Annotated in this window: 38 protein-coding genes and 1 riboswitch; of the genes, 8 read left to right on the plus strand and 30 right to left on the minus strand. The window is 52.6% G+C overall.

Annotated features, from left to right (window positions below; all coding sequences use genetic code 11):
• Positions 1 to 389 (minus strand): helix-turn-helix domain-containing protein (locus BLO51_RS23675; RefSeq protein ID WP_143006958.1); only part of this gene is annotated, 389 nt, incomplete at its 3' end.
• 415 nt (positions 390 to 804) lie between these two features.
• Here BLO51_RS23675 and yhbH point away from each other — a divergent pair.
• Both yhbH and BLO51_RS23685 read left to right on the plus strand, forming a co-directional pair.
• On the plus strand, positions 805 to 1,965 hold the full coding sequence (gene yhbH / locus BLO51_RS23680) for a sporulation protein YhbH (protein WP_090675778.1): 1,161 nt from the start codon (positions 805 to 807) through the stop codon (positions 1,963 to 1,965).
• Positions 1,962 to 3,392 (plus strand): SpoVR family protein, encoded by a 1,431-nt coding sequence (locus BLO51_RS23685; protein WP_090675779.1) that lies wholly within the window; start codon positions 1,962 to 1,964, stop codon positions 3,390 to 3,392. Before yhbH ends, BLO51_RS23685 begins: the two co-directional genes overlap by 4 nt.
• Before the next feature lie 529 nt (positions 3,393 to 3,921).
• On the opposite strand, the gene BLO51_RS23690 is transcribed toward BLO51_RS23685, so the two are convergent.
• Positions 3,922 to 4,842, minus strand: a complete 921-nt coding sequence (locus BLO51_RS23690; RefSeq protein WP_143006959.1) for a hypothetical protein — start codon at positions 4,840 to 4,842, stop codon at positions 3,922 to 3,924.
• A 450-nt stretch (positions 4,843 to 5,292) separates the two neighbouring features.
• The gene (locus tag BLO51_RS23695) at positions 5,293 to 5,889 is read right to left on the minus strand and encodes a class I SAM-dependent methyltransferase (RefSeq protein ID WP_090675783.1); all 597 of its coding nucleotides are present in this window, start codon (positions 5,887 to 5,889) and stop codon (positions 5,293 to 5,295) included.
• Between the two features lie 400 nt (positions 5,890 to 6,289).
• Here BLO51_RS23695 and BLO51_RS23700 point away from each other — a divergent pair, with 400 nt between their 5' ends.
• Together BLO51_RS23700 and BLO51_RS23705 are read left to right on the plus strand one after the other, a co-directional pair.
• On the plus strand, positions 6,290 to 6,733 hold the full coding sequence (locus BLO51_RS23700; RefSeq protein WP_090675784.1) for a MarR family winged helix-turn-helix transcriptional regulator: 444 nt from the start codon (positions 6,290 to 6,292) through the stop codon (positions 6,731 to 6,733).
• 67 nt (positions 6,734 to 6,800) lie between these two features.
• Positions 6,801 to 9,089 (plus strand): ATP-binding cassette domain-containing protein, encoded by a 2,289-nt coding sequence (locus BLO51_RS23705; RefSeq protein WP_090675786.1) that lies wholly within the window; start codon positions 6,801 to 6,803, stop codon positions 9,087 to 9,089.
• A gap of 35 nt (positions 9,090 to 9,124) precedes the next feature.
• Here the strand turns inward: BLO51_RS23705 and BLO51_RS23710 are convergent, their stop codons facing one another.
• Positions 9,125 to 9,994 (minus strand): AraC family transcriptional regulator, encoded by an 870-nt coding sequence (locus tag BLO51_RS23710; RefSeq protein WP_090675787.1) that lies wholly within the window; start codon positions 9,992 to 9,994, stop codon positions 9,125 to 9,127.
• A 129-nt stretch (positions 9,995 to 10,123) separates the two neighbouring features.
• Between BLO51_RS23710 and BLO51_RS23715 the strand changes: the two genes are divergently transcribed.
• Positions 10,124 to 11,488 (plus strand): MATE family efflux transporter, encoded by a 1,365-nt coding sequence (locus tag BLO51_RS23715; RefSeq protein WP_090675789.1) that lies wholly within the window; start codon positions 10,124 to 10,126, stop codon positions 11,486 to 11,488.
• A gap of 95 nt (positions 11,489 to 11,583) precedes the next feature.
• Here the strand turns inward: BLO51_RS23715 and BLO51_RS23720 are convergent, their stop codons facing one another.
• The 11 genes from BLO51_RS23720 to BLO51_RS23770 all read right to left on the minus strand — a co-directional run bounded on the left by BLO51_RS23720 (position 11,584) and on the right by BLO51_RS23770 (position 21,028).
• Complete coding sequence (locus tag BLO51_RS23720) at positions 11,584 to 12,030, minus strand: hypothetical protein (protein WP_090675792.1); 447 nt, start codon at positions 12,028 to 12,030, stop codon at positions 11,584 to 11,586.
• 133 nt (positions 12,031 to 12,163) lie between these two features.
• Positions 12,164 to 12,568, minus strand: coding sequence for a DoxX family protein (locus tag BLO51_RS23725; protein ID WP_090675793.1), 405 nt, complete (start codon positions 12,566 to 12,568; stop codon positions 12,164 to 12,166).
• 191 nt (positions 12,569 to 12,759) lie between these two features.
• Positions 12,760 to 13,608, minus strand: a complete 849-nt coding sequence (locus tag BLO51_RS23730; protein WP_090675794.1) for a M56 family metallopeptidase — start codon at positions 13,606 to 13,608, stop codon at positions 12,760 to 12,762.
• 3 nt (positions 13,609 to 13,611) lie between these two features.
• A complete protein-coding gene (locus tag BLO51_RS23735; RefSeq protein ID WP_090675796.1) occupies positions 13,612 to 14,025 on the minus strand; it encodes a BlaI/MecI/CopY family transcriptional regulator in 414 nt (137 codons plus the stop codon).
• Positions 14,026 to 14,149: 124 nt separating this feature from the next.
• Complete coding sequence (gene ptsP, locus BLO51_RS23740) at positions 14,150 to 15,886, minus strand: phosphoenolpyruvate--protein phosphotransferase (protein WP_090675797.1); 1,737 nt, start codon at positions 15,884 to 15,886, stop codon at positions 14,150 to 14,152.
• A 2-nt stretch (positions 15,887 to 15,888) separates the two neighbouring features.
• Positions 15,889 to 16,170, minus strand: a complete 282-nt coding sequence (locus tag BLO51_RS23745) for an HPr family phosphocarrier protein (protein ID WP_090675799.1) — start codon at positions 16,168 to 16,170, stop codon at positions 15,889 to 15,891.
• A gap of 70 nt (positions 16,171 to 16,240) precedes the next feature.
• On the minus strand, positions 16,241 to 17,719 hold the full coding sequence (locus BLO51_RS23750) for a PTS transporter subunit EIIC (RefSeq protein ID WP_090675800.1): 1,479 nt from the start codon (positions 17,717 to 17,719) through the stop codon (positions 16,241 to 16,243).
• 30 nt (positions 17,720 to 17,749) lie between these two features.
• Positions 17,750 to 18,250, minus strand: coding sequence for a PTS sugar transporter subunit IIA (locus tag BLO51_RS23755; protein ID WP_090675802.1), 501 nt, complete (start codon positions 18,248 to 18,250; stop codon positions 17,750 to 17,752).
• A 14-nt stretch (positions 18,251 to 18,264) separates the two neighbouring features.
• On the minus strand, positions 18,265 to 19,137 hold the full coding sequence (locus BLO51_RS23760; protein ID WP_090675804.1) for a BglG family transcription antiterminator: 873 nt from the start codon (positions 19,135 to 19,137) through the stop codon (positions 18,265 to 18,267).
• Between the two features lie 216 nt (positions 19,138 to 19,353).
• Entirely contained in the window at positions 19,354 to 19,629 is a 276-nt protein-coding gene (locus BLO51_RS23765) for a hypothetical protein (RefSeq protein ID WP_090675805.1), read from the minus strand.
• Positions 19,630 to 19,705: 76 nt separating this feature from the next.
• Positions 19,706 to 21,028 (minus strand): globin-coupled sensor protein, encoded by a 1,323-nt coding sequence (locus tag BLO51_RS23770; RefSeq protein WP_090675807.1) that lies wholly within the window; start codon positions 21,026 to 21,028, stop codon positions 19,706 to 19,708.
• A 110-nt stretch (positions 21,029 to 21,138) separates the two neighbouring features.
• Positions 21,139 to 21,230: riboswitch (cyclic di-GMP riboswitch) on the minus strand.
• Between the two features lie 159 nt (positions 21,231 to 21,389).
• Here BLO51_RS23770 and BLO51_RS23775 point away from each other — a divergent pair.
• Positions 21,390 to 22,964: a copper amine oxidase N-terminal domain-containing protein gene (locus tag BLO51_RS23775; protein ID WP_090675809.1), complete on the plus strand. Its 1,575-nt coding sequence runs from the start codon at positions 21,390 to 21,392 to the stop codon at positions 22,962 to 22,964.
• 202 nt (positions 22,965 to 23,166) lie between these two features.
• On the opposite strand, the gene BLO51_RS23780 is transcribed toward BLO51_RS23775, so the two are convergent.
• The 3 genes from BLO51_RS23780 to BLO51_RS23790 all read right to left on the minus strand — a co-directional run bounded on the left by BLO51_RS23780 (position 23,167) and on the right by BLO51_RS23790 (position 28,393).
• Positions 23,167 to 23,892 carry a response regulator transcription factor gene (locus BLO51_RS23780; RefSeq protein ID WP_090675810.1) on the minus strand — a complete coding sequence of 242 codons (726 nt, stop codon included), beginning with the start codon at positions 23,890 to 23,892 and terminating at the stop codon, positions 23,167 to 23,169.
• 69 nt (positions 23,893 to 23,961) lie between these two features.
• Entirely contained in the window at positions 23,962 to 26,076 is a 2,115-nt protein-coding gene (locus tag BLO51_RS23785) for a sensor histidine kinase (protein WP_090675812.1), read from the minus strand.
• A gap of 415 nt (positions 26,077 to 26,491) precedes the next feature.
• Entirely contained in the window at positions 26,492 to 28,393 is a 1,902-nt protein-coding gene (locus BLO51_RS23790; protein ID WP_090675813.1) for a DUF2334 domain-containing protein, read from the minus strand.
• 209 nt (positions 28,394 to 28,602) lie between these two features.
• Between BLO51_RS23790 and BLO51_RS23795 the strand changes: the two genes are divergently transcribed.
• Positions 28,603 to 28,794, plus strand: coding sequence for a hypothetical protein (locus BLO51_RS23795; protein WP_090675815.1), 192 nt, complete (start codon positions 28,603 to 28,605; stop codon positions 28,792 to 28,794).
• 397 nt (positions 28,795 to 29,191) lie between these two features.
• Complete coding sequence (locus tag BLO51_RS23800; RefSeq protein ID WP_090675816.1) at positions 29,192 to 30,736, plus strand: ATP-binding protein; 1,545 nt, start codon at positions 29,192 to 29,194, stop codon at positions 30,734 to 30,736.
• 133 nt (positions 30,737 to 30,869) lie between these two features.
• Here the strand turns inward: BLO51_RS23800 and BLO51_RS23805 are convergent, their stop codons facing one another.
• The 12 genes from BLO51_RS23805 to BLO51_RS29420 all read right to left on the minus strand — a co-directional run.
• A complete protein-coding gene (locus tag BLO51_RS23805; RefSeq protein ID WP_090675818.1) occupies positions 30,870 to 32,765 on the minus strand; it encodes a PrkA family serine protein kinase in 1,896 nt (631 codons plus the stop codon).
• A gap of 357 nt (positions 32,766 to 33,122) precedes the next feature.
• Positions 33,123 to 33,599: an RNA polymerase sigma factor gene (locus BLO51_RS23810; protein WP_217266777.1), complete on the minus strand. Its 477-nt coding sequence runs from the start codon at positions 33,597 to 33,599 to the stop codon at positions 33,123 to 33,125.
• A gap of 263 nt (positions 33,600 to 33,862) precedes the next feature.
• Positions 33,863 to 34,978 carry a sensor histidine kinase gene (locus tag BLO51_RS23815; protein ID WP_090675822.1) on the minus strand — a complete coding sequence of 372 codons (1,116 nt, stop codon included), beginning with the start codon at positions 34,976 to 34,978 and terminating at the stop codon, positions 33,863 to 33,865.
• Entirely contained in the window at positions 34,968 to 35,663 is a 696-nt protein-coding gene (locus BLO51_RS23820) for a response regulator transcription factor (RefSeq protein WP_090675823.1), read from the minus strand. Before BLO51_RS23820 ends, BLO51_RS23815 begins: the two co-directional genes overlap by 11 nt.
• Positions 35,664 to 36,141: 478 nt before the next feature.
• Positions 36,142 to 37,221 (minus strand): lactonase family protein, encoded by a 1,080-nt coding sequence (locus BLO51_RS23825; RefSeq protein ID WP_090675825.1) that lies wholly within the window; start codon positions 37,219 to 37,221, stop codon positions 36,142 to 36,144.
• Positions 37,222 to 37,401: 180 nt separating this feature from the next.
• The gene (gene deoC / locus BLO51_RS23830) at positions 37,402 to 38,079 is read right to left on the minus strand and encodes a deoxyribose-phosphate aldolase (protein WP_090675827.1); all 678 of its coding nucleotides are present in this window, start codon (positions 38,077 to 38,079) and stop codon (positions 37,402 to 37,404) included.
• Between the two features lie 42 nt (positions 38,080 to 38,121).
• On the minus strand, positions 38,122 to 39,423 hold the full coding sequence (locus BLO51_RS23835; protein WP_090675828.1) for a pyrimidine-nucleoside phosphorylase: 1,302 nt from the start codon (positions 39,421 to 39,423) through the stop codon (positions 38,122 to 38,124).
• A gap of 40 nt (positions 39,424 to 39,463) precedes the next feature.
• On the minus strand, positions 39,464 to 40,657 hold the full coding sequence (locus BLO51_RS23840; protein WP_090675830.1) for a NupC/NupG family nucleoside CNT transporter: 1,194 nt from the start codon (positions 40,655 to 40,657) through the stop codon (positions 39,464 to 39,466).
• 462 nt (positions 40,658 to 41,119) lie between these two features.
• Positions 41,120 to 42,064, minus strand: a complete 945-nt coding sequence (locus BLO51_RS23845; RefSeq protein ID WP_090675831.1) for a DNA-binding transcriptional repressor DeoR — start codon at positions 42,062 to 42,064, stop codon at positions 41,120 to 41,122.
• A gap of 214 nt (positions 42,065 to 42,278) precedes the next feature.
• Positions 42,279 to 45,956, minus strand: coding sequence for a carboxypeptidase regulatory-like domain-containing protein (locus BLO51_RS23850; protein ID WP_090675833.1), 3,678 nt, complete (start codon positions 45,954 to 45,956; stop codon positions 42,279 to 42,281).
• 22 nt (positions 45,957 to 45,978) lie between these two features.
• Complete coding sequence (locus BLO51_RS23855) at positions 45,979 to 47,427, minus strand: glycosyltransferase family 2 protein (RefSeq protein ID WP_090675834.1); 1,449 nt, start codon at positions 47,425 to 47,427, stop codon at positions 45,979 to 45,981.
• Between the two features lie 65 nt (positions 47,428 to 47,492).
• Positions 47,493 to 48,029: hypothetical protein (locus tag BLO51_RS29420; protein ID WP_425415831.1), on the minus strand; the 537-nt coding region annotated here is incomplete at its 5' end.

Raw genomic sequence — 48,029 nt, forward strand, 5'->3', positions numbered from 1 at the left:
GGAAGTTTCAGCAGATCGCAGGCAACGGCAATATTGCCGTTCGTAAACTTCGTGGTGTAGCTTTGGACGGGATTGCGTTTGCTCTTGAAACGAGGCGGATCGTTTTGCTTTCGAAAGAAGCGATCAAACGCATCTGCCAGGCTGCGAACGGCGGATTGCAAAGCAATGCTGTCCACGTCCTTGAGCCAAGGCCATTCCTTTTTCAACGCTGGCAGCCCGTTTGCACAGGTCTGGTAAGACAAGCCTCTGCCTGTTTCTTGGAAGGTGTCGTTCCACCTCGAAAGGAAGTGGTTAAAGACAAAGCGAGCGCATCCAAACATCTGATGGATCAGCGTCGTTTGCTCCTCTGTAGGGTAGATGCGAAAGCGAAAAGCTTTATGATGCAACATGCGAGTCTTATCTCCTTTGGTGATTTCATGACAATTATAGCACATATGTTCTCATTCTTATACAAGAGATGCTGATTCATCTCCCCCTTATCGAAGAGGGAGTCTTCTCAGCCTTAACGATAAACCAGAATCAGCTCTCGCAAAATAGAGGCTTTTTGAATCTTTTGGACCCGTCAGTCAATATCCCGTTGCCAAAAAAATCCGCTCCTACCCCGTTACATATCCCTCCGGCACTTGAATATATTTAGTAACAAGCACTTTTTTCAAGTACTTGTCATGTTAGTTACGTGTTTCTTTACCGCTTATCGTCCACCCGGTCCCCAACACCGTTCAAGCATTCGACGCCGGCTCAGCCGCTTTTTGACCGCGCTATCGAAGCCAGCTTTGATCTAAAAGCTATCAGGAGGTGTTCCGCATGACAGAGCCTTTATTTACCGTATCCCGCGAGGACTGGTCCCTGCACCGCAAAGGATATCAGGATCAGACCCGCCATCAGCAGAAAGTCCGGGAAGCGATAAAGCAAAATCTGCCCGATCTGGTGACGGACGAAAGCATCATCATGTCGGACGGCAAGCAAATCGTCAAAGTGCCCATCCGCAGTCTGGATGAGTACCGTTTCCGCTATAATTACAACAAGACCAAGCATGTGGGGCAAGGCGACGGGGATAGCCAGGTCGGCGACGTGCTGGGGGTAGACCCGCAGCACACTTCCAGTCCGGGCAAAGGCGAGGGCGCCGGCGATCAGCCCGGAGACGACTATTATGATACCGAGGTGCAAATGGAGGAGCTGCAGTCCATGCTCTTCGAGGAGTTGGAGCTGCCGAACCTGCAGCAGAAAGAAAAGCACAATGTCACGACCAAAGAAATCGTTTTCAACGATATCCGCAAAAAAGGAATCATGTCCAACATCGACAAGAAGCGGACGATTCTCGAAAATTTGAAGCGGAACGCCACCTCCGGGGTTCCCGGTATTCATCATATCAGCCCGGACGATCTGCGCTATAAGACGTGGGACGAAGTCGTCACCCCTCACTCGAACGCGCTGGTTCTCGCCATGATGGACACGTCCGGCAGTATGGGGTCCTTCGAAAAATATATCGCGCGCAGCTTCTTCTTCTGGATGACGCGATTCCTGCGGACGAAATACGAACAGGTGGAAATCATTTTCATCGCCCACCATACCGAAGCCAAAGAAGTGACGGAAGAGGAATTTTTCACCAAAGGCGAAAGCGGCGGCACGATCTGCTCTTCGGCCTATCAGCTTGCGGTCGACTTGATTGATCGGCGCTATCCGCCGTCCCGCTTCAATATATATCCGTTTCATTTCTCCGATGGCGATAACCTGACATCAGACAACGAACGATGCGTACGGCTGATCGGCGAGCTGGTCAAGCGGGCGAACCTGTTCGGGTATGGCGAAGTGAACCAATATAACCGCAGCAGCACGCTCATGTCCGCTTACCGGAACATTCACGACCCGAAATTCGTGCACTACGTGATCCGTGAGAAAGGCGAAGTGTACAAGGCGCTCAAAACCTTTTTCCCGAAGGGCGCGGAGGGGAGGATCGCCCAGTGAAGGCGGATGACATCAAGCAGCTGGAATACGCCATCGCGGAAATTACCGAGGTCGCCAGCGGCTTCGGTCTCGACTTTTACCCGATGCGCTACGAGATATGCCCTTCCGATATTATCTACACCTTCGGCGCTTACGGGATGCCGACCCGCTTCAGTCATTGGAGCTTCGGAAAGACGTTTCATAAGATGAAAATGCAGTACGATTTCGGACTCAGCAAAATTTACGAGCTTGTCATCAACTCCGACCCGTGTTACGCTTTCCTGCTCGATGGCAATTCGCTCATCCAGAACAAGCTGATCGTGGCGCACGTGCTGGCGCACTGCGACTTTTTCAAAAACAACGTTCGCTTTTCCAAGACGAACCGCAACATGGTCGAGAGCATGTCCGCCACGGCCGAGCGCATCCGCCGATACGAGATCGAATACGGGACGGACGAGGTAGAACGGTTTATCGATGCCATGCTCGCCATCCAAGAGCATGTCGATCCGCTGATCACGAAGCCGTACCGCGGACGCGGCAGCGGCCGGCAAGAAGCGGCGGACGATCAGCAAAAGCCTGCGAAGCGCAAGTTCGGCTACGAGGATTTATGGGATTTAGATGAGAAGCCTGAAGCCAAGACCATCAACCCCAAAGAAGCTCCGGCCAAGTTTCCACCCAAGCCGGAGAAGGATCTGATGCTTTTTATCGAAGAGCACGCTCCCTACCTGAAGGATTGGCAGCGCGACGTCATGACAATGCTGCGGGACGAAATGCTGTACTTCTGGCCACAGCTGGAGACGAAGATTATGAACGAAGGCTGGGCCTCCTACTGGCATCAGCGCATTTTGCGGGAACTCGATCTGACCGACTCCGAGACGATCGAATACTCCAGACTCAACTCCTCCGTTGTCGTCCCGTCCCGCCATACGCTCAATCCATATTATCTGGGACTGAAAATTTTCGAGGATATCGAGAAGCGCTGGGATAACCCGTCCGAGGAGGATCGGGAACGCTTCGGCTATAAAGGCGGCGAAGGCCGGCAAAAAATATTTGAGGTGCGCGAATTCGACTCCGATCTATCGTTCATCCGCAACTATATGACCAAAAAGCTGTGCGACGAGCTCGATTTGTATATTTTCGAGAAAAAAGGACCGGAGTGGAAAATTACCGACAAGTCTTGGGAACATATCCGCGACCAGCTCGTGTATTCCCGGGTAAACGGCGGCTTCCCTTATATCGTAGTCGAGGACGGGGATTTCGAGAAGAACGGCGAGTTGTACTTGAAGCATATGTACGAAGGCATCGAGCTCGATTTGAAGTATGTGGAGCGGACCCTCCCGTATATTCACCGGCTGTGGGGGAAGACAGTGCATCTGGAATCGGTCATCGAAACGAAGCCGGTGCTGTTCACCTTCGATGGGAAGAAACACAACAGGAAGTTTTTATAAAAAAAAGGGACTGTCACTTTACATGACAGTCCCTATAGCTTGACGTTGCCGGCTATCACTCTCTGTCTCCCCGCTCATTGAGTGTAAGAAACAACCGGATTTTGTTCAATTCTCCAAGCCTCCAAGCTATTAGTCACCTAACAAGTCCTAATGGATAGGACTCAGCTTGTATATCGGCTCGGAAACTAGAAATCTTTAGAGCCAATGCCAATAAAGTGGTAAAAAAAGAAACCACGGCAGCACAGCCTGTGGCAAGAATAGCGACCCATGACAAGTACAAACCGACTTTGAAATCGAGAAAAGTTGGACGTAGTACGGTTAGTAGAGAATATATTGCATTGCATTATCAGTCCCATTAAGTAGATCTTCTATGTCCAAGGCTAGAGGTATATCTGGATACAAAGAGGTCCTGTTCTCATTTCCGATAAAATGAAACTTTCTTGTCGAGTATGAAATCATGAGTTTAGTATGTGGCAGAACAAATGAAGCCACGTTACCAAAAGAATCCGGCTTTCCACCGGTTGGTTCCCTACCAGAATTCATTCAGTTTATTTTTTAGAGAGATGGCTGTACTCACCCCAGCCGAAAATGTACCATTATTGATAATTACGTACACTTTGAAATGGCTGTTTTGATTGAAGCGCAATTTTTCAATGAGTGGCTCTAGCAAGTCAGATCTCCCACCTTCATTAAATCGAAGATCAAAAACAACCTTTCTGATTTCGTGCTTCCTTGAATCATCCATGATCATATCCGTAATATTGGCAATACTCTTTTCCTTCATTTCCAAGCATCGATTGTACTTAAAATATAAAGTATGATTTTTCGATAGATACTCATACCAATAGTTTTCACTTTGATTTCGCAAAAACAAAGGAACATCTTTGCCTATTTTACTGAAAAAAACAGTATCTTCGACTTCCGTCCCAGAACGAATTCGAATTTCTTGTACTCCTCCTTGACTATTCTGGAACATAAAACGATTCTCGTGCTTACCTTGATTAAAGCCAAGTCCGTACATAAGATTAAGATTCTTCAGATATTTAGGAAACTGATATGAAACCCAATATTCATTTTCATGTGGAATGATATCACGATACCTTTCCTTAACTGATGCGATAGGATAACCATTAATTTCCATTAATCTTTGGCCAATTAAAAACTGAAATTCAGGAGTTGAGCTAACAACATAAATCCCACTAGAAAAATTGAACAAAGAAAAGGGGAGCATCGAAGTCGATGTTTGCTGTACTGTTGTATGAGAATCTCCAATCAAAGCCACAAGTTCCATTAATTTAACTATTACCTGAGATGCAGTTAAATTGGGAATTTGCGCCCTGACTTCCTCAACTTTGACATAGAATTGTTCCTTAGTGATTTTGAAAAATGCATCTGCATGTCTGGAAGTCAGTTCATGGGAGAGAACATGCAAATCTTCTTCCCAATTCATGATCTGGAGTTTTTTTTCATGATCTAAGGGGCTGCTGCTAGAAATAATTATGAGGAGTGATACAATTAAAAATAATTTATAAAAATTTTGCCTTATCGTAGTAATAACATGCTCACTTTTGGATTGACCTCGTTTCTTGAAAAAGTATGAATGCCACCTCATTTTGACCAATTTGCTCTTCATAGATATTATATTGCCACAATATCTTACAAATTACAACTTTTTCTATTCGTTTTGATATTACATGACCCATGCAGTTTAATCAGTCACCAAACAAAAATTGTTCGTAGGTGATTGTGCAAACCTTCGGAGTGTGGAAAATGAAAGGTAATGAACGCACAAAAAAAATGTGTCCCAATTCGGGACACACTTGCCGATTCGATCTGATGCAGTAATGCAAAATAGGACGCTTGGGGCCTTGCTAGTTGCTTGAGTGCCACGGATTCCCCATTATTTTCTTAATACAAGTTGAATGACATGGGATAATCCGGTGTGCTCCTTTCCTGCCACACGCTCTTGTTCGCCATAGAAGAAATGGATCACCTCATGACCTTCGCACCAAGCAAGCATTTCTTTTGGTTCATAAAGCATTTCAAGCTCCGGGGGGCCACCCGTACCATACTTTAATTGTTCCTCGGAGAATACCTCAAGCATCATAATCCCTTTAGGCTTTATCGCATTTTTCATTTTATTGAGAATCATGGTCTGATCGTCTTTATGAAAATGCCCAAATACCATGATGGCGGCATCATATTCCTCGTTCGGCACATCATCTTCCAAAAGGTCGATTTTTTGGGTATGTACTTCAACGCCATGCTTCTGAGCCAGTTTTTTCGTTTTTTGCAAACCGCTCTCCGCATAGTCAATGGCTGTCACTTCATGATTTCTTTTTGCTAAAAAAACAGCATTCCTTCCTTCACCCTCTGCAAACGCGATAACTTTTTGACATTGTTCTAATCGAAAAGCTTGTTGCTGAATAAATACGTTAGGTTCTTCCCCATAGTAATATTCTTCCGAATTAAAACGCTCATTCCAAATATTTCCCATACTCACCGGCCTCCTGTGATTAAAATATTTCCAAGTACAATCACGATGTTTAACTCCTTTTTGTTGAATATGAAAGTTTCCGCCATGTCTTTAATAAAGCAAAATAATACAACATGGGTGCTAAGCATACTTAACCGCTGCAGTTATTCTCGTCGCCTATTATGGAGTTGTTGTATCCATAATATCTTTGAAATCGGTGGTGTGTCAATAGCGCGAGGCAACTGTGACGATGCACTAATTCAACCCGGAGCCACTTAAAACAACGGATATTTTTCGCAGACAAAGGTAACCGTATAGCTCCTCCGGCGGCTACTCTACCTTCCACAATTGATTGCTAAAAAGAAACTAATTTGATACGATGACAAACAGAATGCACGATATCGATAGGGGGATTCCTTTCATGCAGCCAGATCAACCCGGCGAGCTGGAGAACGCTTTGTCCCATCTCCAATGCGTGCTGATCGCCAGGAGAACGCGGGTTAACCCGGAGCAGCTCACATGGGCGCAGTACGACATTCTGGAAATTTTGCGCATCCGCGGTCCCATGATGCCTTCGCTCATCGGCGAAACGCTGGGGATGTCGCGTCCGGCCACCTCGAAAAATCTCAGAGTTTTAAAGGATAAGCAGTTGATTGAACAAACGGCGCGCGAGGAAGACCGGCGGGAACAAACGACGTCGCTCACGGATAGCGGCCGAATTTTTCTGGAGCGTGCGGCCCAAAGCCGGCGCGAGGCTGCCGAAATCGCCGCCTCCGTTCTTACACCCGGCGAGCAAAGTATTTTTGCGGAGCTGTGCCAAAAGGTAACGGCCGCACTCGACAACAAGCAATCGCGATCCGTTTAAGTATGGTTTCTATATGGAAATAAACGATCTCAGATCATCATTCTTGAAGAAGGAGGAGATCCGGCCTATGATCATTCAAAGTGGCGCCCCCGACAACCGGCACGATATGATCCGCGTTACAGGCGCGAGAGAAAATAATCTAAAAAACGTGACGGTCAGCATTCCAAAGAAGCGGATCACCGTGTTTACGGGCGTATCCGGCTCCGGCAAGTCTTCACTCGTATTCGACACGATTGCGGCGGAATCGCAGCGCCAGCTCAACGAAACGTTTACCAGCTTCGTCCGGCATCGTCTTCCTCATTACGGGCAGCCGGATGTGGACTCGCTGGACAATTTGTCTGTCGCGATCGTGGTCGATCAGAAGCGGCTCGGCGGCAACGTCCGGTCCACCGTCGGAACTGTCACCGATATTTACTCCTTGCTGCGCTTGCTGTACTCCCGGATCGGCAAGCCGTTTGTCGGTTATTCCAACACCTTTTCGTTCAACGATCCGCACGGGATGTGCCCCAAATGCGAAGGATTGGGAACGGTGGCGGCAATTGATCTCGACCTGCTGATCGACCGGCAAAAATCGCTGAACGAGGGGGCCATCCGTTTTCCTACGTTTCGTCCCGGCGAATGGCGTTGGAAACGGTATGTTTGTTCCGGATTATTTGACAACGACAAAAAGCTTGGCGAGTATACGGACGAGGAATGGGACACGCTGCTTTACAAAACGGATATGAAGCTGAAGCATCCCGGTCCCGGCTGGCCGCCGTCCTCCAAATATGAAGGCCTGATTCCCCGGTTTGAACGGAGCTTTCTGACCAAAGAATCCGAGGAGGCCAAAACGCGCTACAAGGAAAAGTTTGACCGGATCGTCACCCGGGGCGCTTGTCCTCTGTGCAAGGGGGCCAGACTGAATCAGGAGGTGCTCGGCTGTAAGATCAACGGCAAAAGCATCGCGGACTGCACGACCATGCAGATCAGTGAACTCGCCCCCGTCATACGCGCCATTGACGATGGCGTCGCCGCAACCATGGTCGACGCCATCGTCGAACGGCTGGAGCATCTGATTTCCGTCGGATTAGGCTATCTCAGCCTAAACCGGGAAACGGCCACACTGTCCGGCGGCGAATCGCAGCGGGTTAAGATGGTGCGGCATCTCGGCAGCAGTCTGACGGATATCACGTACATTTTTGACGAGCCGAGCATCGGACTTCATCCCCACGACGTTCACCGGCTGAACTCCCTGATCAAGCGACTCCGGGACAAAGGGAATACGGTCCTTGTCGTCGAGCACGATCCGGATGTCATCGCCATAGCCGACCATGTGATCGATATGGGACCGGAAGCTGGCTCCAAGGGCGGCAGTATCGTCTACGAAGGCGGTCTGGCAGGTCTGCCGGCTTCCGGCACCCTGACCGGAACGTATCTCGGCCGCCGGCCCCGGCTCAAGACGCCGCCGAGACAACCGGGCGGTTCGCTCGTGATCGGTCCGGCCTCCCTACACAACCTCAAAGACGTGAGCGTCCGTATCCCGCAGGGCGTGATGACGGTCGTCACCGGCGTAGCGGGCTCAGGAAAAAGCACGCTGATCAACAAGGTGCTGCCCCGGCATTATCCGGAAGCCGTCTACATCGATCAAGGAGCCATCCAAGGCTCGAAGCGCTCCAATCCTGCGACCTACACCGGGATGCTGGACCCAATCCGCGAGTTGTTCGCCAAGGCAAATCGGGTGAGCCCCACGTTGTTCAGCTTCAATTCCAACGGCGCATGTTCGGAATGCAAAGGCCTTGGCGTCACGTATACGGATCTTGCTTTTATGGACCCGATCGTCAGCCGATGTGAGAGCTGTCAGGGACGCCGGTTTACCAATGAGGTTCTGGGCTATACGCTGCGGGGCAAATCGATCGACGAGGTTTTGGAGATGAGTGTAGCGGACGCGCGGACCTTCTTTCGGGAGGAAGCCATTCGGACGATTTTGGAGCGGCTAGGCGATGTCGGGCTGGACTACATTACGCTCGGGCAGCCGCTGAACACGCTCTCCGGCGGGGAAAGACAGCGCCTGAAGCTCGCGGCCGAACTGGAGCGCAGCGGTCAAATCTACGTATTCGACGAACCGACCACCGGATTGCATCTCTCCGATGTCGACCGCCTGATCGGCCTGCTGAACCGGCTCGTAGACAACGGCAGCACGGTGATCGTGATCGAGCATAATCTCGACGTGATCAGTCAAGCCGATTGGATCGTCGACTTGGGTCCAGGAGCCGGACAAGAGGGCGGGACAGTCATCTTCGAAGGCGTTCCTGAAGAGCTTATCGAGCATCCGCATTCGGTCACAGGGCATTATTTGAAGCGGCATCTCCACTGTTAACTCGTATCCAGTCAAATGACTTGGACCGTGTCCGGTCAGGCATGGGAAAAGCGCTTGCGATAAGCGCGCGGGGTCAAGCCTTCCATTTTGACGAAGCAGGACGTAAAATAGGCTGCTTGGTTGAATCCGACCTCTTCGGCCACCCGGGCGACTGGGAAGTCGGTTTGCAGCAGCAGCAGCTTGGCTTGCTCCAGCCGATAGCGCAGCAAATACTCGAAGGGCGAGCAGCCGAATTCCCGCTGCATGCAGCGCGCAATATACACGGGGTGAAAATTGAGCGCCTCCCCCAAGCTCTGCGCAGACACCGATTGTTTGAAATGCTGGCGCAGGTAGGACGCCGCCTGATCCGCCACTTCGGCTCCGGGAGGCGGCATTTCCGCTTGCAGCGAAGCGTTAAGCTGCTCCAGCACCTGCTGAAACAGCAGTTGATGCTTCCAGCGCGCCCAGTTGCGGTGCGACTCCTTCTCCAGCTCGCCGAGCTGCTGCATCGTCCGGTAGACGGACGTCGGCTTCAGCAGCTTGGCAAACTGGGGGAGCTGAATGGCGAAGGTTTGCATCGTGAAACTTTTTTCCTCTATCGGGACGGACGGCAGCACCGGTACTCCCTCCTCCGTCTCTCTCCACGCGCCCGTCGTGTTGAAATGCAGCCAATAATGCGCCGTATCCGTCGTGCACCCCTGCGGCGAATAATGGTGCCGGTCAGGGCGGAGAATGATCGCGTGGCCAGCCGTAACTTCGTAGTAATCGCCGCCTTCCATAATATAAATGCAGCCTTCCTGTACGACGAGCAGATCGAACACGCCGATATTGCGCCGATTCGGATGCTTGCGCCCGGGCGCAATGATGCAGAAACCGCTGGCCAAATAGTGAGGCAGCGGCGGGGATGTAAATTCGAGAATTGGCATCGCTTTCACCCTCTTAGCATACGAAGTCAGGTTTGCAAATTGATAATTTCAGTTCGGATACTGATACATGCTTTCAAGTATACGCTCTATAATGTGATATGGGAATATGGCATCAGGAGGATACGGAACATGAATGACGACAAAAAGTTTACGCTATGGGTGCTCGCGTGGCCCATTTTTATTGAAATGTTTCTGCAGTTTTTGCTGGGTACAGCGGATACACTTATGGTCAGCCGCATATCGGACGGCGCCGTAGCCGTAGTAGGCATTTCCACGCAATTGTTTTCCGCCGTCACGATCTTGTTCATGACGGTCGCCAACGGGGCCGGCGTGCTGATCGCGCAGAAGCTCGGGGCCCGCAAGCCGGAAGACGCTCGGACGGTAGCCATCATGTCGATCAATATATCGGTCGTGATCGGGGCCCTGCTCAGCCTTGTGCTCTATCTTTTTGCCCGCGATATCGCCGCGCTGCTGCAGGTCCCGGCTGCTCTGCTGCCGATGGCCGATACGTACATCTCCATCATCGGCGGAGGCATGACGCTGACCGCCGCCATGGCCGCTTTCAGCACGGCGATTCGCAATACGGGGAACACGCGCGGTCCGATGTATATCGCGATCGGGATGAACGTCATTCACGTTGTGCTGAACTACGCGTTTATTTACGGTGCCTTCGGCTTTCCGCAATGGGGGCTGGCCGGCGTAGCGGTCTCGACCCTTGTCAGCCGTCTGCTGGCCACGATTGTGCTCGCCTTCCTGTTCGTGCATTCGTTCGAGCGCCGGGTCGGCTGGAAAGACTTTCTGCGATTCGACCGCCCTTTGTTCCGCGAAACGATGCAGATCGGCTGGCCTATGGGTGTATCCTCAGCTTCGTGGGTATTCTCGCAGCTGATTCTGTTTTCGTTCATTGCGATGCTCGGGGCCAAGGAACTGGCGGCACGGACTTATATGAATACGATGGAGTCGTTTTGCTTCACGCTCGGGTTTTCCATCGCCATGGCTCTGCAAATTCAGATCGCCCATCTTTTCGGGGCCGGACGGACACAGGAGGCGTACCGTGCCGCTTATCGGGGAATGTGGACGGGACTTGCGGTCGTCATGACCAATGCGCTGCTGCTGTACGTATTCGGCAGCAAGGCACTGTCTCTGTTCACCGTTGATGAGGAGATTGTGGCGCTCGGGGTTGCGCTGCTCGGCTTGAACCTGCTGCTGCAGCCGGGGAAAATGATCAATATGGCCATGGGCAACGCCTTAACGGGAATCGGCGATACCCGGTTCATTATGATTACCGGAGTGATCTCGCTCTGGCTGCTCGCAACGCCGATTTCTTACTACCTCGGCATTCGGCTCGGCTGGGGCTTGGCCGGAATTTATGTGTCGATGATCGCCGACGAATATTTACGCGGCTTTCTCGTTCTCCGCCGTTGGAAAAGCGGCAAAATGCTGCATCCGTCCGCAGCCTCGCCCGGGCGTCAGACCATCTCGGCACAAAGCTAGCGTGCACGGCAAAAGCCCGTCCGATTCGTCATTCGGACGGGCTTTCGCTTGGCGATAAGCGCAGGGATCAAAGCAGCCGTCATGCGAACCGCCGGTCAATCCGGCTTCGGTCCGCTGCCGGGCCGCTTATCCGGGTTGGCCCGCCGTCTTTTCACGAAAGCGGCGCGACCTCCCAGCAAGGCGGCGGGAATGATGGCTAAGAAGCCAATAAGATGATACCATGAGGGAACCTCGGAGTGGCCGAATGAATAATAGAAGCCGATCGCGGCTCCCACAACGCCGATAATCGAAGCATGAAAATAAGCGTCCCGCTTCGCCACCGAAGCCGATACATACCCGCCGAGCCCCGTGCAGAACAAGCCGACAAGCAGGTAAATCATCAAAAGCGGCGTACTCGCATACACCTTGGAAATCTCGCTCGGACCGATTTGATTGGACGTGATGTAGATCGTGCCGATCAAGAGCGAAGAGACGAACGAAGCGACCTGATCCACCATTATGCCGGCCAGTACGCTGCCGAAATGTACGGTTTTCTTTTCCATGATTGAGTAGGTCTCCTATAGTGATGTAGTGCGACTTCTTGTATAGGTGCTGCTACTATGCCTCCTACGTTCCAACTATACCATACTCCAATCCGGATCGACAGCGCACAATCTCGAAACAGCTCCAAGCGCTCTAGGCGCTCGCCCCTTCTGTGGTTCGCTTACGGAACAAGCTATCCACCGCCAGCACACGGTTTCCGCTAATCAACAGGTGCAGGGACATGGCGAACAGCGCAAGATCGAACTCATACCCGCCGATAAATCCCTGCGACAGCTTGACGGTCAGGATCGCGCCAAGCATAATGATCGAAAACAATGCGCCAAATACGCGCACGCCCAGACCGAGAATCATGCAAATGCCGCCGATCAGTTCGATGCCGCCGACCGCATAAGCCAGAAAACCGGGCAAGCCGATGCTTTGAAAGAAGCCTGCGGCTTTTTCAATCCCCGATTGAAATTTTTGCAGCCCGTGCAAAAGAAAAGTCACTCCCAATACGATACGTACAATCAAAGCTCCCCATTCAGAAAACATTGTCATTTCACACCTTCCTCCTTGAATAAAATCCCATTTTATCAGGCTGATTCGAGGACCGCTTCCTTTCATCCGCCTTGCTTCATCCGATTCGCATCACCTCCTAATCATCACACTACTTATTGTAGTGTCAGACGGCAAAAAAATGCGCCGTCCGGAAAAATAATCCGACCGCGCCGCGGTCCTTTCCTACACGATCAGAGGGTAGCGAAGAAAAACATCGCGCCAAGCAAAAGCACCGTATGGAATGAAATCAAGATCAGCTTCAGCGGCAATTTGAACGGAATCTCGGATTGCGGGTCCAAAATTAACTGAATACGGCAGTTGATCGAATTGTCTGCGAACGAGACGTAGGAAAATACCATCGTTTCCGACTTTCTGTACTTCAGGAGCTTCAGCAAGGCGCTGCCGATCTCTATGGACGAACCCAGTTGTTCGATGGCATAATGATCCGCGAGCACCTCGCGAACGGTCCGGTATTTTTGGTGCACCCACCGTAGCAGCGGGACGTATCCCATGACCGACGAGCAGAGGGACAGCACGAACGTTTTGAGCGGATCGCCGTGCTTCCAGTGATACATTTCATGATGGATCACCGCCTCCAGTTCCCTCGCATCCAGCAGCCGGATCAAGCCCGTCGATAAAATGACCTTTGGGTTCAACAGGTTCATCGTAAACGCTCGCGGCTCGTCGCAGGCGACGACCAGAATCGGTTCGCCGCCGCCGCCGTACTGCCCGTTCAATTCTGCCGTCATCCGTTCGTCCCGTTTGCTTTGCAAGCGCCGGTACGTGCACCACGACGCCCATTGCTGCTGGACGATGAGTCCGACGGTCAGCAGCAGAGTGTAGAACACGACGATGTCGAAGGCATACTCCACGCCGTCCAAACCGTAAATGCTCGCCGTACTGGCGCAAAATTGGATAAGGTTATGCTTGATTTCCAAGCCCAACAGCAAATGCAGCGCATACGCGACTATCTGGGACATGATCAGGCCCGAAAACCCAAGGCCCGTAAGGAACAGGATTCTGGAACGTTTTTCCCACATAGGCTATCTTTCCTTTTTCAGAGCTTGAATTTTTTGCTCCAACTGCTCAAGAAGCGCCGGGTCCGCTTCTTCCAGGGCGTCCAGCATATGGTTCACGACAAGCGGTCCGAATTCTTCAAGCAAATCGTTCGTCAGCTCTTTGGATTGGGTTTCGAGAAACTGCTCCAGCGATTGGGTAGGCTGGAATAAGGAGACGCGCCCTTCCGCTCTTTTGCGCAGCACACCCTTGTCCACCAGCCGGTTCATGACCGTCATCACCGTATTGAAATTGATTGCCTGCTCCTTGGCCAGCCTTGCCTGAACGTCTTTGATCGCCATCTCCGGACCATTCCACAGGATATGCATGATTCTCGCTTCCAGAGGTCCGAAGAAGCGGTTTAATCCGCTTTCGTTCGTCTTGAATGAATGAATTTTCATGAAAACACCTCACACTACCTATTGTAATGTTCGCAAAAGGCACCGTCAAGCTTACCGTTCGTTCCAACAAAAAAGCACGGCAAGGGGCGCATACGCCTCTGTACCGTGCTTTTCCCCTTACATGCTACAAAAACTCGCGCAGCCAAGGAAGCTGCGTCTCGACCTCGCTTCGGACCTCGTCCGGATCGCTCAGATCAAGCACCGCTTCCGCCAGCCTGCCCATCCCGCTCCGGTCAAGCTTCGCGATGAGCGCCCGCGTACGCGCCACGTGGACGCCGCTCATGCTGAACTCGTGCAGCCCCATGCCGAGCAAAATCGGCACCGCATGCGGCTGACCCGCCATCTCCCCACACATGCCGACCCATTTGCCTTCCCGCGCCGCCGCGCGGATGACCTGATCGATCAAACGCAGCACCGCTGGCTGAAGCGGATCGTTTAATTGGGCTAGCTTCGGATTCATCCGGTCGGCCGCCATCGTATACTGCACGAGATCGTTCGTCCCGATGCTGAAGAAATCGACCTCTTTGGCCAACCGGTCCGCCATCAGCGCCGCTCCCGGGACTTCGATCATGATGCCGGTCTCCAGATCGTCCCGGAACGCCCGGCCTTCGGCCCGCAGCTCCGCCTTGGCCTCCTTCAGAACAGCCTTGGCCCGTCTCCATTCGCGGAGCGAAGCGATCATCGGGAACATGATCTTGATATTGGCCTCCGCGCTGGCCCGCAAGATGGCGCGAAGCTGCGTCTTGAACAGCTCCGGCCGGTCCAGGCAAATGCGGATCGCCCGGTAGCCAAGGAACGGGTTCTCTTCCTTCGGCAGCTCCAGCAGCGGCAGCTCCTTGTCCCCGCCGATATCCATCGTGCGGATCACGATCGGCGCCTCCGGTCCGAAAGCCCGGGCCGCCGCCGCATACGCTTCGTACTGCTCATCCTCCGTCGGCAGCGAATCGCGGCCCATGTACAGAAACTCCGTGCGGAACAGCCCTACGCCTTCAGCCCCGCCGCGCGCGGCCGCTTCCGCATCGGCCGGCGAGCCGATGTTGGCGACGAGCTCGATGCTTGCGCCGTCCAGTGTCACGGACGGGCAGTCTACAAACGCACGGTAACGCTCGGCCAACGCCTGCTGCTCGCTTGCTTTTTGGCGGTAAGCAGAGAGCTGTTCCTCTGCCGGAGCAACGAGCATGACGCCTTCGCGGCCGTCGATGACGAGCCGCTGGCCGTCCTGCACCTGGAACAGGCTCTCGCCCAAGCCGACGATCGCCGGAATGCCGAGCGAGCGGGCCAATATGGCAGAGTGCGACGTCTTGCCGCCGGAAGCGGTGACGAAGCCCGCCGTCGCTTTCGGATCAAGCTGGGCCGTCTGCGAAGGCGTCAGCTCATCCGCGATCAGAATAAAGGGCTCATCCGTCAGGCACGTGTCCAAGGGCTCATCGGCATGGCGCAGCTTGCGAATCACACGGCGCGTCACATCGCGGATATCCGCAGCTCTCTCCCGCAAATACTCGTCGTCCAGACTTTCCAGCAGCGAGACAGTCTCCCGCATCGCTTCGTCCAGCGCCGCTTCCGCCCGGATAAGCTCCTCGCGGATGATCGTCTGAGCCTTGCCGATCAACTCTTCATCCTGAAGGAACAGCCGGTGGCCGTCGAAAATTTCCGCTTCCTGCTCCCGGCCCCGGTCCGTCAAGTCCCGGCCGATCTCCTGCAGCTCCTCGTCCGCCCGGCGGATCGCCTCGGCCAACCGCACCAGCTCGGCATCCGTCTCTTCCGCCCGGATCGGAAGCCGTTCCGGCCGCTGCTCCTCCCGCATCACTTTCGCGACACCGATCGCAATCCCCGGCGCCGCGGCAACTCCCTGAAGCCGCACAGTTACCCCTCCTTCCAAGGCGGCGCTTCGGAATATTCGGCCAGAATGCGGCCGATCTCCTCCTGCGCCACTTCTTCCTGCTCTCCCTCGGTAATGAGTGTGACCGTGTCACCGTGCTTGGCGCCGATGGTGAGCACGTTTACCAAGCTTTTCGCGCTGACGCGTTTACCTGCTTTTTCTAAGAAGATGTCGCATTCCTTGTAGCGCCCGGCCGCCTCCACAATTTTTTTGGCGGGACGGACGTGAAGTCCTAACAGGTTTTGAACAATATAGTCGTTTTGCATCGCTCTGCACTCCTTGTTCCGTATCGTTTAGTTTATATTTATCTATCTAAATGGTTGCCCGCAGGCAAATCTACATGAGCTTCTTCATTTCGTCTTTCAACTGCTCGGATTGCGGTCCGAAAATAACCTGCACCGCGCCTTGACCGAGCCGCATCACGCCGGAGGCGCCCAGACCCTTCAACGCTTTGTCGTCAACCGCCGCTTCGTCCTTCACGACCAGCCGCAGCCGGGTAATGCAGGCGTCCAGTCCGACGATGTTGTCGGCGCCGCCGATGGAAGCCAACACTTGGCCCGCCTTTTGATCGGCCGGCATTTTGCCCGCAGGAACCGTTTTTGCAGCCGGAGCCGTTTCTCCATCGGCAGCCTCGACGACTTCATCGTCCTCCCGGCCAGGCGTCTTCAGATTCAGCTTCACGATCAGGATGCGGAACATGAAGTAGTACACGACCGCAAACGCAAGACCGATCGGGATGATCAAGAGCGGCTTCGTTGCCAGCGGATAGTTAAGCACATAGTCGATGAAGCCCGCGGAGAATCCGAAGCCGTGCTTCACGCCAAGTACATATGTGATATAACCGGCTGCCCCGGACAGTACAGCGTGTACGGCATACAATGCGGGAGCGAGAAACATGAAGGCAAATTCCAACGGCTCCGTAATTCCGGTCAGGAACGCCGCGAATCCCGTTCCGAACAACATGGACCCCACGACTTTGCGCTTTTCCGGCTTCGCCGTATGCACCATCGCGAGCGCGGCCGCCGGGAGCGCGAACATCATCATCGGGAAGAATCCCGTCATGAACATCCCGGCCGACTTGTCACCTTTGAAGAAGCGGGACAAGTCCCCGTGAATCACTTGGCCGGCCGCGTCCGTAAAGTCGCCGATCTGGAACCAGGCGATCGCGTTCAGCACGTGATGCAGGCCGAATGGCAGGAGCAGCCGGTTGCCGATCTGGAACCCTGCGGCCCCGAAGCCGCCCAAGCCTACGATGAAGCGGCCGAGTTCGTCCAGCGCATGCTGAATCGGACCCCAGATAATCCCAAAAACGATCCCGACCAGCACCATCGCAAGCGAGGTAACGATCGGCACGAACCGCTTGCCGCTGAAAAAGCCTAACCAATCGGGCAGTTTGATATTATGGTATTTTTTGTAAAAGTAAGAGGCTAGCGCCCCTGCGAGAATGCCGCCGAGCACCCCCATATTCAGCTTTACGTCTTTATCGACAAGCGCCGGAAAAGCCGCGGGAATTTTGGTCAATACATTGGTCAACACCAAGTAAGCGATTACAGCAGCCAACGACGCAACCGCGTCTCCGACGAAACCGATCGCAACGCCGATCGCGAAAATCAGCGGCAGGTTATCGAATATGGTGGAGCCGCCGGCGTCCAGAAACGGCGCGATGTACTGGTTCAGAAACCCGCCGACGCTTTCCCCCATTTTAAAGTCTTTGACATAATCAATTTTCCCGAACCGCATCAGGATGGCGGCCGCCGGAAGGACGGCGACGGGAAGCATCAGGGCTTTACCAACTTTCTGCAAAGAAGCGAGCATAATCACTCAACCCTTTCGAAAAGTATTATGTTATTTTTTTAAAACCGCGCTCAGCAGTCCCGCGTCTCCCGCACGGACCGGCCCCAACCGGTATTCCACAGCCGATACGCTTTCTTCGCCGTTGGCGATGATGACCGGGGTAATCAGCGGATAGCCCGCTTCCTTGATGCGCTCGATATCGAATTCGATCAGCGTTTGACCGACCGTCACCTTGTCGCCCGTTGATACGTGGGACGTAAACCCTTCGCCGCGCAGCGCTACCGTATTGATCCCAATATGAACCAAGAGCTGGACGCCCGACTCGTGCTCCAAAATCAACGCGTGATTCGTATCGATCCGATGCGCGACCGTGCCGTCGAACGGAGCGATCAGCTTGCCTTCCGTTGGCTCGATGGCAACCCCTTCGCCCATATGCTTGCCTGCGAACGCTTCGTCGGGAACTTGTTCGAGTTCTACCGCCTTGCCCGTTATTGGAGATGCGATTTCCAGCCGATTCGTCTTCGTCTTGTTTGTTAGCCATTTTGAGAACATCTGTTCTTCCTCCCTTATGATGTTGACCGCTCTCCCAAATACGTTTGAAACAGCCGGTACAAATGCATGACCATATAACCGATCTCATCTTCGGGAACGTCCGTCTCCAGCCGCTGCCCGATCAAAGAGCCAAGCTTGGAGGCCAACCGGTATTCCTCGGGGTATTCGGTTTTGAATTCGTTCATAAACGGATTGCGAACGACTTTGCTGTGGGCAATCCGTTCGATCGCATGCCGCAAATGCGTGATGAGCCGCACATAATCCATGCTGTCCCGCGGAATGGGGGCACCCAGCTCGCTTTCAACCAGCGCGACCGCTTCGTTGACCAGGTTCGAAAACTTCACCAGCTCTCCGACCGGAACGCTGGATACCGCCGAGTGAACGTGAAAGGTCAAAAAACCGATTTCGTCCTCCGGAACTTCGATGTCGAACGCCTCGCTGATCATCGCCGCCGCGCTTCGCGCGATTTCGTACTCCTTGGGAAACCACAGCAGCGTTTCCTGCAGGAACGGATTGATGATGTCCATTCCGTTCCTGAGCCGGTATACCGCGAACTGAATATGACTTGGCAGCGCAAAGTACACCTTGTTGTTCAGCGGCTCGGAAAATTGCCCGTTAATGCTGTCGATGATCCGCTCGGAGATTCGGATCACCTCGGGGTCGATTCCTTCCAGCAGCGTATGATACTCGCTCATCTGATCGCGATCGTCCAGTCGAAATCGTTTTTCAATACGGGGGTCTTTGGCCTCGATCGTCCCGCTTCCTTTGGAGGAAAATCCGATGCCCTTGCCCAGCAGCACGTACTCCTTCCCGGAATCCGAATCCAACACCATAAGCACATTATTGCTGATGACCCGCTCGATTCGAAGCAGACGATTCGCTTGCATAGCCTAACCCACCACCTTTCCTTACGTCCCGAGCGACGGCAAACAAAAAAGAGCCAAAAAAAGACTTTGATCTTAGTCTTTTTTTGGCTCATGCCCTTCTATCGGTAACACGCCAATTTGTATTCGATTACAGTCCCATCATACCCATTTGTAAACATTTCGTCAATAGGATTTGCGTAGAATAAAAGGGCGAATTATTGAACAAATTTCCAACGGCTATCCTTCTTGACGGGGCAAGCTTTGCAGCGCCGCGTTCACAAGCAAGTCATAGAAATCGTCGTCTTCATCCAGCCTTTCTTCTACCGCAAAAATGTCTTCTTCCGATCCCGATTCTTTGGAGAAAATCAGGCTGTAGCTCCAATCCTTCGCATTTTTGCTGTGCAGCGTAATTTCATACGGCGCTTCATGTCCTTCATATTGAAACTCGACATGACCCACGTAGCCGTTCTCTTTGCTGTGCGCCATCCGGCTTCCAATAATAGTTATGTTCATTCGTCAGCTCATCCCTTTCTTTTTGTCTACACACATTATCGCCTTCTTCGCTCGTTATACACCAGCCTTTTTTTATTTACGCTTTGTCCCGCAGCGTCTCCGCGGTTGATGCCACCCGGCTTACCGCACTGCCTATGTCTCCGATCGTATGTACCAGCCGATCCATCTCGCTGCCGACCTCTTCCGTGCGATCAATGTTCATCTGCATCGAGTGTACGATTTCGCTGAACACCCTCCGCGCTTCCAGCGCTTCCGTACGGCTCGCTTCCACGACTTGACGCACCTCGTGAATGGATCGTACGACCCGTTCGTTGCTCTTATCCGATTCGGTAACGATATCCGCAATGCGCGTCAGCGTCTTCTTCGTATCGTCGGACAATTTGCGCACCTCGTCGGCGACAATCGAGAATCCTCTTCCGTGTTCGCCAGCCCGGGCCGCCTCAATGGCCGCATTCAGAGAAAGCAAATTGGTCTGCGCCGCAATGTCTTGTACGATCGTGACGATATCCTTGATCTGCGACGTCAGCTCGTTCAATTGCACGGTGGACTGCTGCATATGATCGGCGCGCTCGTGAATGACGACGATTTTCGCTTCCAGCGCCTGAATCTGCTCCTGCCCTGTGGCAGCCATCATCTGGCTCGATCTCGACTGCTCCGCCATCGAAGCAAAGGCTCCTTTTACGTCACTGCTCGTCTCGATTAACGTATCGACCGCCGCGTTATTTTCTTGTGTCAGCGCAGCGAGCTCCTCGCTTAACATGCGCAGATCGTTGCGGTATTTTTCATGCTGCAGCTCCCGCTGGCGCAAATTTTCTTTTTCGTACGCTTCCAGCACGAGCTGCTGCTCGAAATTGAACAGTTTGGTCAATACCCGGTTCATTGCCATCACGTCGTCTTTGTGCTGAACTTGACTGACGACAGCGTCGATAAATCCGTTCTGCAGATTTTGGAAAGCGCTTAAATACCACTTTGGCTCCAATCCGATCCGCTCGTGAATCAGGGCGATTTTCGTTCGCTTTTCTATAAACGCCCGGTCCATTTTGCCTTCAAGCAGCTCGGTCAAATGCATCTTCATCGTCCGGGTCAGCCGTTCGACGGTCGTATTGTCCCGTATAATCCGGTCCAGCTTGTCCACTTGCAGCACGGCTTTGTAAAACGAATCGACAATCTCGTCGATCCGCTCCTCGATCATCGGCTTAAAAATAGCCAGTATCCGCAAATCCTCCTCCGACAAGGCGATCATCTTGAGCTGAGCTTCCAGCTCCGCATCGTTCACCTGACAGGTGACCTCAACCGCGTTCAGCTTATCCTGCTGGATTAACGAAACATGTCCCTCCGGCGCAGCACCGCCGCTTTTCCCAAACCAACGGGCCATGGTGTGAAACGGACACTTGCTCATAAAACGGACCCCCTCCTGTTTATCTGTGCCGGTCCCGAGCGCATTAAAAAAACCGCAGCGTCGCGCGCGGCTTCAAAGGGTTGGCGTTGAAGTGGCTGAATGTCACAACAATAGGCAACCTGGCGATCGTTCTTCCCGTTCGGGAAGGGCAGACCCATGGCTTTGCGTCCCTGCTTTTCAGACAGGTATGCCTTTTTCCTCAAGAATCAGGTAATACTTGGATTTATTCTACTACAGTTTGTCAGCGTTTTCTAGCACGATTTATTTTTCTTTACCTCCAGCAGCTGCGAATTTTTTTCGACACATCCTGTACAATATTGTAAAATGAAAAAGACTAGGATGCATAGGAGGGAAATTCGGTATGAACAAATGGTACGCCATGCTGCCAGCCTGTTTGCTGTGGACGGCGCTTGCGGCACCGGGCTTCGCAGGCGCAGCCGATCCGCAGGTGCGCGTGTATTTGGACGGCAAGCCCATCCAATTCGAAGTTCAGCCCATTCTGGAAAATGGAACAACGCTGGTTCAATTCCGGCCGATTTTTGAAAACATAGGGCTCAAGATCGGCTGGGACGAGGCTACGCGAACTGTGACGGGCACGAAGAACGATCTTTCCATTAAGCTGGTCATCGAGGATACGGACGCTTACATCAACGACCGGCTGAACGAGCTTGAGCTTGCGCCCCGGCTGATCGAGGGCAATACGTTCGTACCGCTGCGGTTCGTCAGCGAAGCGAGCGGTAAGGAAGTAACATGGGACGGCAACACCATGTCGGTACATATCATAAGTCCGGCGAATTCGACGGGGCCCGGAAATTCCGGCGGAACCCCAGGCGGCGGCGACTACGGGACTAAACGTGGCGATACGGATGCCAACAAGTCCGAAAGAGGAGATTATACCTATCCGAACGGGGACAGGTATACCGGGCAGATGGTGAACGGGTATCCCGAAGGACGGGGCAAGCTGTACAACCTGGGCGGCAAGCTGCTGTTCGATGGCATGATGACGAATGGGCTTCCCGGAGACGGTCGCAGCAAGAGCTACTATGAGAACGGTCAGCTGGAATTTGACGGGAATCTGAAAAACGGGGTTCGCACCGGCTCCGGCAAGCAGTACTCTTCCACAGGCTCACTGCTATTCGACGGTACCTTCTCGGTCGGCGGACGGGAAAAAGGAACGCTGTACTACGACAACGGCGACAAATATATCGGACCTTTCGATAACGACAAGCCGAGCGGAGCCGGCAAGCTCGTCTACAAAAACGGCGATGTGTACGAGGGCGATTTCTTCGACGGCCGGCGCGAAGGCAAAGGAACCTATAAGACGACCAAGGGCGAGAAGCTGATCGGCGATTTTAAGAACAACATGATGAACGGAATCATCTCTCATTACGACATAAAAGGCGCCTTGCTGTCCGTCAGCGAATTTTCCAACGACACCCTGATCCGCAAAGTCGATATGGGCAACAAGAGCACGACGTTGCCAAATACGAATTCTTGGGCGCAGCCGAACAGAGTCAAGCTTGAGAACGACCGTCATCAGAAGCTCGTGAATTCGATCCGGGAGAATTACAATCAGAATAGAAAGCAGCTGGATGACCAAATCGCCCAAATCCGCAAGGATAACCCCGGAACCTACACCAGCCAGGCGGACTATAACAAAGCGTTGAAGCAAGCCGAGACGAAGCAGACGGACATTTCGAATAGGCTGAATTCGCTCGCAAGCGACAATTCCAAGGCGGTGGAGGCGGCCAAGGCCGAGCTGAATAAGCAGCTGACGAATGTTCAGACGCTGATCACGCAAATCCATACGAAAGGCGCGGCCCAGCAGCGGATCGAGGCGCTAAGAGATCAACTCGACTTCCGAAGAGAAAATTACAACAACGAGTTGAAAAGAGCGAACGACCAGCACTTGGAAATCATCAAGGAGCTGAAATAATCCTGCTCCATCGTTCGTTATAACTGACAAGCGTACATCCCGTTGTTAAGCGGCTTTCAATAAATATTTGCTGCAGACCTGAGGTCCCCGCAAAGTACTTGAATTAAGCCTCCTGATTCAACTTCACTTTGCGGGGTTGGGCAGCGATCGGACGACACGGGCAAAAAAATAAACCGCACCTTGAAGGGCTCAAGGTTCCGGTTTACAGTTTCAGTGCATGGCTCTCGCCGCCGGCGATGAATTTATAGCCTACGCCATGGACGTTGATAATATATTTCGGACTCGACGGGTCCGGCTCGATTTTCTTGCGAAGGTTGCTGACATGTACGATAATCGTTCTCGTATCGTTGAAGCTTTCCTGTCCCCAAATTTCGCGGAACAGCTGCTCATGGCTGAAGGTCTGCTCCGGACGCGAAGCGAGAAAGCTGAGCAGATCGAATTCCTTGCGGGATAACGTTACTTCTTGCCCGTTCACTCTCACCACACGGCTTAACCGGTCGATCCGCAAATGGCCGACGACCAGCTTGTCGGGCTGTCCTCCAGCCTGCTCCGCCGCAGCCAAATGCGGCCTGCGCAAATGGGCGCGTACCCGGGCCATCAGCTCGTTCGGGCTAAAAGGCTTCGTAATATAATCGTCGCCGCCCAGATTCAAGCCAGCGATTTTGTCCGCTTCGTCTTTTTTGCAGCTCAAAAATAAGATCGGCACGGGAGAAACCGCCCGAAGCTCCCGGCATACTTCAAAGCCGTTTCGTCCCGGCAGAAGCACGTCCAGTATCGCCAGATCCGGCCGCTCCGCCTCCGCGATCTGAAGCGCTTCTTCGCCGCTGGTTGCGAGCAGGACACGGTAATTGTTTTTTTCCAAGTAAAGACGGATCACTTCCCGAATCTCGGGATCATCTTCCACAACCAACACTGTTTGCTCCGTCATCCGTTTCACCACCGCATCGAAGTAGTACCCTGGTCCTAAGAAGAGAATAAACAATTGGACTGCCGCCGGTCAAGCTTTTTTTGGGAGGATGGCGACGGGGATCGTGAAACAGAACATGGTTCCTCGCCCCGGTTCGGTGCGTTCGACCCAGATGCGCCCCTCATGGTACTCGATGATTTCTCTGGATATAGAAAGCCCGAGTCCTTTGCCGCCCGCAGCCGAATTGCGCGACCGGTTGCTGGTATAGAACCGGTCGAACACGTAAGGCAAATCCTGTTCGTTAATGCCGCCCCCCGTATCACTGACCTGGCACAGCAGTTGTTCTCCGTCGTCGACCATTTCTACCTGAATGGAGCCGCCTTCCGGCGTGAACTTGATCGCATTGAAGATCAAATTACTGAACACCTGATGCAGCCGCTCCAGATCGACATCCACCGCGGAAAATTCACGCGTCTGATCGTCTCCCCCGGTCCGGAACGTCAGCGAATAATGAATTCCTGCATTGCGCGTATCCAGCTCGTAGCGGCTGAACAGCAGCTCGATCAGGCGGTCGGTGCGCATGAGCTGTTTTTTGAAGGTCACCTGTCTCGCTTCAAGCTGGGAAAGCTGGAACAGGTCCTCGATCAATCTGTCCATGCTGATGACTTTGCTGTGAATAAGCCGCAAATAGCGTTCCTTCTGCTCCTCCGTATCCACGATGCCGTCCAGCACGGCCTCCAGATAGCACTGGATCGTCGTCAGCGGCGTGCCCAAATCGTGCGATATGTTGCTGAGCAGCCGGCTCCGGGACTTCTCCATCCGCGACAGCTCGTCGTTTTTCCGCTGCAGCTCCAGATTCGCCTGCTCCAGATCAGCCGTCCGTTCCTTGATCTTGTCATGTAAGCCGCTGTTCAGTTGCGTCAAAGCGGCCGAAAGCTTCTCCTCGCTCCCATACCCCCGCGACAGCTTGACCGACAGCAGCACCGACTGGGAGAAAATAAAGATCAACAAACCAAAAGCGGACATCTTGTCCGTCGTCTGTATCAGTTCGTGAGCGTACAGCATATCATTGACGAGTGTAGCCGCAAAGATCAAGCTGGCGAGCAGCAACAGCCCTCCGCCCTCCCTTTTGCGCAAAAAGGCGAGCACGATGATGCATAAAATATAACAGACACCCGCTCCCACAATCAGCTGCAGGACGATCAGCCATTTCGTAATCAGCATGGTTGGCAGCAGCGGAATGGCAACGGCGTACGCCAATGTTACCGCGCAGAAATACGCCGTTATTTTCCGCGAGCTTTCCCTCGGATACATGCTGGCGAAAAACAAGACGAACAGCGGCATGCTTACATCCGCCGTCACATATTCCAGAATCAGCGCCAGCGTCCAATCGAAACGGGGAAACGCCTGGGTAACAACCATTTCCCCGATCAACGCCATGCGCAGGCAGAATACAAGGCAAAATAATCCGAAATAAAGCATGGCCAGCTCTTTGGTCCGTACGACGAACAGGCCGAGATGATAAAGCCCCATGATCAGCAAGCAGCCGATCAGCAACGTATCGAAACCAACAGACAGCTGCTTCGCCCTCGCCACCGACTCGAACAGGCCGAACTCGATCGGCTGCCGGATACCGCCCTTCTCGTGCGAATAGTTCGATACTTGAAGAACCAGCACCAGTTCGTTCGTATGGGTGTGAGCGACGGCCAGCTGGGTTGAAAAATGAGGCTTCGATTCCGGCTCGGACTTGCTTGCGGTTCCGGCGGACGCGATTTCCTTTCCGTTCACCCAGAGCTTATAAGACGTATAGATCGGGGGAAGCCTTAGGGCGAGCACCCGCTCATGATCGGACAACGAAATCTTGAGGCGGTATGTGGCGTACCCTTCGCCCGTAAGCATCTTTCCGTCCTTCGTCGTGCCGTTCCAGGAACCCGGAAGACTGGCGTAGCCGGGCGCTCCGAAGCGTTCCGCCGCCAAGTCATCGGGGTGCCTGAATTCGTTCCAATAAAATTCCCATTCGCCGTTCAGCGGAAGATGCCCTTTCCGGTCCCAATCCCATTCCCGCAGATCCAATTCGCCCCGAACCGCGGTCGGCGAATTGCCGTAGGTGAAGAACAACCGTTCTCCCGCAATCAGACCAACGATCAAAAAAACGACAATAGTTAAGAATGCGGCAATCCGCCTCGATATTCGTTCCAGCGGCATGTGCTAGCTCACGCTCCTCCGGCTTCGAGATACCGGCGGATGCCGCTTGCGATTCTTTCAGCCCATTTCGTCGGTATTTCAGTTGACATGATGTTTTTTTAAACGGATCAGTTCGATCCATTGTGTATTCGCCCCTCATGGCGTTAAATCCTGCTTTTTCCAGACTCCGGTCTCAGGCGTGCGGTGCCGACTGCGCCTTAATATTAACCTATCTCTTCCCATTGTGCCTGAATTTGCCGAACTGAACAAGGGAGAAAATACTATAGTCTTTTCTTCCTGTTTCAAGGCAGATTCCTGCCGCTTTCTTTCCTAAATATAAAACAGCCCGGCGTAATCCGCCGGGCCGGGTAACAGCTCAATGAATAACATATGCAATATGATAGCTCACGCTCTGTAGTACATTTCCATAGCTTGCTTACTTGCTTTGGTAGGATAGGGCGAAATCCAAGGTGCCGCTGGTGCGGTCGATCAATACCAAATCGGCCTTTCCATTGCCGTCGACGTCCCGGATCGTCAGATTAACGCCGCTTCCCGGCGTTCCCCAAGGTCCGAAGGTGGAAAGCAGCTTCCACCCCTGGTCTTCATCCCTTAAATAGACGGTACAGCTCATCGTCTTCGGGTCCCAGCGGAGCGCGTCTTCCCGGCCGTCTCCGTTGAAGTCCCCGAGCCGGATCAAGCCGTCTTCATTCGGGAGATCCAGGTCCACACGGGTCAGCTTCCACTTCATGTCGACGAAATCCGGCTGAAGCTGAATGCCGCCCGAGGCGCTGTCTTTAGAGGCAAACAGCGCGGGGCCGCCCTCCATGCGAACCTGAAGCTCCTGTTTCATTTCGCTTCGGAGCTTATACGGTTTAATCGGCTTCAGTTCCTTCCCCCGGATTCGCCAGCCGTATAGTTGAAGCTTATCTTTCGTTAGTCCGGCCACAACCACTTCGCCGTTCGATAACGGGAGCGTGTATAAGGAGCTCCAAGCTTTGGCTTCAATTTTCCAGCTCTGCGCCAGCTGGAACTGCCGTCCGTCCGATACATAGCGGTCCAACCGCCCACTCGGATTCGCGGTCCAGAAGCTGCCCGGTCCTTCTGCATCTTTGCCGCTGACGGCAGCTGCAGCCCCGTTCGCATATTCCGCCTGCCCCCATCGCACCGGCGCCGGCTGCTCCTCATTGCGCAGTCCCTTGTGCCGGCCGGGAATCACGCTGATCTCGCCATTCGCCGAATTCCACTGTACCGTGTCGGCTTGTCCGTCGCCGTCGACATCCCCGAGAAAAACGTTCTGCTTTCCCCCCGGCAGCAGCTTGACGCTCTGAGCAGGCGTGAACGGAACATAGTCGTGGATGGAGTGGAAGGCGTACCCTTTCGCCCGGAGGCCGGCAATGAGCTTTTGCAGCACGCTCTTATTCTGCTCGGGGTATCGGAATTCCGGAAGACCGTCCCGCACGACCTTTTCGCCTCCCGAGTCCAGAACGGGGGTCAGGTATTTAAACTCAAGAAAGGGATGATAAAAAAAGGAAGCCACGTGATTCGTTTGACCGACCCGGTCTAAAATCATTTTCTCGTCCTTATTGGAAGGAATGTAATCGTAAGGTGTCGGAACGTAAGCTGCGCCAAGCGTCGGACTGCCGTAGCCGGTATTGCGCTGATTCCAATAAAAGACGCCTTCGGCATTGCCGTGAGACTGTACCTCCGCCTGATAGTTCAGGCCGAAGTAAGAGCGGAACACCCGATCCTGTTCTGCAGTGGTCCGGTAATGCGGCCCCTCCCAGAACTGAGGCTTCAAGCCCGCACGCTCGAATATGGCAAGCCCAGCTTTTACACGCGGTTCCGCGTACGATGCCTTCATCGTTTCTTCCACATCCGCCACTTGGAACTCGTTGCCGATCCCCGATTCGTGGTGTCCGTCATCCCGGCGCACGCCGCCGACTTGGTGCGTATAGCCGTGCATGCCAATGACCGCGCCGCTGTCCGAAGCCTGCTGGAGCACCTTGCGGAAAGCTGCCGCGTACGGATTGCCCTCCTGGTCAAGGGGTACGTCGTACCGTGATCCGTCCGGGGGCAGATTGATCCAGCGGGGAATAACCGCGATATGATACGCCACCTTCTGGTCGCGCAAATATTCCAGCACGGTTCTCAGCTTGCCAAGCTCCTCAAGCGAAGCATATTGTCCGCCGGGACCAATGTCCTCCAGCCGCATCAAGACGAATTTGGGCGTACGAGCCTCGCCTTCGACGGTAATCATCCGATACGCCGACAGCAGCAGCGTAAGCGTGATTAAAGAAACAACAAAACGTAGCCATTTTGAATGGCGTAAATAGGTCATCGGGTATCCCGGGCTCCCTTCTGGCTGCGTAAATCTATACCCGATTGTAGCAGATTTCACGCCGAGCGAGTATGTTTTTTTGCGGCGATAGGATGAAAGCACGGCTTATTCACCCTATTTTCCTCCCCCCTGCCGACGGACCTAAACAGCTCTGCGCCGCCCGAATCATATGAAGAACGAAAAAAACAAGAGAGGGGTGCTTTCGACGCATGGAAAACCAATTGAAAGCGATAACGAAAGAGCTGACGGACCTGCATAAGCGATATGCCGGAATTTCCCTAAGCTTTGCTGCCCTTGAGCGGAAATTGTCGGCAATGGAACACCGCATGGCTACGCTTGAAACCGAGTTTGCGAGGCAAGTCCCCTTTCTGCTGGAAGAAACCTGCCCGCCAGCCCACTGAAGGCGCTTAAAGCCGATGTTCTCCATCCTTATCCTTATCCCGTCAAGAAGCTCTTCAACTCTTGTCGTCCGGAGGCTTGCGACTTAACCGCAAGCTTCTATATACGGCTCGTCCCCCAGTTGCCTGTTCGGAATAAAGCCTATACGCCGTTTCCCTCTGAAAAAAGTCTGCTATCCAAGCTTGGCATTTACTTCCCGATTCGGCGAGCTATATAATAAAATGGCCGCTTCTCCGTGCCTCTACCGGCCGGGATCTGTCGCTAGGAAGCCGGCTTAGCGCTTTCGCTCCAACGCCCCTGAATCCCGTTCGGGTTGCCTTTGGGCGTATTTTTAATCTGTTACGATGGGGGCAAGCATGATATAATGAATCGAGTGCGACAGGAAGGTGATATCAAAATATGCAAAAAATCCCAGTCATTCGTGATAAAAAAAGTTCTGACATCATCATCATCCCTTCCGATGAAGTCGTTAAAATCGAATGCGTACGGGATAAAGAATATATCATTCATACGGTTTCCGATAAATATTACTGGGCAGCGTCGCTGGAAGCTTTTGAAGAGTGGCTGTACGAGGAAGGCTTTCGCCTGATCGATCAGATGAATGTGGTCAATATGAACCACGTCACGGCGTACGAGCCTCGCAAAGGAATCGTCACATTGCAGCACGGTTCTACGCCCCATTATAAAACCGCTTCCGCCGCTTGGATTCACGGCGAACATATTACCAACGTCATGAATCTGCTGGGAAAGATGAAGGATCTCGACAAAGGCATCATCGACGACGAAGCCGATCGCATCTTCGAGAACGTGCTGGCCCAGGAAGAGGATCATCGGTTCGCCCGATCCTACGCGATGATCAAAGCGCTGTATGATAAGAAGAAGACCGAACTGCTGCTTGAAGAAAGCGAGCTGCGCTATAAATCGCTGTTCGAGCATAATCCCGATCCAATCTGCTCGCTGAACCTGTCGGGCCTCATTACGAACGTGAATCCCGCCATGTTCGGCGTCACCGGCTACGCGGAAGCGGATTTACTTCACCGCACGATCAATCCGCTTATTCTGCCGGAAGATTATACGCGGTGGCTCGACCATTTCGAGGAAACGCTCAACGGCATGACCCCTCATTATGAGATTACGTTTGTGCGCAAGGACGGCAACCCGGTCGAGCTCAGCGTATATAACTTTCCGATCTTCGTCAACAAACAAATTGCCGGCGTTTATATGATCGGTCAAGACATCAGCGAGCGCAAGCGGGCCGAGGAAATGATTCTCCGCTCCGAGAAGCTGTCGATCGTCGGCCAGTTAGCCGCCGGGGTCGCTCATGAAATCCGCAATCCGCTAACCTCGCTTAAAGGCTTCGTCCAACTGCTTCAAGGCAAGGTAAACGGCTACGACAATTACTTCGAAATTATGATCGACGAGCTGGAACGGATCAATTTTATCGTAAGCGAGTTTCTGGTCATCGCGAAGCCGCAAGTCGTCAAGTACCAGCCGAAGAACGCCTTCACCATTCTGGAAAATACGATTATGCTACTCGGCTCTCAAGCGATGATCCATAATGTAGACATCGTCACGGAAAAGGACGCCGATCTTCCCGAAATCAATTGCGACGAGAATCAAATCAAGCAAGTATTTATCAACATTCTGAACAACTCCATCGATGCCATGCCGGAAGGCGGACAAATCCGCGCCGAATTCCGCAAAATGGAGGGCGGAAAGCTGCTGATGCGGTTTACCGATCAAGGCTGTGGCATTCCGGAAGACCGAATTCCCCGACTGGGGGAACCGTTCTATACGACGAAGGAGAAGGGCACCGGACTCGGTCTGATGGTCACCTTTAAAATTATCGAAAATCACGGGGGCAGCATGAAGATACGCAGCGAGCAGGGAAAAGGCACGACCGTAGACATTTATATGCAGGGCGTCCGAAAGATCCGGTCTTAGCAAGCGAGACGGAAGCCCGATACTGTATAAAAAAAGTATTTGGCTTTTTGGCCAAATACTTTTGCCTGTTTCCATGGTTCCATACAAGCTCCATCGCTTCGCCTGACGGCTTAGCCGATCTTCGGAATGAAAATTACCGGTTCAACAAGCTGCCGACGTAACGCAGCAGTTCATTGGCTGAAGCGGTCGTATAGCCGTGTTCCTCGACAAGACGCTTGATGACCTCGTTGATCCGCTTTAACTGGTTTTCGTCGGGTGTTTTGGTGGACGTCGTAATTTTGACGATGTCCTTCAGATCGGTGAACAGCTTCTTCTCGATCGCTTCCCTCAGCCGTTCGTGGCTGCTGTAGTCGAACCGCTTCCCTTTGCGCGAATACGACGACATCCGGATCAGTATCTCCTCGCGGAACGCTTTCTTCGCATTTTCCGAAATGCCGATCTGCTCTTCGATGGAACGCATCAGCCTTTCGTCCGGGTCCATCTCTTCGCCGGTCAGCGGGTCCTTGATTTTGGTCCAGTTGCAGTAGGCCTCGATGTTGTCCAGGTAGTTGTTGAACAATGTCTTCGCCGACTCGTCGAACGAGTAGACGAACGCTTTTTGCACCTCTTTCTTGGCCAGCTCGTCATACTCCTTGCGCGCGATGGAGATGAAGTTCAAGTACCGCTCCCGCTCCTCCTTCGTAATGGATGGGTGCTGGTCCAGACCGTCCTTGAGCGCCCGCAGTACATCCAGCGCATTGATAAATTCCAGGCCTTGCCGGATCAGTGCGCTGGAAATCCGGTTGATGACATAGCGGGGATCGATTCCGCTCATCCCTTCCTCCAAATATTCGCTCTGCATCTCCTTCAAATCCGCTTCCTTGTACCCTTCCACCTCTTCGCCGTCGTACATGCGCATTTTTTTGACGAGATCCATTCCCTGCTTCTTGGATTCCTTCAAGCGGGTCAAAATCGAAAAAATCGCCGCGGCCCTCAGTGAGTGAGGCGCGATATGCACATGCTTCATGTCGCTTTGCTTAATCAGCTTGGCGTAAATTTTCTCTTCGTCCGATACCTTCAAATTGTAAGGAATCGGCATAACGATCATCCGCGATTGGAGCGCCTCGTTCTTCTTATTGGAAATAAACGATTTATATTCGGATTCGTTCGTATGGGCGATAATGAGCTCGTCTGCCGAAATCAAAGCGAACCGTCCGGCTTTGAAGTTGCCTTCCTGCGTGAGGGACAGCAGGTTCCACAGAAACTTCTCGTCGCATTTCAGCATTTCCTGAAACTCCATCAAGCCCCGGTTGGCCTTGTTCAGCTCTCCGTCGAAACGGTAAGCCCGCGGATCGGATTCCGAACCGTACTCGGTAATTGTGGAGAAGTCGATGCTCCCCGTCAGGTCGGCGATATCCTGCGATTTCGGATCGGACGGACTGAACGTTCCGATGCCTACGCGGTTGTCTTCGGACAGCAGCACGCGCTCCACCAGCACGTTTTCGATGCGTCCCCCATACTCATCCCGCAGTCGGATTTGGCAGGAGGGGCACAGATTGCCCTCGATTCTCACGCCGAGCTCCTGCTCGACCTCGCTTCTCAGCTCATGCGGAATTAAGTGCAGAGGCTCCTCGTGCATCGGGCAGCCTTTGATCGCATATACAGCGCCTTGATCCGTGCGCGAAAACTGCTCAAGCCCGCGCTTGAGTATCGTGACGATGGTCGACTTCCCTCCGCTGACCGGCCCCATCAAAAGCAAGATCCGCTTGCGGACATCCAACCGACGGGCCGCCGAATGGAAATATTCTTCCACCAGCTTCTCAATCGCCGAATCGAGCCCGAAAATCTCTTTATCGAAAAAGTTATATTTTCGACGCCCATTTTCCTCCAGGATGCCGTGGGAGGCAATCATTTCGTACACCCGCGCATGCGCCGTCATAGCCAAATGCGGATGCCGGCGGAGCAGCTCGATGTACTCGGCAAAGGTTCCGGTCCAGGCCAGCCTTTCGGTCTCCGTGCGATAGTCGGCGATTTTCTTGAATAGATTCATGATCTTTACCTCCTACAAGTTTTGCTTTAGCAAAACTGGCTTCGAAAGGATACGCTTATAGGTTTTGCGCTAAGCAAAACCAGCTTCGAAAGGATACGCGCTTCGAAACGATTGCGTAACGCCGAAAGCCGCCGCTTCCGGGCTTTGGCCCCGGCTTCTTCTTCGGATTTGAAGTGTAATAAATACCTATGCAGAAAGCAAAGGGAAGTTGACCGAAAATTTCTGACAAAATCAGAAAAGAAGCGCGTAGGCTTGTCTGGACGGATATGCGAAAAGAAGGGCGAAACGGAGGGATTTTCTAAGCGCGGCGGAGGTGCGTACAGGGTACGCCGGAATTTCCGGCGAGCCGGGGAGCCGTTACGGGCACCCCTCGACTTGGAGTCGCCGGACGGCTTCTTTCCGCGCCCGATGCAACCTTGTTTTGATCGTCGTGAGCGGGAGCTTTAAATAGGAGGCGATTTCGCCGGGCTTCATTTCGTATTTTGCCTTAAGCAGCAGCACATTCCGAAACGGCAATGGCATCTCCAAAATTTTCCCGAACATTTCGCGGCTGTCCTCACGCTTCAAATACTCCTCCTCCGCGGACGTATGGGCCTTCTCCGTCTCGATCCTGTCCACAACCGTAACTTTGCGAAAATAGGGACTCCTCTGATAATCCAACACGGTATTGCGAGTGATCGTGAGCAGCCACGCCCGGACGGAGCCGTCGCCCCGAAACGAAGCGATTCGGCGGTAAGCTTTCAAAAATACATCCTGGGTAATATCGTCGGCTACATCGTGTTTATGTATTAATCCATAGGCATAGCTCCATACCTCGCGGCGGTGCTGTTCCATCCATGATCTAAAAAGAGCCTCATCCTTGGAGGACGGGCGATTTTCCAAGTTACGACAATCGCTGGTTTGTTCTAATTTTTGCGGCATCTCTATCCAAGCCTCCTCCGACAAACGAGCGCTTCCGGAGCGCTTTTTTTCTTTATTATGAACTCTATTACTTAACGATGAACTAAGAAAAGTTAACGAAATTCTTAAGATTTTCTATATAAAGACGAAAAAAACGCGCCGCCCCTTCAGGTTCGACACGTTTCATGTACATTTTCTTAAGAATTAGCCTTCTCTCCCAGGACATTCAGGCGCACCGCAAAGACGGTCCGCTCCTCGTCGCTGGATGCGGAAATGGTTCCTCCGTGCAGCTCGACGATGCTTTTGGCGATGGCCAAGCCGATGCCGGAACCCCCGGTATACGTCGCGCGGGATTTCTCCACGCGGTAAAACCGTTCGAAAATATGAGGCAAATCGGTTTGCGGAATCGATTCGCCGTAATTGATAATTTGGATCACGGCTTCGCCCCCTTCCTTGAAGCCCAGCACCTCAAGATACTTCCCTTCGCTGCCATACTTGATCGCATTGGAGATCAAATTCTCGAATACCCTTCGGAGCTTGTTGCCGTCGGCCATGACCGGCAGCTGCGATTCAAAAAAAGTCATATGCTGCTCGATCCCAGCCTCCTGAAGCTGCAGCCGGAACTGTGCGAAAAGCTGGCGCATCATTTCGACCAAATTGATCGGAGCCTTCTGGATCGTCGCCCCCGTAATATTGCTTAAGCGGGTATATTCGAATAAATCCTGAATCAATTGAAACAGCCGCTGCGATTCCTCGTACGCCATGTTGACATAATAACGCAGCTCCACTTCGTCCCGGTAACGGTCCTGCTCGATCAGACCGAGATATCCGGTAATCGAGGTGAGCGGAGTCCGCAGATCGTGGGATACGTTCGTAATCAATTCGTTCTTGGTGGACTCGGCCCGCCGTTCTTCGTCAATCGACGTTTTGAGCCGCTCGACGACCTGGTTGATGTTCCCGGCCAGTTGGCCCAGCTCGCCCATGGACTGCACAGGCACTTTATGATCGAAGTCATCGGCGGCGATCCGCTGCACATCCTCGATAATATGGATTAGGTACCTGTGGTAGCGGGCATCTTTTTCCCGTTTGAAAAAATATAAGGCCGACAGCATAAACAAAGGCAGCCCCGTAAGAAAGTAAATTTCCGGATAACCGATAGAAGAATTAATCCATTTGAATAGCGAATCTAAAGACAGCGAAGACAGCTTGGAAAAGTAAATCGACTTGGCGATTATCTCCATTACTAACAGCACGACTACGGTCGTTAATGCGCTCCAGAAGAGCGGTACCGCGACTCTCCAGCTAGTTCTCAATTTTGTATCCTACCCCCCATACCGTGTGAATCAGCTTTTCTCCCGCCATTTCTTTTTCCAGCTTCTCGCGCAGCCGGCTGATATGCACCGTGACAGAGTTGTTCGCCTCAAAATACTTTTCTTTCCAGATCAGCTCGAAAATTTCCTCCGATCCGAAAACCCGGCCCGGATGGCTTGCAAGCAAAAATAAAATGCCAAATTCGATCGGCGTCAGCTTGATCGAGCGGTCATCGATCGAGACGGCATGGTTGCGTTTATCGATTTGCATCGATTTGATCTTGATGATCCCTTCCGCGTCCGGCTGGGCCGTCTGCGCATTGAAATACGACCGCCGCAGCAGCGACTTGACCCGCGCCACCAGCTCCAGCGGGTTGAAGGGCTTGCCCATATAATCGTCGGCCCCCGTCATCAGGCCTAAAATTTTGTCCATATCCTCGTCCTTGGCGCTCAGCATCAGGATCGGCGTCGTCTTGTCCTCGCGGATTTTGCGGCAAACCTCCATCCCGTCCAATTCGGGCATCATCACGTCCAGTATGACCAGATGGACAGTTTCCTCCTCGATCCGTCTTATGGCGTCGATTCCATTATGTTCCTTAATAACCTCGTAGCCTTCATTTTTCAAATAAATTTCAAGCAAATTCGCGATTTTATGATCGTCGTCGACGATGAGGATGCGTTTATTCATTCAACTCTACCTTCCTTAACCGGTTAGTTTAACGGCAGATTACCACGTTCCGGGAAGGAAATCAACGACTTGGCATTTCTTGGTGCCGTATGGCCATACGGATGTCTCCCTTCTTCATGCTGCGGGCATGTCGCTCCCCTCCCCTCTCTGGCGGCAAAAACCCGATCGTCCCCTCACGGTTAACGGATTCCATAGCAAAGCGCGCTTCCTTACTTTACCGCCTGTTCGTTAAGCGAAAGCTAAGCAAAGCTTACAAAAAGGTTACGCTTCCTTGCTAAAATCTAACAATACCCGGCAAGTCTTGATTCCTTAGTCAGCTGTTCGGAAGGTGTGTCATATGAGCGGCGAAATTTCGATTGGAGAATCAGCAGGGCGGCGAGCTATGAATACATTCATCCGGTTGACGGGGATGTGGAATTGCGAGGTTCAAAATAAAAAACGACGGGGTCCTTGGTGAACAAGGAACCTCCGCCGTGAACTAACCGATGGCCGCAAACTTGATACATACGGGCTTGGATACATCCAGTCTGTCCCCCGTAGGCAGAAGCTTCCCGGTAACCGCGTCCCGCGCGAACGTCACGATTTGATTCGAATCCCGGTTGGCTACGAGCACAAAACGTCCGTCCGACGAAAGAGCGAAGTTCCGCGGATGTCCGCCAAGCGTCGAAGCATGCTCAACAAGCGTGAGTTTGCCGGTCGAGGAATCGATGGCGTACACCGCGATGCTGTCATGTCCGCGATTGGAGCCGTACAGAAATTTGCCGTCCGGCGAGACGTGAATATCGGCGCACGCATTATCCCCTTCATAAGAAGCGGGCAGCGTCGAGACGGTCTGTATTTCGCCGAGCTTGCCCTCCTCCGGATCGTAGGAGAATGCCGTGATCGTCGAACCCAGCTCGTTGATGACGTAGCCGTAAGGGAGCGACGGATGAAAAACAAAATGCCGCGGTCCCGATCCGGGCGCCACCCGTACCTCGTCATGAGGAAGCAGCTTTCTGGCTGCGATGTCCAATTTATAGATAAAGAGGCGATCCAACCCCAAGTCGGAGACGACCGCGTAGCGGTTGGCATGGTCGACGAATACGGAATGCGCGCGCGCCTGATTTTGCACGGGCAGGACGCTGGAGCCTTCGTGCCGGCGGATGTCCACGGTCTTGCCTATGTGTCCGTCCTCCAGCAGCGGAGACAGCCCGATCATGCCGCCGTGGTAGCTTGCTACCATGATATATTTATGGGTACGGTCCAAAATAATGTGACACGTGGTCGCCGGCACCGTCAGCTCAATTCCGAGCAGCGACAGCTTGCCGGTTTCGGGATTGAACTCGTATGCCGCGGCAGCCCCGCAGCGCTTGCCTTCGGAATCGGCTCCTTCCGTGATGGCATATAGCTTCAAACCCTCCACATTCACATCCAGAAACGTCGGATTTTGCAGCCCGTCCGTTTGATCCGTCAGTTCGAGTCTTCCGGTATCGGGATCGAACCTGCAGGCGTACAAGCCCGGATCGGCCGCATCCGCATACGATCCCAAAAAAGCGAAGATCTTCTTCTTGCTCTCCATCCAAGCACCTCTCTATCTCATTCATGTCCTATAGGCATTATCGCAAATCCGCTGCCCTGAGGCAACCGGGCCGCTTCTCGCGGATTCGCTGAGCGCAAGGTAAAGAGGACCTCCCATAATGGAAGGTCCTTGGAGTCTAAATAAATGTCGCGTCGCGGACACTTTCCGGCGCGCCTCAGGTTAGTATGCGCTGCTCGACTGCTCGCCTTTGACGATCGATACGCCGGAGCTGGAGCCGATCCGGGTAGCCCCCGCTTCAATCATCGCCTTGACATCCTCCAGGCTGCGTACGCCGCCGGACGCCTTCACTCCGATGTCCGGGCCTACCGTTTTGCGCATCAGCGCGATATCCTCTACCGTAGCTCCGCCGGTGGAAAAACCCGTCGACGTCTTCACGAAATCCGCGCCGGCCTTCACCGCCAAACGGCATGCCCGCTCCTTCTCTTCGTCGGTCAAGAGGCAGGTTTCGATGATGACTTTTGTCAGCGCCTTGCCTTTAGCCGCTTCGACGACGGCCCGGATATCCTGTTCCACCAGATCGTCCTGCTTATCCTTGAGCGCTCCGATATTGATCACCATATCGACTTCCGTCGCTCCGGCAGCGATCGCTTCCCGGACTTCGAACGCCTTCACTTCCGGCATCGTTGCCCCCAATGGAAAGCCGATGACCGTGCATACCTTCACGTCGGGCGTATCCTTCAGCACTTCATAAGCCGTCTTCACCTGTGCCGGATTGACGCACACCGAGGCAAAACGGTATTGCTTCGCTTCCTCCGCCAACCGGATCACCGCCTCACGGCTAGCATCGGCTTTTAATAAGGTATGGTCGATTAATCGAGCGATTTCGTTCGTTGTCATCTGCTTACTCCTCCGTTCGTTTTTCAACCCTCGAAACTAAGATTAATGAATTTCCGCGTGCACCAGAACCGGACGTTCCACTTTGCCGGAGGCGATAGTGTACGATTCGTAGATGCTCTCAATCACGTCATCCACCGTTTCGCGATTGCTGTGAATGGTAACAAGCGTATCCCCGGGCTTCACTTCGTCGCCGATTTTTTTGTACAGCATTAGGCCAACACTCAGATCGATCTCGGATTCCTTCGTTGCGCGTCCCGCACCCAAGATCATCGCCGCGGTGCCGATGCTGTCGGCGACGATCTCCGAGACATAGCCCGCTTCCTTCGCCTTCACCTCGATACGGTATGCGGCAACCGGCAGCTTGGACGGGTCGTCCACGATCGACGCGTCTCCGCCCTGCGCGGCAATGAACGCTTTAAACGTCTCCAAGGCCCGCCCGCTGGAAATCGCTTCCTCCAGCTTGCTTCGCGCTTCGCTCACGCTGGAAGCCTGCTTTGCCAAATATACCATATGACTGCCGAGCGTCAAGCATAGTTCGTGCAAATCTTCGGGACCTTCCCCGCGCAGCGTATCGATCGCTTCCTTCACTTCCAGCGCATTGCCGATCGCATACCCGAGCGGCTGATTCATATCGGAAATGACCGCCATCGTATGGCGTCCCACGTTGTTGCCGATGTCCACCATCGCCTTCGCCAGCGCCTTGGCGCTGTCCAAGTCTTTCATGAACGCGCCGGCGCCTACTTTGACATCCAGTACGATGGCATCGGAACCCGAGGCGATCTTTTTACTCATGATCGAGCTGGCCATCAGCGGGATCGAATTGACCGTCCCGGTGACATCGCGAAGCGCGTAAATCTTTTTGTCCGCCGGGGTCAGGTTTCCGGTCGGCCCGGTCACCGCAACTTTCACTTCGTTCACTTGCCTGACGAACTGCTCGCTGCTGATTTCGGCCTGGAATCCTGGAATCGCTTCGAACTTGTCCACCGTACCGCCGGTATGGCCGAGTCCGCGCCCGGACAGCTTTGCTACGGGAACGCCGACCGCGGCGACGAGCGGCGCAAGAACGATCGTCGTCGTATCGCCGACGCCTCCGGTGCTGTGCTTGTCCACTTTGATGCCTTCGATGGCGGACAAATCGATCGTATCTCCCGACGCCACCATAGCCATCGTCATATTCGCCGTCTCCGTCGGAGTCATGCCGCGGAAGAAGGCCGCCATCAGAAACGAGGACATCTGGTAGTCCGGGATCGTTCCGTTCGTATAGCCTTGCACGATGAAATCAATTTCCGTCTTGCTAAGCTCGTGACCGTCACGCTTGCGGGCAATCAAATCAACCATTCTCATGTTTCTCGTCTCCCCGTGTTTAGTATAGTCATCGAATAATTTATAGGAACAGCCCGATGAGCGTGGCCGACAAAATCGAGGCCAGCGTCGAGCCGAGCAGCAGCTTCAAGCCGAACTGTGCAGCCTCGTCTCCCCGTTTGTCGTTCAGCGCTTTCACCGCGCCGGTAATAATGCCGATGGAGCTGAAGTTCGCAAAGCTGACCAGGAATACCGAGACGATCCCGACCGTACGGGCCGACAAACCCGAAGCGATGTCTTTGAAGCTCAGCATCGCAACGAATTCGTTGGTCACAAGCTTCGTCGCCATGATGCCCCCCGCCTGCACGGCTTCGCTCCACGGGATGCCCATCAGGAACGCGACCGGTGCAAAAATATACCCCAGCACGGATTGGAACGAAATGTGGAATATCAGCTCGAATACGTAGTTGATCATATTCATCAAAGCGATAAAACCGATGAGCATCGCGCCAACGATAATCGCTACTTTGAATCCGTCCATAATGCTTTCGCTGATCATCTGGAAGAACGATTCCTTCGGATGTTGCTCCTCGTCGGCCACAACCGTCGCCTGTTCTTCCTCCGGATCGAGCTTGTACGGGTTAATAATGTTGGCGACTATCAGCGCTGAGAAAATGTTCAGCACGATGGCGACCACGACGTACTTCGGTTCAAGCATCGTCATGTATGCTCCCACGATCGAGATGCTGACCGCGCTCATTGCCGATGTGCAAAGCGTGTACAGCCGCTGCTTCGTGACCTGGTTGAGCTGCTTCTTCGTCGTCAGGAACACTTCCGATTGACCGAGCAGCGCGGCGGAAACCGCCACATAGTTTTCCAGCCGACCCATGCCGTTCAATTTGCTGAGCGCCAGCCCCACATATTTGATGACGAACGGCAGCACCTTCACATAGTTCAGGATGCCGATCAGAATCGAGATAAATATGATCGGCAGCAGCACGTTGATAAAAAAGGTCGAAGCGCCCTGATTTTCCAAGCCGCCGAATACGAAGTTGACGCCGCCTACCCCGAATTCCATCAGCTTGTTGAACAATCGGGAGACGAATGTGATCAGATCCAGACCGATCTTCGTATTCAGTATGATAAAGCTCAGCACAATTTGCGTAACGAGCATAGCCAGAATCGGTCTGCTGCGAATTCCTTTCCGGTTGTTGCTGAACAAATATCCCACCGCAAACACCAGCAGCAACCCGGCCACTACGAATAAAAATTTCATCGAAATTCCTCCACGTAAAGGGAATTGAATTGTTAATTGAAAGCGTTAGCAATGAATGCAAAAAAGCTTCAACATCGAACACGATGATGGAGGACCAACGGGGCTGTACGATGCTGCCATTTTTAGCATTTCCTTTGCGATCAAGTTTAATGAGCTAATACGATGATGTTGTTTCGAAGCGGCTTCGATTACAATTTAACTATAACAAGTCATTGAACAAATGTATATATAATATTGAACTTTTGTTCTTGCAAACAAAGAAATTTTGAAGAATTTGTGGAACAACAACCTGCGTTTCCTATGGTTATCTCCTGATTCTGGTTCCAAAGCCCTCGTTTCTCGATCATTTGTATGGTTTATCGTTTACATTCGTTCTTGATTTGCGTAAAAAAGAAACCATCCAAGCTTTCGCCCGGATGGTTCCTTAGCCCTTTAGCGGGATGCCGAATCTGATTAATTGCGTTATCCTTCTTGCTCCAGCAATATTTTGGCCGTATACTGATCCGTTACCAGCACATTCGCGTACTTCGCTTTCAATGCGCCACGGATGCCTTCGACTTTTTTCAAGCCGCCTGCGATGAGAATCGATTGGTCTTTTGTTTTGAGCTCATGCAGTTCGATCCCGATCGTGCGGGCATTCAGCGTCTCGTTGCAAATCGCGCCGTTTTTATCGAAGAAGCGGGAAGCGATATCCCCTACCGCATGGTCGGCGATCAGTTGCATATCCTGCTCCGTGAAATAGCCAAGCTGGAACAGCAGCGAATCCGTCCTAGGCACGCCAACCGTGAACAAGGCAATGTTCGCCTGCTTCCCCATGTCAAGCAGCTTCCGGATGTGGCGGTCCGCCTCAATCGCCTGCTTCACCACGACGTGGTCGACGATGGCCGGCAGCGGCAGCTGGTAAGGCGTCGCATCGAATGCCATCCCGAACAAATGAAGCGTTTCTGAGGCGTAGGTCTTCTTCTCGGAATGGCTGACGCCGCCCTTCAGTTGGACGATTCGGACGTCCTTCAGCGCTTTATGCTCCAGATGCGTCGCCACCTGGTAAATGGTCGTCCCCCAGATGGTGCCGATAATGTCGCCGTCCTGAACGATTTCCCTCAAATAATCCGCCGTCAGCTTGCCCAAATACTGCTTGATCACATGATCCTCGAACAACGGGATGGACGCGACCAGCGCCCGCTTCAGCCCGAACTTCTCTTCCAATTGCTCACTCAGGATTTTGCGGTCCTCGGTCGGGTCTGAAATGCGAATCTCGACGATTCCTTCCTCTTTCGCCTGCTGCAGCAGACGGGAGACGGTCGGCCGGGAAACCTCCAGCTTGTTCGCGATATCCTGTTGGCTGTAATCCAGCAAATAGTAAAGCTTGGCGGCCTCGATCATTTTTTTCAGCTTCTCTTGTTCCATAAAGCCCCCGATCTCCATCCCTGAACACTTTACCATGTATTGTTACACAAATGTCCACCGCACTGCAAGCGTTTTAGCTCAAAAATGCGGTACGTATTCAAAATCAGAAGGCGATAAGTAACAAGGCTGATCGATCATTCTCGGTAAAAAACGTCCCCAACTCCATGTTAGGGACGCTTTATCCGACTAAACGTGATTAAATCTCAACACACCATTAGTTGGTGAATTTTACGTATTGCAAGAATCGCTTAAGCACCGTTGCGACTTGAGCTCGGGTCGAATCCAAAGAAGGCTCGAACGTCGTATCGGTCATTCCTTCAATGATCCCCTTTCGAACGACTTGTTCAACGGAAGCAGCAGACCACTCGCTAACGGCTCCGCGGTCTTTGAATTTGTTTACCTTGGAGTCAGCTTCTTTAGTGGAGGGCTCGCTTCCTGCTGCCTTAAGCGCTCTGTTGATCATGACAGCCATCTGTTCGCGGGTAATGCTGCCGTTCGGCTCGAACGTCCCGTTCTCAAATCCGTTCACAAGACCCGCTTTTACTGCGGCACCGATCGATCCGGCGTACCAATCTTTTGGCTGAATGTCATTAAAGGTCACATAACTCGGATCTTCCAGCAAACCTAAAGAACGCACAAGTAGCGAAGTAAATTCCGCGCGCGTGATTTTTTTATCGGGCTCATAGAGCTTGTCGGTCATACCCTTTACAATAAATTTCGACGCCAGCCGCTGGATGTCGGATTCCGCCCAGTGTCCGGTAATGTCATCAAAGGTATGATTGGCCGAAACTACGGTATAGATGCTATTATGGGTGGAAAAAATTTTAACTGTAGAAGCATTCTCTCCTTTTTCGATATAGGAAGGAATAAAGGTCGCTTCATGGGTAACCGGATCAATCGTAACGGCTGTAACATGGTCCCTATTGGGAATGGTGCCAGGAACGATTACTTTGCGCTCCACATAAGCAGCCCCGAAATTCACTAGCTCCTGCGATAAACCATTGCTGCCTTCGGCTGTAATTTTAAAATCCAGAGGATTAGGAAGCAGCGTGCCGGTCAGTTGATTCGTCTTGATAATCTTCTCGTTCATACTTGGTGGCAGCTTCTCGATAGCCACGGTAATCTTGATGTTTTGCATCGTTGTCAAGGGCTGGGTCCAAGTACGTAATACGTGAACCGGCAGCTTATATTCCATTGCATCTGTGCGTAACGTGATCAAGGCGCCGGCTTGAACTTTGTCCGGATTATGGAATGACTCGGCCGGAAGCTCGATTTTAGTCAAGACGTCGGCACGATCGATTTGAACGACAACCGATCCGGCCGTTTGCAAAGCTGCGGCTAATTTGTCCTTGTCTAGCGTTATTTTAGTTACCGTTTGTCCCAAGCTATTGGTTTCTTTAGCAACAATCCCGTCTTTGCTCGGATCCAGAACGACTTCGGCCGCGTTCGGCTTCGGCGTTGGCTGCAACCCGCCTGCAGATCCGGCGGTACTTTGGCTAGGGCTTGACGCCCCAATATCCGATGAATTGCCGCTTGAAGTATAAAGCGTCATATCGTTGACCACGATCTTGTCGGCCAATGCCGTTACGCGAGTTTCGACAGAAACGAATCCGGCTGATTCCGCTCTGAAGACGTAAGTTCCGGCAGGCAACGTGACGGAAAAGGCCCCGTCCAGCCCTGTTTGTATTTTCTTAAGCAGCATACCGTCTGCAGCCTCATAGACTTTAGCCCATGCTTGTGCCGCAGGGTTAGACCCGTTCGTAATTCTCCCCGTCACAACACCGTTTGTTTGCAATGAAGCTTGGACGAATGCATCCTTTTCCTTGCTGACGGCTACGTTTTTCGTTATGTTTCCCAAATTGCTTTTTTCCGCTGTCAACGTATAAGTTCCGGCAGGAACAAACAAGGCAAACGTGCCGTCGCCGTTTGTTTTCGTATAATTGGAATAGGCTTCGTTGCTCGCGCGGACGATTACCCCACCCAGTGGCGTTTTTCCGTCGGCAGCGAAGATGGTTCCGCCAATTCTGCCGGCTTGCGTTGTTAAATTCTGATGTAACGTTTGCTCCGCGGCAACGGCAATCGCAGTCGGTGTCTGATTACCATCAAAAGATTTACTATCAACGGTATATTGGCCGGCCGGAAGCATCAAGGAAAAGAAACCTGTATCCGCGTGAGTAGCGATACGATCGACAGGCGTTCGAGTATGATCGAGTATGATCGCCGAAGCTCCGCCTACGTTTGTTTTCCCGTTGGATAGGTAACCGTTGAATATACCAGCCGTGCCTAATACCGGATTAACCGTAACGCTTGCGCCTCGGGAGACGCTAACATTTTTATTTAGCGCCACTTTATGGTAATGCATTGTTTTTAATGTATAGCTTCCGGGTGGGACCTTTAGCGAGTACGTCCCGTCTTCCTTCGATGTGGTGAAAGAATAGGAGCTGCCGTCTTGAGACAGAGCAACGATTGTCGCGTATCTTATCATCGTTCCGTCCGCTTCAGTAACTTTACCGTTGATTTCTGTAGGATTTATCGTCAGATCATACGTGCTGGTCTGTCCTTCCAGAATACTCAAGTTCTCTTTTACCGCGATCGAATCTCCCGCTGCCGCAGTAATACGATAATTTCCTACAGGCAAAAGAGTCTCATAGCTGCCATCATGAAGCGGTGCCAGCTTGTCGACAACTTGTCCATTCTTATCTTGCACGGTGATGGAAATGTCCTCAAAGCTCGCTTGCGGCCGGCTATTGGGATAAGATACTTTACCCGATAACGTACCTGCATTCTCCAACGTAATCGCTAAAGACTCATTTTTGCCGGGTGCAAGAGTTACGGGCTGACGAATCCCTGCGTATGCCCCTGCGCTAGCCTTCACGATGTAAGTTCCGGGCGGCAATAAAAATGCATAAGTACCGTTGAGAGACGAAGGTTCGACATCCGGAACATAGGCGTTACCTAGCAAATCGAAAACGCGAACACGACTAGTTGAGTCAGTTGGCGCATTAGCCAGACTCACCTTCAAGCCGGAATTCATATCCGTCAGATTCACTATAGTCGAGCCGGGTCCAATGGTCACTTGGGAACTAGCTTGTGTGCCGGTTTCATTCTCTGCGGCCGCAACGATGGTAACTTGGCCCGCAGGGACTGCAAGCGTATAATTACCGTTCACGTCTACCCGTGTTTCGTTCAAAACATTTCCCTGCTGATTCACGGCTTTTACTTTGAACTTTGTTTTTAATCCGGATACGGATTGAATCGCACCGCTGATTTTGCCAGCCGGGTTAAGATTGATCGTAAGAGGAGACTTCGACGAATCCGTTGTAAGGCCTGATACAGAGCCGTAATTCGGTTCGCCTTGAGACGAATATGCCGCCACGGTATAGGAGCCTTCGTTGATTGGAACCGTAAAAGTTCCGTCCGGCGAAACGGAAGCCTCATTATACATAAAGCCTGTATTCTCGTCGATCAGTCTCACTTTTGTTCCGGAAGGCAGCGGACCGTTGGAGCCGCTTCTCGTGACAATACCGCTAAGCAGCATCGTATTCAACGAAAAGTTTGCATTCTTGGTTTGATCCGGACTAACGGTAACGAAATTGCTGGAACCCTCAGTCTCATAAATGGCCTCAATCGTATACGTTCCAGGCGTAACGTTCAGACGGTAATTGCCGTCCGGCTTGGTGATATCCTGTGCAACCGTTTGGCCGCGGTTATCCAAAGCAACCACGGCTGCATTCGGTATCGGCTTCCCGCTGCGGTCCGTCACGCCCCCGCTAATAGTCGCCTTGGCTGCACTGCTATTCGACGCTGTATCCGCAAAAGCCGAAACGGGTAAAGCACTCGCTAGGGACAAAATCAGGAGCACTTGAATAACGATCCTCTTGCTCAAAAACATGAATGCTCGCCTCCGTCTGTTTTCATCTTTGTTGGTTGTATTGATCAAGCAATCTTCGCTGTAGATCAAAGAAGGCCAGTTTATTGGATAGGACCGTAATTTTGGGATGGCTTTGCACCACTTTTTTTAACAGGAACCCGGCTTCTGCTATTTTCCCGGAGTGAACTAATAAATCAGCCTTTAAAACATCGGCTTTCCATGCAAGAATATCGCGGTCTGCAGTTACAGTCCCTCGGTAAGTTCCAAAGCCTTCAACAGCTGCTCCTATGTGTCCTTCGGCCTCTTGAAGTAACAAACGGGCTTTTCTCATCTGTATCTCCGCGAGCGCGTAACGGGCATCGGGAAAGTCAGGATGGAGCTTCAACGCCTTACGGCAGCATTCTTCGGCCTGTTCCCATTTGTTGCGCGATGCCAGTATTCGGGTCATCAGCATATAAACTTCGGGCATTCGGCCAAATTTGGGATTGGCACGGGCATACTCCTCGGATTTTCTCAGATAGTCCAATGCGCTGTCGTAATCCCCCAGGGACATCGTCTCTCTCCCTAAAAAATACCACCAGCCCGAATTTTCGGGCTCTTCTTTCGTCATCAGACGAAGGAGATGGATATTGCGGTTGAACTTATCTTTATCCTCTTTAACAAAGGCTTCATAGCCGTCATGGAACACTCTGATCTTGGCCGGTTTATGCAGGACATTGGAAGTAAATATTCCTTCCTCCTGCGTAGCGATTTGTTCATGGATTCGGCCGCTGTAATAAAGTCCCCTTCGGGCCGGGAATAAACGGGGTACGGAATAATCGCATACCTCCGTATCATTCACTTGATTGATCAACCCGACATGCAGCACCGGGATAATATGGCCTAAACCAGAGTAAAGCGCCGCCGCCGTTCGAATATTTTCCTGATCATCGGGATGAAGCCACTCGTCCGCATCCAGCCAAAACACCCAATCGGAGGTGACGTGGGCAAGCGCCTCATTGCGCAATTGAGAAAAACTATCGTTCCATACCGTTTGACGAACTTTGACGGTTGGATAATTCGTTAATATCGATAACGTTTGATCGGTCGAGCCGGAATCTACAACAACGATTTCGTCAAACACCCCGATGATGCTATCGAGGCAACGCTTAATGCAGCGCTCTTCGTTTTTGACAATAATAGCGGCCGATACGCTGACCGGTTTTGTTTGCAGCAAATCGACGATATCCTGCCTCACAACCCCTACAGGGGTTTTCTCTAGTTCTCGATACGCTGATGGCATCCAAGTTGCTTCGGGGTCCAAAAGATGCGCCCTCTCAAACATAAGGCGCGCCATTTTACCGTTCTGTTGATGCAATAACGCCTCTCCCAGCAGAACCCAACCCTGCCCGTCTATCGGAAATAAACGGACGTGTTCGACGGCATGGGCTTCCGCTTCTCGATATCGTTGTTGTTTTAAAAAATGGGTTATCATCTCATGACGCGGATGCATAGAACCGACCTTCCTATTTCAAAAAATATCGGCCAACCGTCCGATTGGCCGATTTCGTTTAAAGTTTAATGTTGAGCGTTGAGCGTTACGGTATTGGCTACATATCCACTGTATCCATCCGTTGCATGAATGACGATATGGGTCGTTTCTTGCGCCGTTCCTGACAATAGCAACAGCGTTCCGCTTATCGAAGCGCTGAGCGTGTTCGACCACGGATACGTCGAGCCGTAAACATACGTCAGTACGTCCTGATTTGGATCAATAAAGTAATTTTTTAAGTCAATTTGCGTCAATCCGCCCGTTAAGGAAACGGCCGGCTGCGACAATGCTTGAGGAGCCATGTTTTGGCTGCTGCTCCCTATGCTCACCGTATTAGATACATACGTGCCGTGACCGTCTGTCGCATGCACGATTACATAACCCGGCTCTTGCGCCATCCCCGACAGCAACAGCGTCGTTCCGCTTACCGAGGCGCTCAGCGTGCTCGACCACGGGTATGTCCAGCCATAATGGAACGTCAACTCATCCTGATCTGCATCGTTAAAGTAGTTTCTCAGGTCCACCTGCGTCAGCACACCGGATAAAGATACCGCTGGTTGCGA

The sequence above is a fragment of the Paenibacillus tianmuensis genome (assembly GCF_900100345.1).
Classification (GTDB): Bacteria; Bacillota; Bacilli; order Paenibacillales; family NBRC-103111; genus Paenibacillus_G; species Paenibacillus_G tianmuensis.

Coding starts and splice junctions, on each gene's coding strand:
- yhbH (WP_090675778.1), top strand. CDS start 805: ATGACAGAGCCTTTATTTACCGTATCCCGCGAGGACTGGTCCCTGCAC.
- BLO51_RS23690 (WP_143006959.1), bottom strand. CDS start 4,842: ATGAATTGGGAAGAAGATTTGCATGTTCTCTCCCATGAACTGACTTCC.
- BLO51_RS23695 (WP_090675783.1), bottom strand. CDS start 5,889: ATGGGAAATATTTGGAATGAGCGTTTTAATTCGGAAGAATATTACTAT.
- BLO51_RS23700 (WP_090675784.1), top strand. CDS start 6,290: ATGCAGCCAGATCAACCCGGCGAGCTGGAGAACGCTTTGTCCCATCTC.
- BLO51_RS23705 (WP_090675786.1), top strand. CDS start 6,801: ATGATCATTCAAAGTGGCGCCCCCGACAACCGGCACGATATGATCCGC.
- BLO51_RS23710 (WP_090675787.1), bottom strand. CDS start 9,994: ATGCCAATTCTCGAATTTACATCCCCGCCGCTGCCTCACTATTTGGCC.
- BLO51_RS23715 (WP_090675789.1), top strand. CDS start 10,124: ATGAATGACGACAAAAAGTTTACGCTATGGGTGCTCGCGTGGCCCATT.
- BLO51_RS23720 (WP_090675792.1), bottom strand. CDS start 12,030: ATGGAAAAGAAAACCGTACATTTCGGCAGCGTACTGGCCGGCATAATG.
- BLO51_RS23725 (WP_090675793.1), bottom strand. CDS start 12,568: ATGACAATGTTTTCTGAATGGGGAGCTTTGATTGTACGTATCGTATTG.
- BLO51_RS23730 (WP_090675794.1), bottom strand. CDS start 13,608: ATGTGGGAAAAACGTTCCAGAATCCTGTTCCTTACGGGCCTTGGGTTT.
- BLO51_RS23735 (WP_090675796.1), bottom strand. CDS start 14,025: ATGAAAATTCATTCATTCAAGACGAACGAAAGCGGATTAAACCGCTTC.
- BLO51_RS23745 (WP_090675799.1), bottom strand. CDS start 16,170: ATGCAAAACGACTATATTGTTCAAAACCTGTTAGGACTTCACGTCCGT.
- BLO51_RS23750 (WP_090675800.1), bottom strand. CDS start 17,719: ATGCTCGCTTCTTTGCAGAAAGTTGGTAAAGCCCTGATGCTTCCCGTC.
- BLO51_RS23755 (WP_090675802.1), bottom strand. CDS start 18,250: ATGTTCTCAAAATGGCTAACAAACAAGACGAAGACGAATCGGCTGGAA.
- BLO51_RS23760 (WP_090675804.1), bottom strand. CDS start 19,137: ATGCAAGCGAATCGTCTGCTTCGAATCGAGCGGGTCATCAGCAATAAT.
- BLO51_RS23765 (WP_090675805.1), bottom strand. CDS start 19,629: ATGAACATAACTATTATTGGAAGCCGGATGGCGCACAGCAAAGAGAAC.
- BLO51_RS23770 (WP_090675807.1), bottom strand. CDS start 21,028: ATGAGCAAGTGTCCGTTTCACACCATGGCCCGTTGGTTTGGGAAAAGC.
- BLO51_RS23775 (WP_090675809.1), top strand. CDS start 21,390: ATGAACAAATGGTACGCCATGCTGCCAGCCTGTTTGCTGTGGACGGCG.
- BLO51_RS23780 (WP_090675810.1), bottom strand. CDS start 23,892: ATGACGGAGCAAACAGTGTTGGTTGTGGAAGATGATCCCGAGATTCGG.
- BLO51_RS23785 (WP_090675812.1), bottom strand. CDS start 26,076: ATGCCGCTGGAACGAATATCGAGGCGGATTGCCGCATTCTTAACTATT.
- BLO51_RS23790 (WP_090675813.1), bottom strand. CDS start 28,393: ATGACCTATTTACGCCATTCAAAATGGCTACGTTTTGTTGTTTCTTTA.
- BLO51_RS23795 (WP_090675815.1), top strand. CDS start 28,603: ATGGAAAACCAATTGAAAGCGATAACGAAAGAGCTGACGGACCTGCAT.
- BLO51_RS23800 (WP_090675816.1), top strand. CDS start 29,192: ATGCAAAAAATCCCAGTCATTCGTGATAAAAAAAGTTCTGACATCATC.
- BLO51_RS23805 (WP_090675818.1), bottom strand. CDS start 32,765: ATGAATCTATTCAAGAAAATCGCCGACTATCGCACGGAGACCGAAAGG.
- BLO51_RS23810 (WP_217266777.1), bottom strand. CDS start 33,599: ATGGAACAGCACCGCCGCGAGGTATGGAGCTATGCCTATGGATTAATA.
- BLO51_RS23820 (WP_090675823.1), bottom strand. CDS start 35,663: ATGAATAAACGCATCCTCATCGTCGACGACGATCATAAAATCGCGAAT.
- BLO51_RS23825 (WP_090675825.1), bottom strand. CDS start 37,221: ATGGAGAGCAAGAAGAAGATCTTCGCTTTTTTGGGATCGTATGCGGAT.
- deoC (WP_090675827.1), bottom strand. CDS start 38,079: ATGACAACGAACGAAATCGCTCGATTAATCGACCATACCTTATTAAAA.
- BLO51_RS23835 (WP_090675828.1), bottom strand. CDS start 39,423: ATGAGAATGGTTGATTTGATTGCCCGCAAGCGTGACGGTCACGAGCTT.
- BLO51_RS23840 (WP_090675830.1), bottom strand. CDS start 40,657: ATGAAATTTTTATTCGTAGTGGCCGGGTTGCTGCTGGTGTTTGCGGTG.
- BLO51_RS23845 (WP_090675831.1), bottom strand. CDS start 42,064: ATGGAACAAGAGAAGCTGAAAAAAATGATCGAGGCCGCCAAGCTTTAC.
- BLO51_RS23850 (WP_090675833.1), bottom strand. CDS start 45,956: ATGTTTTTGAGCAAGAGGATCGTTATTCAAGTGCTCCTGATTTTGTCC.
- BLO51_RS23855 (WP_090675834.1), bottom strand. CDS start 47,427: ATGCATCCGCGTCATGAGATGATAACCCATTTTTTAAAACAACAACGA.